Source organism: Pseudomonas sp. NFACC42-2 (assembly GCF_900116055.1).
Classification (GTDB): Bacteria; Pseudomonadota; Gammaproteobacteria; order Pseudomonadales; family Pseudomonadaceae; genus Aquipseudomonas; species Aquipseudomonas marginalis.
The window spans coordinates 628,350-686,020 of record NZ_FOZO01000001.1 but is presented as its reverse complement, the minus strand read 5'-3'; the positions used below and the strand labels follow the sequence as shown (position 1 = coordinate 686,020).

The window sequence follows — 57,671 nt, the reverse complement described above, 5'->3', positions numbered from 1 at the left end:
GCACAGGCCGGCAAAGCCAGAGCCGATGATGGCGATGTCGATGGAATCACTGTGGGCATTCATAGGCGGTCCTTCATGGGCATCGGATGTGCTCCTGTTTTTGTTGTGTCTTTTAGATAGAACACCATTGCAAAGAAAAATTGAATTAATTATTTTAAAAAAGATTTTAAATAATCTACCTGAAAATAGCGCCTACGCTAGGACCTTGTGGCTTATGTGCGACTTGTCCGACGGACGAGCGTGGTACGCACGCCGTTCAGGTCCAGGGTGTGGACGTTGGCCGAGGCCTTGATCAATTCCGGTCAGGTCGCCGGTCACAGGGATGCCGAGGACGAGCTATGGCTGTGCAATGGGTGACTGCTGCAGGTGTGCTGGTGGGGGCGAGTGCGGTGCTATGGGGTTTCAGCGCCTGGATGACACGGCGCATCGAAGCCGCTGTTCCGATCAACGGGCGCTTCGTGGAGGTGAATGGCGAGCGCTTTCATTATGTGGAAGAGGGCAAGGGCCCACCGCTGGTGATGATTCACGGGCTGATGGGCAGCAGTCGCAACCTGACCTATGCCTTGTCCGGCCGGTTGCGTGAGCACTTTCGGGTGATCACCCTCGACCGTCCCGGGTCGGGGTATTCCACGCGGCATAAAGGTACCGCTGCGGACTTGCCGGCCCAGGCGCGGCAAGTCGCGGCCTTCATCAACCAGCTTGGCCTGGACAAACCCTTGGTGCTCGGGCATTCCCTCGGCGGCGCGATTTGCCTGGCCCTGGCCCTTGATCATCCCGAGGCTGTATCGGGCCTGGTGCTGGTGGCACCGTTGACCCATCCCCAACCCAGGTTGCCGCTGGTGTTCTGGTCGCTGGCGGTGCGACCGGCCTGGTTGCGACGGTTTGTGGCCAATACCCTCACCGTGCCCATGGGCCTGTTGACTCGACGTTCGGTGGTCAAGGGCGTGTTTGCGCCGGACGCCGCTCCCGAGGATTTCGCCACCCGGGGCGGCGGCTTGCTGGGGATGCGCCCCGACAACTTTTACGCTGCCTCCAGCGAGATTGCGCTGGTCAACGACTGCCTGCCCGGGATGGTCAAGCGCTACCCCCAACTGACCCTGCCCATCGGCCTGATCTATGGCGCGGGGGACAAGGTGCTGGACTTTCGCCGGCATGGCCAGGCCCTCGCCGATAAAGTGCCCGGCCTCAAGCTGCAAGTGGTGGAAGGGCGCGGCCACATGCTGCCGATCACCGCCACGGCGCGGGTGGTCGAGGCCGTGCTGCACGTGGCCAAGCGCGTGCGCCCGGTGGAAACGGCCACGGTCCTGCATCCGCCGTTTGCCTTGGCGAACAAATAATCGTGGCCCTCATCGCCGGGTCGAACGTCGCAAATGCCTGCCCTAGAGACCTGACCAAACAGCTGAAAAACAGACTGTCCAGTCACGTAAAAAAGGCCTCGAAAAAGTAGTTGACGACCTAACGATTCCGCGCTATTTATTTAAAAAAATATTTCAATATTTATTTTGAAATGATTTTTGAAATGCCTAAGAGCGAATAAAAATGAAAAAAACGTCTTTTATCGCATGGTTGATTTCCCGGAGCATCCAGCGCTCCCTGAACCTGTTTACCGCCTGCCTGCCAAGGAGGCTGCCATGAACCAGACTCTGGCAGCGCCAAGCATTTGGACCGACGGCAAGCGCCACCTGTGGTGGTTGGGTATCATGCCATTGGCCACTCCTCTGTTGTCCGGCGCACTCGCCATTGCCACTGGCATCCAGCAACTGTGGTGGGTCGGTGTACTGGTGATCTTTGGCCTGATCCCCCTGATCGACGGGCTGCTCGGCGAAGACATCAGCAACCCGCCCGAATCCGCCGTCAACCACCTGGAATCCCAACGCTACTACCGCTGGATCGTCTACACCGGTGTGCTGTTCGTCATCTCGTCGGTGGTGATTACCGGATGGCTGGCCGCCGGCGGCATCGACTGGATCATCCGCGGCGGCCTGCTGCACGCCACCGCCAACCTTGAGCCTTCCAGCTGGCTGGCCCACGCCGCCGGTTACATCACTGAGCGTGCGCAACTGCATGGCCAACCAAGCTGGTTTACTTACCTGGGCATGGCCATGTCGACCGGAGCCGCCACCGGCATCGCGATCAACACGGCCCATGAACTGGGGCACAAGCCCAATGCCCTGGAAGTGTTCCTCGCCAAGGTCACCCTGGCGCCGACCTTCTACGGGCACTTCTACACCGAGCACAACCGTGGCCATCACGTGCGCGTCGCCACGCCGGAAGACCCGGCCAGCTCGCGGCTGGGTGAAAGTTTCTGGGCCTTCCTGCCGCGCTCGGTGTGGTTCAGCGCACACTCGGCCTGGAACCTGGAGCGCGAGCGCCTGCGCAAACTCGGCCTGCCGGCCTGGCATTGGAAAAACGCTGTGCTCAGTGCCTGGATGTACAGCGTGGTGTTGTGGGGCGCGATGATTGCCTGGCTGGGGGCTGCGGTGATTCCGTTCCTGGTTATCCAGGGCATCTACGGCTTCTCGTTGCTGGAAGTGGTGAACTATGTGGAGCACTACGGCCTTAAACGCCAGAAGTTGCCCAACGGTCGTTATGAACGGTGTTCGCCTCGGCACTCCTGGAACAGTAATCGGATTGTCACCAATATCTTTCTGTTCCAACTGCAGCGGCACTCCGATCACCACGCCAACCCGACGCGCAGTTATCAGTCGTTGCGCCACTTCGATGAGTCGCCGCAACTGCCTTATGGTTACGCGAGCATGATTGTCTGGGCCTATGTACCGTACTTGTGGCGGCGGCGCATGGATCATCGAGTCCTTAATCATTATGCCGGGGATATCACCCTCACCAATCTTCAACCTTCACAGCGTTTGAAGTACCTGGAGAAGTACAGCGGCAGTGCCAAGCCGTTTTGATCTGAAGTAACACTTAGTTTTGTCGTGTGCTCGGGGCCTGATTGCCGCGCAGGATTTTATCGCCCCGAGAAAGTGCTTTGACCCGAACAACAATAATTAAAGGGAAGGACGTACACCATGCAAACACCTGCCAAGTTCACCACCCATATCGTATTGGCCGTGCTGGGCCTGATCGCCTATCACCAGGCCCAGGCCGCGCGTATCGAACCGGCGGGCAGCGCCTTTACCGCCCAGGGCCCGATCAGCTTCTCCAAAGGCGCGCTGATCAGCGCCGATTGCACCATCAAGGTGGCCGGCAAGGTTGCTGCGGACGGTTCCTCGGTCAATGTCGACAAAGTCGAATTCGACGGCGGCCTCAAGTGCAGTCGGGTCGAAGCCATCAACTTGCCGTGGATCCTGGTCGCCAAAGATACCAGGAGCGGTTCCATGTCGAAGATCAGCGTCGATGTTCACGCTTTCGGCCTGGGCGGCAAGTGCGGACCTTCTACCGCCGATGGCACCTGGGATAACGCCACCGGCAAGTTGGAAGCTGCCAATGTACCGATTGGCGAAGACTGCAAGATCAAGACGGTGTCGATCAAGATGCCGCCGAACTTCAAAGTTGTTGAATAGCGTGCTGCGGTAATTGAATTGAAATTTGGCTGGAAAGGGAAGTTCTGCAGTTTCACCGTGACCTCTCGTTCATGGCCATTACCCCCTGGCGAAATGACTCGCCATAACATGTGAGGAAAAACAATGAAAAGCTTGAAAACCCTCGTATCGTTGTCTGCTTTGGCTGTTTGCATGGGTGCTGCTTCGATGGCCAATGCCTATAGCATCACCCCGGTGAACTCGAGCTTCACTGCGCCAGGCACCATTTCGGTGAAGTCGCCATCCTCGTTCCAGGCCACTGTTAACTGCGGCGCAACTTTTACCGGGAACGTCGATGCCAGCGGTGTGGCAAAAATCACCGGTGTGGCGGTGACCGGCGGTGGTCTTTGTGCGCTGCCGAAAATCACCGGTCTGCCATGGACCTTGACCGCCACGGGTGCCTCTGCGGGCTCGGTCAGCAACGTCGGTTACACCATCGCCGCGTCGGTTCTGTATCCGGCGTCCAATTGCGGCCCGTCCACCATCACCGTGGGCTACAGCGGTGGTGTACTGACCGCCTCCAACCAGACCCTGAGCGGCAGCTGCACCGTGGTGAGCCTCAGCGTTACCCCAAGCCCGACATTTACCATCGTGCCTTGATGGGCAACTGACACACCGGGCTGATCACCTGTTGAAAGACTGGCGCCTCGATCGGGCGCCAGTTTGTGAACTGCCGGAAGCAAAACGAACCGGCGGGGCCGGCTCAGAGAAATAACAATAAGGAGTGCCGCATGAATAATAAGAAACAACACGTGCAGGTTTTGCTGGGGCTGGCACTGATAGGCGGGGCGATGGTGAACGCGCCTGCACAGGCCGGCGGTTTTTCAACACCGACCTACGGCGCACCCGGTTGGGGCCGGGCATTTGCCGGTGGCTCGTTGTTCAAGAACGATCCCAGTTCCGCGTACAACAACCCGGCGGCCATGGCGTTTGTCGAACACAACGTGGCGCAATTTACCGTCGACTACGCCCGCATCAAGATCAAGTACAAAGGTGACGCCTCTGATTATGCAGGCAACCCGATTTCCAATACGCCCTTGGACGCCAATGGTTTTCCCGACGTCGCAGCGACCACGGTGAATAACAACGACGGCGGTCAAGGCGGGTTCACTGCCTGGTTGCCAACCGGTTTCATGGTCATGCCCCTGGGGGATCGGTTTGCTTTCGGCCTGAGCCAGGTTGTGCCGCAAGGTATGCGCTCCACTTGGGATCAGGACTCGAAACTGCGCGACTTTGCAGTGGACACCAAAATTGAAACCGTAGGATTGACCGGATCCCTGTCCTTTAAGGTGAATGATCAATTTTCTATCGGCGGTGGCGTGATCGTGCAACACAGCAAGGGCTTCGTCAGCCAAAACGTGGACTTGTTGTCTGCCGCCGCGGTGTCCGATTCCGTGCTGGGTGGGATCAATTTTCCGTCTGATGTCGGCAATGCCTTGATGCGTGTGAAGGTCGACAACATTTCAGCGGGCTGGTTTACCGGCATTGTATGGAAACCCACGGAGCGAGACACCCTTGGCTTGAATTACCACGCCAAGATCAAGAACAAGATGACCGGCAAATATAATATTTACGCCGATCAGTTTTCCTACAACCTGATGACCCAGCCAAGTCCGTTTGGCGGTAGCGGTACGTTGGTGAATACCGCTTATCCAGGGTTAGAGCTGGCACCGGACGGCGCCCATGCCAGTGTCCAACTGGACATTCCTGCCACGGCCGGCCTGGACTGGGTGCACCAGTTCAACGATCGCTTCACGATGGGGGCCAGTGTGACCTGGACTGAGTGGTCCTCTTTCAAAGACCTGACGCTCGAGTCCGGTGGCACCACCATTGTGTCCATTCCCTACAACTACAAGAACACCTGGATGTACTCCCTCGGCGGTGACTACCGCTTGACCGATGAGTTGACCTTGCGTGCAGGTGTAGCCCTTGACCAGACACCTACACGCAATTCGACCCGCGACCCGCGAATCCCGGATGGCGACCGTACATTCCTGTCGTTGGGGGCTGGTTACGATGTGAAAGCAATCAAGGGCCTCAGTCTTGACTTGGCCTATTCCCACCAGTTCGTGCAAGAGGTCAAGCTCAAGACTCAAAACGTCGATCGCCTGGGTGGCGCAAGCCTGAATGGCAAGGCGGAGTCGTCGGGCGATGTGGTGAGCGTGTCGGCCACCTACGCGTTCTGATATTTCATAGAGGGTGATGGAAAAGGCACCAAGCGCATCTTGATGCCTTCACCCTCATTCCACGTCGACAGTTCCTTGAGTATTGGCATTCCAGGCTGATTCATTCAGCCGCTTTTTTTCGCCCAGGCATTAAATAAAAATTTCAAAACAAAATTTGAATTTGTCTTTCCAAGTTTGTAGTGTGGCTTTACGCCGCAGGTCGATCCGACCTTTCGCACGTAAACCACGCCCTGAATCGAGTAGAGGTATCCCCATGGTTATCTGGTTATTGGTGGGTGTCGCAGCCGCGATTGCCCTGGCGTATCGACAAGCTGCCGCCATCCTGTGGCTGGGCGCTGGCCTGATCTGGCTGACAGCGGGCTACCTGTTCAATGGAGTGGCGGCTTTCGGCGCCACCGTCGCGGCAGTGCTGGTGGTATTGCCGGCGTTGTTGATGAGCCTTAAACCGCTGCGCCGCGCGCTGTTGACCGGCAAGGCCCTCAATCTGTTTCGCACGATCATGCCGGCGATGTCCGACACCGAACGCGCCGCCATCGAGTCCGGCACCGTGTGGTGGGATGCCGAGCTGTTCAGCGGCAAGCCCGACTGGCAGCGCCTGCTGCAAGCGGCCCCGGCGAGCCTCAGCGCCGAGGAGCAAGCCTTCCTCGACAATGAAGTGGAAACTTTGTGCGATATCGCCAACGACTGGGAAACCACCCAGGTCTGGCAGGACATGTCCCCCGAAGGCTGGCAGTACACCAAGGACGCCGGCTTCCTTGGCATGATCATTCCCAAGCAGTACGGCGGCAAAGGCTTCTCCCACTATGCGCACTCGCAGGTGGTGATGAAGCTCTCGACACGCTGCTCGGCGGCGGCGATTTCGGTGATGGTGCCCAACTCCCTGGGCCCGGCTGAACTGCTGCTGCATTACGGCACCGACGCCCAGCGCAATTACTACCTGCCACGCTTGGCCCGGGGCGAAGACATCCCGTGCTTTGCCCTGACCAGCCCGTACGCCGGCTCCGATGCCGGGGCGATTCCCGATGTGGGCATCGTCTGCAAAGGCACCCATGAAGGCCAGGAAGTACTGGGTTTCCGTGTGACGTGGGACAAGCGCTATATCACCCTGGGACCGATCGCCACGGTGCTCGGTCTGGCGTTTCGCGCGGAAGATCCGGACGGATTGCTGGGGCCGAAAGGCTCTCTCGGCATCACCTGTGCCCTGATCCCCACCTCCCATCCCGGCGTAAACAGTGGTCGCCGGCACTGGCCGCTCAACGCCGTATTCCAGAACGGCCCGACCACCGGCAAGGATGTGTTCATCCCGCTGGAATGGGTGATCGGCGGCCGCGAACAGGTCGGCAACGGCTGGCGCATGTTGATGGAGTGCCTGGCCGCCGGCCGCGCGATTTCCCTGCCGTCGGCCAACGTCGGCCTGGGCAAGGTCGCGGTGCGCGGAACCACGGCCTACGCGGCGATGCGCAAACAGTTCGGCTTGCCCATCGGCAAGTTCGAAGGGGTGCAGGCGCCGCTGGCGCGCATGGCCGGGCACCTGTATGCCTGCGATGCGGTGCGCAAGGTTTCGGTGGCTTCATTGGATGCCGGTGAGAAACCCTCGGTGATCTCGGCCATCGCCAAGTACCACGTCACCGAACGCGCGCGGATGATCGTCAATGACGGCATGGACATCGTCGCCGGCAAGGGCATTTGCATGGGCCCGAATAACTTCCTGGCCCGTGCCTATCAGCAAAGCCCCATCGCCATCACGGTGGAAGGCGCGAACATCATGACGCGCTGCCTGATCATCTTTGGCCAGGGCCTGATTCGTTGCCATCCCTATGTGTTCCGCGAAATGGAAGCGGCGCGCAACCCGGACCGGCGCCAGGCGCTGGAAGACTTTGATCGCGCGATGTTCGGCCATGTGAGCTTTGTATTGGCCAACACCGTACGTGCGGCGGTGCATGCCCTGACCGGCGGGCGCCTGATTTCCGTACCGGCCAAGACCGACCCGGCGCTGGCGTCCTACTATCGCCAGGCCAATCGCCTGTCGGTGGTGCTGGCGCTGGTCTCGGATATTTCCATGGGCGTGCTGGGCGGTGCCCTCAAGCGCAAGGAAAGTATCACCGGGCGTTTGGGCGATATTCTGTCGCAGCTGTACATCCTGTCCTGCGTGCTCAAGCGCTTCGAGGACGACGGCCGGCCCCAGGCAGACCTGCCGCTGGTGCATTGGGCGGCACAGGACGCATTGCTGCGTGCCCATGAAGCCCTTGCCGAAGTGCTGGACAACTACCCCTCCACAGCGGCGGCGGTGGTGCTGCGTGGCTTGACGTTCCCGTTCGGTATTCCGTTGCGCAAACCCTCGGATCAACTGCTGGCCCAGGTGGCCGATGTGGTGCAGATCCCCGGCGAAACCCGCGACCGCCTGTTGGCCAATTCCTACATTCCGCGTCCGGAAATCGACAAGCTGGCCTACGGCGAGTTGGGGTTCCGCCTGCTGCCGCAAGTCGAGCTGATCGACGCCCGGCTCAAGCCGGCCATCAGGCAAGGCCTGCTCGAACCGATGCCGATTGCCGCCACGGCCTTCACCGCCTGGCGCGTCAAGGCGCGGGCGCTGGACCTGATCAGCGACGACGAAGACGCCTTGCTGGCGCGCTATGTGGAATACGCCGACCACGCTATCCAGGTGGATGACTTCCCCCAGGACTTCGGTTTGCTTGAGGCGTTGCAGCAGCGCAGGCAGGCGTTGGAACCGGCGCCCAAACGCCGAACCGCCCAAGGTGAAAACGCCCCGGTCAACTGATGTGGGAGGGGGCAAGCCCCCTCCCACACAGACCGGGTTTACACGGCAAGTTTGTGTGGTGAGTGGATCTATCTATGAGTGACAGCTACCTATCGTTCGTCAATTCCCCCTGGGGCCGTCGCCTGGCCCAGGTGGTGGGCTTGCCCCAGCCTGTGCCGTTGCAGCGCCATCGCAGCGGCCAGCCAGGCCTGGCCAACCCGGTGATTGTCGCCGGGGCAGGGCGCCTGGCTGCGCAGGTGCAACAGGTGTTCAGCGCCACCGACACGGTCACCGCCACCCCGGCGACGCTCAAGGCGCCGTCCACGGTCAAGGTGCAGGGCGCGGTATTCGATGCCAGCGCTGTGGTCGACCTGAAACAGTTGGATGAGCTGTACGAATTCTTCCACGCCAACGCCAAACGCCTCGGCCAGCATGGTCGGGTGGTGGTGTTGGGCACGGCGCCCGAACACTGCGCGGACTTGCCCCAGGCCATTGTCCAGCGTGCCCTCGAAGGGCTGGTGCGCTCGCTGGCCAAGGAGCTGCGCCGCGCGATCACCGTGCAGTTGATCTATGTCGCGCCGGGTGCCGAAGCGGCGTTGGACAGCAGCCTGCGTTTCTTCCTGTCGCGCCGCTCGGCCTACGTCTCCGGGCAGGTGGTGCGCCTGGAGAAACCGGTGGACGGCCACCCCAGTGTCAACTGGAATAAACCCTTTGCCGGCCGACGCGCGCTGGTGACCGGGGCTTCCCGTGGCATCGGCCTGGCGATTGCCCAGGTACTGGCACGCGATGGCGCCCACGTGGTCTGCGTGGATGTGCCCCAGGCCCAGGAATCGCTGCAACAAGCGGCCGCCAGTGTGGACGGTTCGGCGCTGCCATTGGACATCACGGCGGCGGACGCCGCTGCACAGCTTCAAGCCCACGTCAGCCAATACGGCGCTTTCGACGTGGTGGTGCACAACGCCGGGATCACCCGCGACAAGACCATCGCCAAGATGACTGAAGCGGCCTGGCGCAGCGTGTTGGCGGTCAACCTTGAAGCGCCGTTGAACCTGAGCAATGCCTTGCTGGACAACCAGGGTTTGAATCCTGGAGGTCGTATCGTGTGTGTGTCGTCGATCTCCGGTATTGCCGGCAACCTCGGGCAAAGCAACTACGCCACCTCCAAGGCCGGCGTGATCGGCCTGGTGCAAGGCCTGGCGCCGCGTGCGGCGGCGGCACAGGTCACGGTGAATGCGGTGGCGCCGGGGTTTATCGAGACCCAGATGACCGCAAAAATTCCGCTGATGATTCGCGAAGCGGGGCGGCGCATGAACTCGATGTCCCAGGGCGGTCAGCCGATCGATGTGGCCGAGACCATTGCCTGGCTGGCGCACCCGGCGTCGGGCGGGGTCAACGGCCAGGTCGTGCGCGTGTGCGGCCAAAGCCTGCTGGGAGCCTGAGCCATGGACTACGTGACGCAGATTATCGACCCACCGCCTTCGCGCACGCGCCTGCTGCTGGACGGCGTGCGTGGCCTGCGCAAACCCAAGCTCGAGGGCGCACCGCCGTTGCCCAAGGAGCGCCTGGTGCGCTCGGCGGTGGAATTGTCCGCCAGCGGTATCGCCGCCTATGGCCGTGCCTGTGGGTTTCGCCGCGAACAGGGTGTGCCGCTGTCCTACCCCCATGTGCTGGCGTTCCCGCTGCACCTGATGCTGCTGACCCGTCCGAGTTTTCCGTACCCGGCCAGCGGCATGGTGCACCTGGCCAACCGCATCCGGCAGCACCAGCGCCTGCATGAAGGCCAGGCGTTGCGCCTGGAAGTCTTTTGCGAACGCTGGGTGGCCCATGCCAAGGGCCAGGCGCTGAGCATCGCCACCCGCGCCTACAGCAACGGCACCCTGGTGTGGGAAAGCGACAGCCTGTACCTGCGCCGCGAGGTGAAAAATCCCGTCGGCGAGCCGTGGGAAGACGCGCTGGCGTTGCAGGAGGAGGGCCTGTTGCGCACCCAGCGCTGGGTGTTGCCCGCCGATCTGGGGCGGCGCTTCGCCAAGGTCTCGGGGGACTTCAACCCGATCCACACCTCACTGATCGGCGCCAGGCTCTTTGGCTTTCGCCGCGCCATTGCCCATGGCATGTGGACCCTCGGCCGCGCATTGGCCGCTCAACAACCCCCCGGTGGCCTGGATCAGGCCGAAGCCCATTGCGACTTCAAGCTGCCGATCTTCCTGCCCGGCCAGGTCGCCCTGTGGCAACACCCCGTGAGCGGCCCGCGGCGCGAATTCGAAGTGCGCAATTTCACCGGCGACAAACCGCATATGCGCGGGCTATTTGTCTGGAATGAGAGCCCTACATGAGTGACTACAGCTTCAACCCGGCCCCGACCCGCCGCGTGGCGATCATCGGCGGCAACCGCATCCCGTTTGCCCGTTCCAACACGGTGTACGCCCACGACAGCAACCAGGACCTGCTGGTGGCGGCGCTACAAGGCCTGGTCGACCGTTACAACCTGCACGGCCAGCGCCTGGGCGAGTTTGCCGCCGGCGCGGTGATCAAGCATTCACGGGATTTCAACCTGGCGCGTGAATCGCTGCTGTCGACCACCTTGTCCCCGCAGACCCCAGCCTACGATGTGCAGCAAGCCTGCGGCACCGGCCTGGAAGCGGCCTTGCTGGTGGCGAATAAGATCGCCCTTGGCCAGATCGACGTGGGCATCGCCGGTGGTGCCGACACCACCTCCGACGCGCCCATCGGCATCAATGAATCCCTGCGCCACACCTTGCTCGCGGCCAACCGCGCCAAGGGCATGGGCGACAAGGTGAAGGCACTGCTGAAGGTGCGTCCGTCGATGTTGTTCAAGCCGCTGTTGCCGCGTAATGGCGAGCCGCGTACCGGCTTGTCCATGGGCGAACATTGCGAAGCAATGGCCCAGCGCTGGCAGATCAAGCGCCTGGCCCAGGACGAGCTGGCCCTCACCAGCCACCAGCGCCTGGATGCCGCGTATCAGCGCGGTTTCTTCGACGACCTGATCAGCCCCCATCGCGGCCTGGCGCGGGACAACAACCTGCGCGCCGACGCCAGCCTGGAGAAACTTGCCGGCCTGTCCCCGGCCTACGACCGCCAGCACGGTACCCTCACGGCGGGCAACTCCACGCCACTGACGGATGGCGCCTCGGTGGTGCTGCTGGCCAGCGAAGATTGGGCGGCGGCCCATGGCTGGCCGGTGTTGGCCTACCTGCGCACGGGCGAGACGGCGGCGGTGAATTTTGTCGACGGCAGCGAAGGCCTGCTGATGGCCCCGGCCTATGCGGTACCGCGCATGCTCAAGCGCGAAGGGCTGAGTTTCGCCGACTTCGATTTCTTCGAGATCCACGAAGCCTTTGCCGCCCAGGTGCTGTGCACGCTCAAGGCCTGGGAAGACGCCGACTACTGCCGCGAACGGCTCGGCCTGGAGGCGCCGCTGGGGGCCATCGACCGCGCCAAAATGAACATCAACGGCGGTTCTCTCGGCTGCGGCCACCCGTTTGCCGCCACCGGTGGCCGGCAATTGGCGGCGCTGGCCAAGGCCATTCACGAGCGGGGCGGCGGTCGCGGCCTGATTTCCATCTGCGCGGCGGGCGGGCTGGGCATTACCGCTATCGTCGAAAAGTAGCCCCATCAAAAACAACAATAAGGAGACTGCCATGAACGCTATCAGCCTGGAATACACCGAACGGGTCTGGTTGAACGCTTACCTGCCCGGCGTCCCGGCGGACATCGATGCCGGTATCGAGGATTACCCGTCGTTGCGCGAGGTGTTCCTGGAGCACCTGGAAAAGTTTCGCGAGCGGGTCGCCTACGTCAGCATCGGCACCGAAATGACCTACGCCGACTGGCAGGTGCAAGGCATTGCGTTCGCCGCCTGGCTGCAGGGCCAGGGTGTACAGAAGGGCGACCGCGTGGCGCTGATGATGCCCAACTGTCTGCAGTACCCGATCTGCCTGCTGGGCACGATCCTGGCCGGCGCGGTGGTGGTCAACGTCAACCCGTTGTACACCGCCCATGAGCTCAAGCACTTGCTCAAGGACAGCGGCGCCGAAACCGTGGTGATCTTCGAAAACTTCGCCCACACCCTGGAAAAAGTCATCGCCGGCAGCAGCATCAAGCGCGTGGTGGTGGCCGCCATCGGTGATCTGCTTGGCAGCTTCAAGGGCGCGGCGATGAACTTCATCCTGCGTCGCGTGCAAAAGCAGGTGCCGGCGTTCAACCTGAGGGGCTCGGTGCGTTTCAACCAGGTGTTGAAACAGGGCCGCGCGCTCAACCACTTCCCGGTGGACATGCACCTCGACGACCTGGCCTTCCTGCAATACACCGGCGGCACCACCGGGGATGCCAAGGGCGTGATGCTCAGCCATCGCAATATCATTGCCAACTTGCTGCAGGCCAAGGCCTGGGTCGGCGACCAACTGGACCAGGACAAGCAGGAAACCAACGTCACCCTGCTGCCGCTGTACCACATCTTTTCCCTGACGGTGAACTGCCTGATGTTCATGTGCCTGGGCGGGCGCAACATCCTTATCGCCAACCCGCGGGATGTGAAACGGGTGCAGATGATCCTGCGCAAGGAGCGCTTCAATGGCATTGCCGGGGTCAATACGCTGTTCAACGGCTTGCTGGAGAATAAGGAGTTCTGCGCCCGGGACTTCTCCGACCTGCGCATGGTGATCGCCGGCGGCATGGCCACGCACACGGCGGTGGCCAAGCGCTGGAAGGACGTCACCGGGCTGCCGATCATCGAAGGCTACGGCCTTACCGAATGCTCGCCGGTGGTGAGCATCAGCCCGATCGATATTGCGCGCATGCGCGAAATGGAATTCACCGGCAGCATCGGCGTGCCGTTGCCGTCGACCTGGGTGCGGTTTATGCGTGAAGACGGCGAGCTGGCCGATATCGGCGAGCAAGGCGAACTGCAGGTGCGCGGCCCACAGGTGATGCAGGGGTACTGGCAGCGGCCGAAGGAAACCGCCGAGGTGCTGGATGCCGAGGGGTGGCTGTCGACCGGTGATATCGGCGTGATGGACGAACGCGGCTATATCCGCCTGGTGGACCGCAAGAAAGACATGATCCTGGTCTCGGGCTTCAACGTGTACCCCAATGAAATCGAAGACGTGGTGGCGCTGCACCCGGGCGTGGGCGAAGTGGCGGCCATCGGCGTGGAAGACGGCGTAACGGGGGAGAAGGTCAAGATCATCGTGGTGCGCAAGGACCCGAACCTGACCCAGGAGCAGCTTCTCGCCCATTGCCGCGAATACCTGACGGGCTACAAGGTGCCCAGGTATGTGGAGTTTCGCAGTACCGAGTTGCCTAAAACGACGGTGGGTAAAGTGCTGCGTCGAGCCTTGCGCTAGAGAAGCAGGAACTGATTCGGACAGGCTTGCCACATAAGGACTACTTGCAACCCAGCGTTATCGCTGTGTATCTGCGTCCTGGTGCGACGCTGGACAGGCAGGTGAACACTTTTTGGCCAAACCGGACTGGAGACATCAAACGATGTTGGCGCCTGCTCTTGATAAACCTGTTACTTCCTCACGCCTGGACTCGGAGGTGGATCAGGGCAATAGCTCTTCCCCAAAACCAACGGCGAATTCGTCCGCAACTCCGCAAAAGAGCGCCTCAATCAGCTTTCAGTCGAGTGACACCCCGCGGTCGGCGGCGTTTTACGCGAACGCGGATATCGCCGGCTTCGAGGCGCGTGACCGTGCACAGCAGATCAAAGCAGGTTATTGGCCCCTGGGGGTTATGCGCAATTTCAAGCAGTTCGTCCGCCACTGCTTTGGCGCCCAGCGCCCTCCAAGGCCCGACCCGTTCCCCTGCAGGCCCTGCTACGGTTTCGGTAGCAAGAGCAATGCGGACCTATCACGCATGCTGCTCGACAGGTTCGATGACTTCAAGGCACCCCATGGGATCATCACCAAGGACGGCCTGAAGAATATGGCCGGCAAACCGCTGACCGGCGATTATGACAAAGACCAGAATATCCGCCTGGCACGGGAACTGATGAGGCGTGGAGACCTGGTCGATGATATGGACCGTCACCATATCACCGGCGGGCTGGATAGCCTGATCGATCGAAACAACCTCAACATCACGATGTTTAAAAACCAGAATGACAAAGAGTTGGCCCGAGAGCTGATGCGTGATGTCGATCTGTTCAAGGACCCGCAGTGGCCCATCCACCTCAGCCTCGAAAAACTGCATGAAGTTGCCAACTGGACCGTTACCAGGCATCCCTACTTCGGTCGCCAGGCCTGGCTGGCAAAGGAACTCCTCAGGCGTCCCGAAATGCTCGACAGGCTTCACTTCCGCTGATTGAGAGGTGTGCAGGTGATCTGAAAGTTGGGAGGGGGCTTGCCCCTCCCACAAGGGTTTTGCATTGCGCTTCAGAGCGAGTTTAGGTTGACCCAGCGCTCTTCACGGGCCGCCACACGAATCGCCTTCGCCAACCGCTCCACCTCCCACGCCGCTTCAAAATCAGTGCCATCCGCGCCTTGCCCCGCCACGGCCATGATTAACTCCTGCACCTCCAGGGTCTTCAGCTCGTTGTACCCCAGTTGATGCCCCGCCGCCGGGCTGAACGCCGCGTAGCCGGGCAGCGCAGGACCTGCCAGCAAACGCTGGAAACCGTCCTGGCCGACACGGCACAGGCGCAGTTCATTCAAGCGCTCCTGATCGAACGCCAAGGTGCCCTTGGTGCCGCTGATCTCGAAACTCAGGTGGTTCTTGTAACCGTGCTTGAGCCAACTGCTGCTCACCGTGCCGCGCGCACCGTTGGCGAAGCGCAGCAGGGCGTGCACCTGGTCATCCACGGCGATGGCTTTCTGCTCGGCGCTGCCTTTGACGGCCGGGCGTTGGGCGTGGACGGTCTGGGTGTCGGCACACACGCCGGTCACATCGCCCACCAGGTAGCGCGCCATCGACAGCAAGTGGCTGCCCAGGTCCGCCAGGGCGCCACCGGCATGCTCCACTTCACAGCGCCACGACCACGGTGACGCCGGGTCGGCCATGAAGTCTTCGCTGAACTCGCCCTGGAAGCTGATGATGTCGCCGAGGTCACCCTCGGCAATCAGTTGCCGCGCCAGGCCGATCATCGGGTTGTGCTGGTAGTTGTAGCCGACCCGCGTTACCACCCCGGCTTCGCGGGCGGCCTGGCGCATGGCATCGGCTTGCTCCAGGCTGACCGCCAGGGGTTTTTCGCAGTACACCGCCTTGCCCGCTGCAATGGCCGCCATCGCCATGGGAAAGTGCAGGTGGTTCGGCGTGGTGATGGCCACCACATCCACGGCGGGGTCGTCGATCAGCGCCTGCCAGTCGCCGTGGGCCTGGGCAAACCCCCAGGCCGTGGCACAGCGCTGGGCGCGTTCGGTGTCGGCATCGGCCAGGGCGGCCAGCTTGAGGTGTACCGGCAGTTCAAATACCGCCCGGGCATTGTTGAAGGCCAGTGCATGGGCGCGGCCCATGAAGCCTGTGCCGATCAAGCCGATTCCGAGTTCACGCATAGCCGTGGTCCTTTGGATTATTGTTTTCAGGAAGGCTATTAATGGAATAAAAATTCCCATATTTCAATAGATGGAATAAAAATTCATTAATCAGCCTGGCTGATACCCGCCTATTCAGGCATGGCCAAACGCCGTCAGTTAACAAAAGATAACGTAGCACCGATTGTCAGACGATTCGAAAGCCCGATAGGATGGCCCCTGCTTCCTCCAGGCGCTCTAGATTGCAGGTTTCAGGGCCCGGGAAGGCGAGACGACCTAACAATAATAAATGGGAGAAAGGTCTATGAGTGAGCCTGTCATGGGTTGGGTTGTTTGCCGCCCACGCGCCGCACGCAGGGTTGCGTTGCTGGCCGCAGCGCTCTCGCTGTTTGGGACTGTCGCGTTGCCGACTGTCGTCCAGGCCGCCAGCGATACCTCTTTTGCGATTGAATCCCCCAAGGCCGCCAAGGGCCTGATGATCGATGTCGTGCATGCCGGCAAGCGCCTGGTGGCGGTCGGTGATCGCGGGCACATCCTCTATTCCGATGACCAGGGCAGCACCTGGACCCAAGCCAAGGTCCCCACCCGGCAACTGCTCACGGCGGTGTATTTCGTCGATGACAAGCAGGGCTGGGCGGTCGGCCATGATGCGCAAATCCTCGCCAGCACCGACGGCGGTGCCACCTGGACCCAGCAGTATCAAGACCTCAAGCGTGAAGCGCCGTTGCTCGATGTGTGGTTCAACGATGCCCACCACGGCCTGGCCGTGGGCGCCTACGGGGCGCTGATCGAAACCACCGACGGCGGCAAGACCTGGGAAGACGTCAGCGACCGCCTCGACAATGAAGACCAGTTTCACCTCAACGCCATCGCCCGGATCAAGGACGCCGGCCTGTTTATCGTCGGCGAGCAGGGCAGCATGTTCCGCTCCAGCGACGACGGCCAGACCTGGGAAAAACTCGAAGGCCCCTACGAGGGTTCGCTGTTTGGCGTGATCAGCACCGCACAACCCCAAACCCTGCTGGCCTACGGCTTGCGCGGCAATCTTTACCGCTCCACGGATTTCGGCAGCACCTGGGAACAGGTCGAACTCAATGCCGCACGCGGCGCCCTGGAGTTCGGCCTGTCGGGGGCCACCTTGCTCGAAGACGGTTCGCTGGTGGTGGTCGGCAACGGCGGCAGCGTGGTGGTCAGCCATGACGACGGCCAGACCTTCAGCGTGTTCAATCGCCCCGACCGTATTTCATTGTCGGCCGTCACGGCGGCAGGCAATGGCAACTTGATTCTGGTCGGGCAGGGTGGTGTTCGCGTCGCCACACCCACTGGCGCCGAACCGACAAAACAATAAGAAGGCGGGGAACGCATGAGCAGTCATCACAACGATAAAGCGACCTTTCTTGAGCGCCTGATCTTCAACAACCGCCCGGCAGTCATCGTGATCTGCCTGCTGGTGAGCATTTTCCTGTTCTGGCAGGCGACGTTGATTCGCCCGTCCACCAGCTTTGAAAAGATGATCCCCCTCAAGCACCCCTTCATCGAAAAGATGATGGAACACCGCAACGACCTGGCCAACCTGGGCAACACGGTGCGTATCTCGGTGGAGGCCAAGGACGGTGACATCTTCACGAAGGAGTACATGGAGACCCTGCGCCAGATCAATGACGAGGTGTTCTACATCTCGGGCGTCGATCGTTCGGGCCTCAAGTCGCTGTGGAGCCCCAGCGTACGCTGGACCGAAGTCACCGAAGAAGGCTTTGCCGGCGGTGAAGTGATCCCGCAGAGCTACAACGGCTCGGCGCAAAGCCTCGATCAACTGCGCAACAACGTGCTTAAGTCCGGCCAGGTCGGGCGTCTGGTGGCCAACGATTTCAAATCGAGCATCGTCGATATCCCGCTGCTGGAGTCTTACCCGGACCCGCAGGACCAAGGCAAGTTGCTGGCCCTGGATTACCGCAAGTTTTCCCATGAACTCGAAGACAAGATCCGCGACAAGTTCGAAGCCCAGAACCCCAACGTCAAGATCCACATCGTCGGCTTCGCCAAGAAGGTCGGCGACCTGATCGACGGCCTGGTGATGGTGGTGCTGTTCTTCGGTGTTGCGTTTGTCATCACCCTGGTTCTATTGCTGTGGTTCACCAACTGCCTGCGCAGCACCGTCGCGGTGTTAAGCACCACACTGGTGGCGGTGGTCTGGCAACTGGGCCTGATGCACTTCTTCGGCTTCGGGCTGGACCCGTATTCGATGCTGGTGCCGTTCCTGATTTTCGCCATCGGGATTTCCCACGGCGTGCAGAAGATCAACGGTATCGCCCTGCAATCCAGCGAGGCGGACAACGCGCTGACCGCCGCGCGGCGTACCTTCCGGCAACTGTTCCTGCCGGGGATGATCGCGATCCTCGCGGACGCCGTGGGCTTTATCACGCTGCTGATCATCGATATCGGCGTGATCCGCGAACTGGCCATCGGCGCGTCCATCGGCGTGGCGGTGATCGTGTTCACCAACCTGATCCTGCTGCCGGTGGCGATTTCCTATGCGGGTATCAGCAAGCGTGCCATCGCCCGGAGCAAGAAGGACGCGCACCGCGAACATCCGTTCTGGCGCCTGCTGTCGAAATTTGCCAGCCCCAAAGTCGCGCCGGTCTCAGTCCTGCTCGCGCTGGTCGCCTTTGGTGGCGGCCTCTGGTACAGCCAGAACCTGAAGATTGGCGACCTCGACCAGGGCGCGCCGGAATTGCGCCCGGATTCGCGCTACAACAAGGACAACAACTTCATCATCAGCAACTATTCCACCAGCTCCGACGTGCTGGTGGTGATGGTCAAGACCAAGGCCGAAGGCTGCTCGCGCTATGAAGCCATGGCGCCCATCGACCAGTTGATGTGGAAGATGCAGAACACCGAGGGGGTGCAGTCGGCGATCTCGCTGGTGACCGTGTCCAAGCAGATGATCAAGGGTATGAACGAGGGCAACCTGAAATGGGAAACGCTCTCGCGTAACCCCGATGTGCTGAACAACTCCATCGCCCGCGCCGACGGCCTGTACAACAACAATTGCTCGCTGGCGCCGGTGCTGGTGTTCCTCAACGACCACAAGGCCGAAACCCTCGACCGTGCGGTGCATGCGGTGCAGGACTTCGCCAGGGAGAACAACAAGGACGGCCTGGAATTCATCCTCGCCGCCGGTAACGCCGGGATCGAAGCGGCCACCAACGAGGTGATCAAGGAGTCGGAACTGACCATCCTGATTCTGGTGTACCTGTGCGTGGCGACCATGTGCATGATCACCTTCCGCTCCTGGGCGGCAACCCTGTGCATCGTGCTGCCGCTGGTGCTGACCTCGGTGCTGGGCAACGCGCTGATGGCGTTCATGGGTATCGGCGTCAAGGTCGCGACCTTGCCGGTGGTGGCCCTGGGCGTGGGGATCGGCGTGGACTACGGCATCTACATCTACAGCCGCCTGGAAAGCTTCCTGCGCGCGGGCCTGCCGTTGCAGGAAGCCTATTACCAGACGCTCAAGTCCACCGGTAAAGCCGTGCTGTTCACCGGTTTGTGCCTGGCGATCGGCGTGTGCACCTGGATCTTCTCGGCCATCAAGTTCCAGGCCGACATGGGCCTGATGCTGACCTTCATGCTGCTGTGGAACATGTTCGGTGCACTGTGGCTGCTGCCGGCACTCGCGCGTTTCCTGATCAAGCCCGAGAAGCTGGCGGGGCAGAAGGGCAACTCGTTGTTTGCCCACTAAAGCCTGGGTAAAAAACAATCTCCATGCCCGTTACGGTGAGCGGGCTCGCCACAGAAAGCCCGCTCGGCACTGCAAGCGGGCTCACCACAGTTTTTCAGGAGGCCAGCGGCAGGAACCAACGCTCCGCCAGCGCCTTGCCGATCAGCCCGCGATGCACATCCACCACCGCCTGGGGACTTTGCGCCCTGGCCAGCTGCGAGTAGTAACTCACCCGGCGTTGCTCGCGGATTTTCAGGTGTGCGGCGGTGTAGTTCTGCTTGGGCGTGTCAGCCGCCGGGTAATGGAAATGGGCGTACCACAAGGGGTAGCCACCCTGGTCGTTGACCGCGTATTCCTGGACAAAGTCACGCCGGTCGCCGCTGAGCTGGATACGCTCGCCCAGCAGCGCCATGTTCGCGCGCTTTTGTTCGATCAGGAATTCCAGGTTGCCGTGGGTGGGCGGTAATTCCAGGCACAGCTGAATGCGCAGCGCCAGGCCACGCTCATTCAAGCGCACCGCGGCCTGGCGCATGTCGCGCTCCAGCGTCTGGTCTGCGGATGTACGGGCCTCGGCTGGTTGGGCCTGGATGGCCCGGTACAGTTCGTTGGCCAATTTGTCGTAGCGTACCGACTCATGTTGCAGCACCTCCTGGACCTCTTCCGGATGCCTGGAGATTTTCTTGTATTGATCGCCGCGCTTGAGGTGTTCTTCCAGCATGGCCAGCAGCTTGCGGGCTTCTCCCTTGATTAGGCTCAGGCTGCGGGGAGCCGGCGCGGCGGGTGGCGGTGCCGACTCCTTGAACTGGATCCATTGTTCGCCCCGTTGCGCATAGGTCCCCAGCACCTCGCCCGTGACTTCCGAGCGGACCTCGACGGTTTCCAGGGTGCCCAGGGGTTTGACTTCGCCGATAAAGGTGCCTTTTTTGGGCGTGCGTATGACTTTTTTCTGCGGTCGACCCACGGCCGTCGGGCTGCGCCGGCTCGGGCGCCGGGCGGGCTGGGCAATCGGCTTGATTTCGCTGGCCAGTTGCCTGGCGGCCTCCTGGTACAGTTCCCTCACCAGCGTGACCAGCTTGGGGAAATAATCGCCGTCGAGCTCATCGGCGTTGACGATGCCAACCCCCTGCAATGAGTCCAGGCCCCGACCATAATGCTCCACCAGGCTTTCCAGCACGCTGATGCGTTCCTCCGCCGACAGTTCCAGGTCGTTCAGGTCACTGTGGGTACGCAAGTGCTCCTGAAGCGGTTCGAGGATATCGATCAGCACGCCCACCAAGGGGTGATCAGGGTGTTTATGGGTCATCAGTTCATAGTTGCGCATCAGCAGGTCCTTGACGGCCAAGGCACTGATTTCCTGCGGGCGTTCCCAGGTCAGGCGCTTGTAGTATTCAACCCCGGCGTCGCCGAGGCTGAACAACTGGTCGAGATAGCGGTCACGCCGTTCGAGCCAGTGAACCGAGCGTTCATTGATGGCAATCATTACGCGGATGAACTCGCGGTAAGCCGCGAAGTCGGTCAGCATCGCTTCGGCCAGGCGTGCTCCCTTGACGGTGAAGCGACTGTTGTTGCGGTAAAGCGCTGTGCGGTCTTTTTCGGCCACCACCACATGTTTGCGCGCGTTGTTGACGATATTTTCCAATAAGCTCGCCACCGACTGAGGCGGCAAGGCAATCCCCAGCGCGCTGCGCTCTTGCAGGCTGTCCAGTTGTTGCTGGTAAGCCTGTGTCTGTTCCAGCAGCGCCGTATCGAAGCGTTGGCGACTGTCGGCCCGTTGCGCTTCGCTGAAACGTGGGTCCTCGGCGGTTCTGGTCATCACCCCCAGGATAATGTCGATCCGACTCTGCTGGGCCGCCTGGCCCTGGATGAACTGTTGGAAACTGAGCTTGAGTTCGCTGATGCGCTGCGCCTGGCGCTGGCGTTCGGCGGCAATCCGTTTGGGCGGCATACCGCCACGCAGGCGCAGCCGCGTGTCGACCGACCACGTCCCGTTGCTGTCGCTGCGCAAGCAGGGGCCGTGGAGCGTCGCGTCGCCAGGCATCACCACACGGATATCGCCCTCCGGCTCCAGGGCCACCTGCAGCCACTCGTCCTCCACCAGGGCATACCAGGTGTTCTCCACCAGGTAGAGCCCGCGACGTGGCCCGTTCAATACCGGCTGGGGCAGGGGCGTCGGGCGAGGCGCGCGGAAGCTGGCCAGGCGGCTGCGCTGGATCGTGGTCAGACGCTGGCGTGCCTGGGTAAAACTCAAGTCCAGTAGGGTTTTGCCCATCTGCGCTGGCGCGCCGGGCAGGATGACCGCGCCTTCACGGATCCTGGGCGGTGGCGGCAGCGGCCACTGCTCGGCGATCCACGGGGCCAGGGGCTCGGGCAATGCTTCGTCCTTGAGCCCTACCTCCAGCGCAGAGGGTGCGGCGATCACCACGGGAACGGCCTCAAGCAACAGCAAGCCGAGGTTGAGCAGCAGGTCGACGGTCGCCAGTTCTCGGGTTTGCGGGTCTTGGGAGGCCAGCGCCGGGATGTCCTGGTCCAGGCTGGCCATCAGGCCCCACAGCCAGCCGGTCAGCATGGCCGGCCCACGCAGCAGTGGCAGCAACAGGTTACCGAACAACAAGCTGCTGCCTTCGCGCAGCACCTGCCAGCGGCCTTCGCTGTTGGACACCGATTCACGATTGGCCTGCTCCACCAGGGCCCGCGCGTGGTCGCTGTACAAGTAGCTCATCAGGCGCCCGGTCACCCGGCATTGTTGCAGCTCGTCATTGATGCCATCGGCGGACAGCGTGGCCGGCGCCGGTTTACTCAAGGGGGCAAATTCATCGCCCTGGCCAAAGCGCAGCGAATGGGGCTCGTGGAACCCGCCATTGGCATAGATGGGCCGGGCTTTGTCGCTCAGCCAGGTCAATACGCTGTCCTGCAGGGGGCCGGGTTCGGCGATGGCCTCGAACAGGGCCTCGCGGCTGGCAAATTCCTGGAGTGCCTCGGCATACAGCGGGCGGTACAACACGTGGGGGCCGACGCCGATGTCCTCGGCCTCGATCAAGTACATGGCGGTGACCGTGTCCGGTTGCACGCCGGGCGCCGGCAGCAGCGCCAGGTGGCGGATCACCACGGTGCGTTGGTCGATCTTCTGGTTGGCCGCATCGGGGTCCATCAGTGCCGCCACCAGGCGCGCGCCGGTGGCGCTCAGGCCTGCCTGCTGCTTCAGGTTCAATTCCAACGCCAGCAAGGGCAGCTGCACGGCCTGTTGTTCGGCGAACAGGGTTTCACGCTGGCGTGCCTCGGCGCTTTCACCCAGTAAATGGGTTTCCAGCAGGCGCGGGTAGTGCTGGCCGATGTCCACGCGTGCCACCGGGCCGTCGGCACTCATCAGGTAGTCGGTGGTCAGCCAGGCCGGTAATGGCAGACCAAGCCGGTGGGTGAGGGTCACGCTGCCGCTGGGGCGGCTGGACAAGTTGTCGATGGCCAGGTCGGTCAGGCTCATGCGTTCATGCCGGATGATCCCGGTGGTGCCTGGATAGCCGGCGGCGATGGCGAAGGTCAGTTGCAGGTCATCGGGATGCAGGGCGGCAACGGAGGGGGGAGGGAGCGCCGACTTGCCCAGGGTCACCGCATCCTGCTGCAAGGCTTGCAACAGTGCATTGACGGTGTAGGTGTGCAGGTCGTCGATGTCGCTGAAGGCAGTACGCCCCGCCGCGCGCCGTTTGGCCCCGGCGAGGGCCAGGGTATAGCGCCTGTACGTGGCCTGGTCGTCGGCAGCGGCGTCGCGCAGCCAGGCCGGCAGGTGCTGGCGCAAGGTGTCCAGGGCTGGGGCCGGGGTGTCGCGCAAAAAACGCCCCGGGTCGGTGATGTCGGCGTACAGCGTCTGCCAGGTGCTGAAGGGTTGGCCGGTGGGCAGGCGCAGGTTGCCCAGGTCTTCGACTTGGCGATTGAGGATCATCGACGCCTGGTGCTCGAAGGGATCGCCGTCGGGCTCGTAGCGTTGAATCAAGATGTCATCGACCTGGTACCGGCGGCTCAATTGTTGGCCGTAGGCCTGGATCAGTGCGTCCATGTTCTCGAACGTCTCGACGGTGTGTTCCGGGCTGCACAGCAGCACCGAAACCTTGCCGTTGAAGGCACGGACCAGAGCCAACTGCGGCCCGATCAGGGTCACGCTGCGTTCGGCGGTTGTGAGGGTGGCTTCCAGGCTGTACGCAATCACGGCATTCGCACCATGACGTGCGATGCGCGCCTCGCGGTCAGGCCTCTCGAGCAACTGCTCGAGGGTCGCCCTGGCCGCTGGGTCCAGACTGGCCTGGCTCAGGGCACTGATGCGCAGGGTGTCTCTCAATACGCCTGCCAGCCAGCGCCAGGGGCCGCTATCCCAGTATTCGGTCAGCGCATTTTGCAGGGCGATGGGCAGGATGCGTGGCAGTTCGTCGACCAGCGTCGCGATGACCTGCATATCGAGTTTTTCCCCGGTCACACCGGGCAACTTCAGGCGCTTGGGTGGCTCGTCCGAGAGGTACCAGGGCGAGCCGTTCACGTCGCTGAAGTTCAACGCCACACCACTGGCCAGGGCGTCGTGGACCACCGGCATAAAGGGCTGCAGCAGCCAGCCTCGGCGTTGTGGCCTGGCCAGGCGTGTGCGGCTCAGGTCCAGGCTAAGGCTGGGGTATCTGGCACCGATGGCCGTGGCGAGTTGCTGACGAATCACGCTGTCCAGTGTCGGTCGATCAGCGAAGCGAGCGCTGACGGCGTGGGCAATAGAATGAGGAATTTGCATAAACATCCTTTTGGCAATGCGATGCCATTCATGGCGAGATTTCAGGCGGGCAGCAGACTGAGGAACAGGCGCTGATCCAACGGTGCGGTGATCGGGTTATACAGGTCGCGCACGATGCTTCGGTTGTCTGCCCCGGCCTGGGCGATCAGGTCCTTGAGGGTGACAAAACGCTGTTCGGGGCGCTTGAGATGCGCCGCTGTATAAGCGCCCGGCGGGCTGTCGGCCTGGCTGTAGTGAAAGTGCGCATACCACAGCACCGTGAGGCGGTTTTTCTCGCGCACGGCGAACTCCGACACATAGTCCTTGGCGGCGGTGCGTTGCGGGCCGTGGACCAGGCCGATGTCGACGGCGGCGTGGGCGCGCAGGAATTCGATGTTTTCCTGGCGCGGGCGTTGGGCCTTGTAGCCCTCGATGCAATGCTGGCGGCCTTGGGTGCGCAACTCGTCGGCACGCAGGCGCAGGCGCTCGACGGTCTGGAGTACGTCCGGCTTGTCGGCCGCGTGGCTGGACAACTCGGCGGCGACGCTGTCGAGGCGCTCGGCCTGGTGCACGAGCATGTCGTGCCAGTCACGCGGATTGAGGTCGTCGCGACGGGTGGGATCGCCGAGTTTCCTTTTCTGGAACTCGATGGAGCGTTCGATGGCCGGCACCTCTTCCAGCAACCGTTGCGCCTGGGCGCGCAGTGTAGAGAGCGCCGGAGCCTGGGGTGGCTCGGCAGGGCGGCTGGGCCTGGCCTCGACAATCTCCACCCAACCCTCGTTGGGGTGCTCCATGAAACGCCCGCTGACCTGCTGGGTAATGGGGTTGCGGGTCACGATGGTGGGGAAGGGCTGGTCACTCTGCGCCGGCTCCAGGTCGCCGACCAAGGCGCCTTTGTCCCGCGACTTGAACACCCGTTTGGTTCTTGATGGGGTCCGCACCGGTTTGAAGGCGCCCGGTTGCGGCGGCAGGAATTCATCTTCGCGCAGCAGCGCGGCCAGGTCGGCCTCGGCGCTGTCGCGCACAGTGTTCAAGCGTTCGATCAGCAGCGGCATATATCGTGGGTGCGCCAGGGGTGAGTCGAGTTCCCGCAGGCTCTGGTAGATCTGCAGGCGCCGGTTGTAATGCCTGACCAGGTTGGTCAGTACTTCCTTGCGCTCGGCCGTGGTGAAACCCTCGGTGGTCAGCAGGTCCAGGTGTGAGTCTTCCAGGGGAGACAGGGAAGATTGCAGGTGCTCATGGCGCGCGAGGAAATACTGCTCCGGGGGGGTGGTGGCCGGGACTGTCTGGTCGATGCTCAACTCGGTGAGGACATCCAGGGATTCGAGGGTGGCATTGAGGCGGTTGTAGAACCGGCGCTTGGGATGCCCGTTGAGGTAATTCAGGCGCTGGGCCGCGCCGGTTTTCAAACGTGCGGCCATCGCCTCCAGGGTGTCCTCGATGGCAATCATCGCCTGGGCATGGCGCTCGGACACGGCAAAGTTGGTTTCCAGCAGGTCGTTGACATAGCGCAGCGCCTGCACATCCTGGGCGCTGCCTTGCAACTCGATCAGCGATTCGCCCTGCTCGGACACAAACGTGGCCAGGTACAGGGACGACAACTGGCTGACGCGAATTTCATCGGTGGCCAGGATCGACTGGTATTGCTCCACGCATTGCCCTTCATAGTCGAAGCGACTGTCCACGGCTTTCATCCGCGCGTAGGCCTCGATCAAGGCGCGCCGCTGTTGCAGCAACTCGGCGGCGGCCAGGTCGAAGCGCTCCTGAAATACCTGGAACCCGGCCCTGGCCCGGGAGCGCTGGGCGACGCTGGCCAGGTGCTCGGCCACCCGTGCCGGGTCGTCAGGTGCGCCGCGCAAGCGGTTGCGGGCCAGGCCCAAGGCATTGTGGGCCTGCTCGAACTTCAGGCGGGCGGCATCCAGTACCTGGTCGATAGGCTGCAGGCGTTTGATCAGGCCGCTGACCTCATCACTGATGCGATTGATCTCCTCCGACGCTTGGGTGCGTTGCTGGTCGATGTGCGCCAGCTTGGCCTTGAGGCGGTTTTTCGGCCCGCCGCCGCGCAGTTTCAGGCCCAGGTCCAGGCCCCATTGGCCATGGGCATTGCGTGCCAGTGCAAACCCCGGATGTTGCGGTTTTTGCGGGTGGATAAGCGTCACTTCGCCGAATTCCGGCACGATGGCGACCCGAAACAGCAAGCCGGCCACCGAGGCATGCCATTGCTGGTCGATGCGGTACAGCCCTTTGAACATGCCGGCGTCCAGCGGCTCAGGCACTGGCACCGGCCATGGCACCTGCAGCTCCCGCAGGGCATCGAGCAGGCGTCGACGGCTGGCGTCGCGGGCGTTGGAATGCACGAAGTCGACCAGGGTCCGGTCGCCGGCCGGCGGCTCTGCGGGCAGGCCCACCGGCCCCAGTTCCACCGGTGTGGTCGGGTGTGGCGCAAGGCCTGTCGGGCGCTGCAGGGCCGCGAGGGTGGCCGGCAAGGCGGGCTCCGAGGGTAACTCGATGGTCGGGTGTTGCCGGGTGCCCATGTGCAGGAGAATCAGGCCTATATTGAGCAGCACGTCGACCCAGGCCAGCTCGCGGGCGGCGGCATCGTCGCCTTGCAGGGCGGCCATATCGTGCTGGAGGCTGACCGCCAGTTGCACCATCCAGCCGGCGACCATCGCCGGCCCGCGCAGCAGCGGCAAGAGCAGGGCGTTGAACAACAACCAGCCACCTTCGAGCAACACCGCCCAACGGCTTTCGGCATTGGACACCGAGTCGCGGTCCGCCAGGTCCACCAGCGCCCGGGCGTTGCTGCCGTAGAGGTACTGGGTCAGGTTGCCGGTGGCCAGGCATTGGGCCAGGGAACCCTCGACTTCGCTGCCATTGAACTCCTGTACTAACTGCGCGGGCGGCGGCGCCGGCCACTGCACCGTGTCGTCGCCCTGGCCGAAGCGCAGGATATGCGGGCTGCGGAAGCCGCCGTGGCTGTAGATCGGCCGGGCCTTGTCGCTCATCCAGGCCAGCACGCTGTCTTGCAGTGCACCGGGCTGGGCGATGGCGTCGAACAGGGCCGCACGGCTGGCGAATTGCTGCAACGCGTCAGAGTACAGCGGGCGATAGAGAATCGACGGCCCGGCGTCGATGTCACGGGGGTCGATGATAAACATGTTGCCGACGATATCCGGCACGGCCCCGGGCTTGCGGGCGAAGGCCAGCGGGCGCATCACGATGTCGAGGGTGTCGACCACGCGCCCCGCCGCGCTGGCGTGCAGCACGGCCTTGACGTAGCGATACCCCAGGAAGCTGAAGCCCTGTTGCCCGCGAATCGCCAGTTCCAGGGCCTGGCGCGGCAGTTGCACGGTCAGCGCCTGGCCGAACAGCGTCTCACGCCGGCGTACCTGCGGGTTGTCGCCCAGCAGCAGGTCGCGCAGCTGTTGCGGGTAGCGCCGGCCGATATCCACTTGGCGGATCAGGCCGGGCGTGCTGTGGAACAGGCCTTTTTCCCCGAGGATATAGTCCTCGGTCAGCCAGGCCGGGAGGGCGGCCCCGGACGTGTCCTGCAAGGTCATGCGGCCGTGCGGCGCGGCGGCGAGGTTCTTGATGGCCAGCTCGGTCAGGCCCAGGGTCACCGGTGCCAGGTAACCGCCGTGCAAGTCACCCACCGGGACGTGGAAGGTCAGCCGCAGGTTGTCCGGCTCCACGGTGGAGTCGGGGTGGTCGCGGCGCATCTGCTCGCGCAGGGTGCGGGAGGCAAAGGCCGGCAGGCTCTCGACCCCGTCCAGGAACGACGCCCCGGCCTGCTGGCGTTGCAGGCGGGCCTGTTCCAACAGCCCTTGGCGATAGGCGAAACGCTGCTGGGCATTGGCGCTCTGCAGCCAGGCGGGCAACGCCGTCTGGATGGCGTCCTGATGTGTCGGGTCGGGCGCCGGCGCAGCGACAAAGACGGCGCTGGGGTCTGTCGCCAAGGCAAAACGCTGCTCCAGGCTGCGCACGCCGTCGGAGGCGGGCAGGGCGATGGCTTCGAGGTCATCCAGTTGCTGGTTGAGCAACAGGGCGGCCTGGGTATCGAAGAGATTGCCATCGGGCTCGTAGCGTCTGACCACCACCTTGTCGACCTGCAACCGCTGGCTCAGGCGCTGGCCCCAGGCCTGGGTGAAGACTTCCAGTGAGGCGAATGGCTCGACGCTGCCCGACGCCTGGCACAGCAAGGCCTGGTGGCCTTGTACCAACAGCAGGTCGCTGCTCAGCAGGCGGGCTTCACGGCCCTGCCGGCTCACACAGGCTTCCAGGCAGTAAGCATGCACAAAACCATTGGCCCCGGTCTGGCGTTCACGCCGGTCAGGCTGGCGGGTCACGCTGTCCAGCATGTTCCGAGGCGTGCCGGCGGGCAGCAGGCTGGCGCTGCTTTTGAGGGTGTCCGCGAGTAGATCGCCAAGCCATTGCCAGCGGCTGGTGCCGGTGTCGGCAGCGCCGTTCCAATAGGTGGCCAGGGCTTGTTGAAAAGCGATGGGCAGGGTGAAGGCCAGGTCCAGGATCAGTCGTTCGATCACCGCCATGTCCGGCTCGCGGGGGCCATTGGCCTCATAGGTCAAGCGTGAGGGCGGGCGCTGGGACAGGAAGCAGCGGCGTTGGTCGACCACCTGGGTCAGGTTCAGGGCCGTGCCATTGCCCAGGTGTTCGAGGACCACATCGGTCAAGCGCCTGAGGTCCCAGCCGCGCCGCTGGTTGGGGGTGGCCAGCTTGAGGGTGGCCAGGTCCAGGGGCAGCGCCGGGAACTGTTCCTGCAGGCGCTCGTGCAGGTGCCGTTCGACCACCTGGCGTAACGTCGGGCGTGTGGCGAACTGCTGGGCGACCGCCAGGGCCGGGGTGTTGCTGCGGTGTGCGAAGTACAGCGGCCCCGCCGGCGGGGCGTTTGAAGTGTCTGGCATAGGAGATTCCATTCTGTGGGGGAGTTCGCCCCCAGAATGGCAAGCGCCGGCCGCTGCCGTGCGGTAGCCCGCTATCGCGGCACGACGGCATCGCCGGATTGGCCTATCATCAGCGTTTTTTCCAGCGATGAATGAGCCTGATGACTGCCGCCTCCCTGCTTACTGAACTCCACACCAGCGACATGCTCGAAATCGATGGGCTGCATGCCTTTGATTTCACGCTCGACGATCAACAGCTACTGATCAAGAGCATGGACGGTCGGGCCGAGAAACGCTGGACGTTCAGCCTGGCGCAAATAGAGGCCGCGACCTTTGATGACGCCTTGCAAAGCTGGACCCTCACCGGTGATTCGGGCGAGCACCGCCTGGTGTGCATGGCCGCCTTCACCGGCAACAATAACGACGAGGAAGACGAGCATGATGATGCGTAAATTCTGGCCGCTGCTGATGGCTGGCAGTGTGGGTGCGATGTCGGTGCAGGCTGCACCGGCGGACACCTATGAGTTGCTGGTGGGCAGCTACACCGCCGGCTCCAGCGACGGCATTTATCGCCTGCAATTCGACAGCCGCACCGGGCAGTTCCAAGGCAAGCCGGTACTGGCGGCGAAGTCCGCCAACCCTTCGTGGCTGACAGTCTCCAAAGACCAGAAGCACCTGTTTGTGGTCAATGAAAACGGCCCGGGCCAGCAAGACCCGGTCGGCCGCGTCAGCAGCTACCGCATCGACCCGAAGAATCATCAGCTCACCCTGGTCAATCAGGTGCAGAGCCTGGGCAACGAGCCGACCCATTCCAGCGTCGCGGCGGATGGGCGCTACCTGTTTGTCGCCAACTATTCGGTGCTGGAAGATCCGGGCGGCAGCCTGGCGGTGCTGCCGGTGGATGCCGAGGGCAAGCTGTCAGCACCGGTGCAGTTGAGTGCACACCCGGCCAGTCGCGTGAACCCTGAGCGTCAGGCCTCCAACCATGTGCATTCGGTGGTGTCGTCGCCGGACGGCAAGTACGTGTTTGTGCAGGACCTGGGCGCGGACAAGCTGTTCGCCTATCGCTACGACCCCAAGGCCAACCACGAGCTGCCGCTGACCCCGGCCGATCCGGCCTTTGTGCCACTGCCACCGGGCAGCGGCCCGCGTCACCTGTTGTTCAGCGCCGATGGCAAGCATGCCTGGCTGACCACCGAGATGAGCGCCCAGGTCGCGGTGTTCGATTACGCCGATGGCAAGCTCAGTCAGACGCAATTGGTGGACTTCGCCGCCGGCCAACCGGTATCCGACAAGGCCGGCGCCGCACTGCATGCCTCCAGCGATGGCAAGTTCCTGTACGTGAGCAATCGCGGCACCGCCAACCAGATCATCGTATTTGGCGTGGACCCGGCCACCGCCCACCTCAAGGAGCTGCAGCGCCGCAGCGTCGAAGGCGACCACCCGCGGGAGTTCAGCCTTGATCCGAGCGGCAAGTTCCTGCTGATCGCCAACCAGAAGAGCAACGAAATCGTGGTGGTCGAACGTGACCCCAAGACCGGCCTGCTGGGTAAAACCGTGCAGAAATTGCCGATCGATGCCCCCAGCGACCTCAAGTTCCTGGTGCGTCAATAAGCCACAGGCCCCGCCATGCGGGGCCTGATCCTTAGTATTAATTGTATTAATAGCGGCTACTGTTTCAAAGCATTTCTAAGGTTCAACCCTCGGGCGTAAGTTGGGTCCCAAGGCCTTCCCCGGCCACCCAACCGAACGAACACAAGGGTTACCGACATGAACTTGAATCTCTTCTCCGTCATCGCCGCCTCCGCCGTTTCCGCCACCGTGGCCCTGCCCGCCGCCGCCAGCGTGGAAGTCAGCGGCAAAAAATCCAGCACCAGCGCCTACACCCAGAAATACCTGCAACAAAGCGCCAACTTCTACGCCGCCCTGGATCACAAGACCCAGCAATGAGCGCTGATTGACCCTGCACACAAGCAGACGCCAAACCACTGGAACGTAAACGCGCGTTCGAGTGGTTTGGCGTTTGTGCGGCTGTCGAAGAAAAAAATAAGGTAATGGCGCATTGCCATATGTTTAAATTGACGCTTAAATATTGACGCGCTCTTTCATGGAATCGACAGCATGGCACTTCGACTCGCCGCACTTATCCTCGCCCTTTATTCCACCCCGATCCTGTCATCCGTGCAGTTGACGGACGGCGAACCGGAGATCGCTCGCGAGCGATTGTTGAGTCTGATCGAAGGCTAAGCCTTCGCCATCACGCCGATAAACAGGGGCGATTGCAGGAAGTCTTCCAACCAGCGTTGCAACGCTTTGTACGGCGTACCGGCAAACCATTCGCGGTCCACATGGGCAAACTGCCGTATAAACGGCGCAAGCGCCATGTCCGCCAGGCCAGGGTGGTCGGCCAGCAGATAGGCGCGAGTGGCCAGCAACCCCTCGAGCTTCTGCAAGAACACCTCGCCTTCGGCTCGATAGTGTTCCACCGGCTGCTCGGGATAGCGTTCGGGGTACTTGTATCGATTCAAGTGATGTTTAAAGGTTGAATCGTTCTCGGCGATCAGCTCAAGTACCGCTGGATCCCCCTGCAATAACCAGTTATCCGGATCATGCCGGGCCAAGGCCCATTGCATGATCGCCAGGCTCTCGTCGATCACCACGCCATCCACCACCAGCACCGGCACCGTGCCCTTGGGCGACAGTGCCAGCATCTCGGCCGGCTTGGCCTTGAGGCTCACCTCGACAATCCGCACCGCCACCCCCGAGTAGCGCAGCGCCAGGCGTGCGCGCATCGCATAGGGGCAGCGCCGGAACGAATACAGCAGCGCCTCGCTCACTTGACCTCCAGGGTGCTCAGGCCATTGCCCTGGCGCTTGACCTGGATCTGCACCGGGATGCGTTCGTGCATTTCCTGCACGTGGGAGATCACCGCCACCTTGCGCCCCTGGGCCTGCAAGCCGTCGAGGGCGTCCATGGCCAATTGCAGGGACTCGGGGTCGAGGCTGCCAAAGCCTTCGTCGATAAACAGCGATTCGATCTTCAAGGTGCTGGACGCCATCGACGCCAGGCCCAAGGCCAAGGCCAGGGACACCAGGAACGTCTCGCCGCCGGACAACGAATGCACCGAGCGCAGTTCATCGCCCATTTCCGTGTCCATCACCAGCAGGCCCAACATGCTGCCGCCGCGCTTGAGACGGTAGCGGCGCACCAGTTGGCGCAGTTGCACGTTGGCATGGTGCACCAGCAGGTCGAGGTTGTAGGCCTGGGCGATCTTGCGGAAGGTGTCGCCGGTGGCCGAGCCGATCAGTGCGTTCAGGCGTGCCCAGCGTTGCCACTCGTCATAGGCCTTGGCGATCTGTTCGGCCAGGGCACTGTTGGCGTCCTGGCGACGCTGGTCTTCGGACTGGCGCGCGCGCAGTTCGGCGCAGTGTTTTTCGCCGTCGGCCAAGTGTTGATTGAGCGCAGCCAGGGCGCCGTCGAGTTGGTCGGCGTCCAGGTTGCCGTTGTGCAGGGCCTGGTGTTCGGCGAGGCGTTGTTCGCGTTCCTGCAGCAATACCTTGGCTTGCTCGACGGCTTTTTCGCTGCTGTGCAGATGCTCGCGCAACGTGGCGATGTGTGTGTCATCGAACGCCAATAGACGCGCCAGGCCCTCGTCATCCAGCTCGGGGTGCAGGGCGCGCCATTCGGTGGTGCGGGCATCGAGGCTTTGCTGTTCGGCTTCGAAAGCTTGCTCGCGCTCCTGCTGGGCCTTGAGGTCGGCGGCCAGTTGGATCAGTTGGTTGCGGATGTCCTGCAACCGCTGGTTGGCGTCCGTCTCGCTCTGGCGTGCCTGCACCACGGCGTGTTCCAGTTGCTGTTGCCAGTGTTCGGCGCTGGGGTGTTCGCCCAGCAGGGCAGTGAGTTTTTCCTGGGCGGCCTGCTGCTGCGCGGCCAGCTCGGTAAATTGCTGGTTCAGTGCCTCGAGTTGCTGTTGGCGATGCTGCTGGTGCGTGTGCTCTTTCTCGATGGCCTGCTGGCGCTCCTGCTGCTCGGCCAGCTCATCCTTCTGATGGCCCAGTTGTTCAAGGCGTTGGCTGACCTGCTGGTCCAACTGCATAAAGGTCACGGCCGGGTCGCTGCGCAGGCCTTCCAGGGTGTCGGCGGGGAGCAGGCTGGCGAAGGCGTTGAGTTCTTCGTCGAGGCGCTCGCGGTCGTTGGACAGCTCGCGCTGCTGGTCCACCAGCAATTGGCGCGCCTGCTGGCTCGCGTCCTGGGCGGCCTGCAGTTGTTGCTGCAAGCGCCCGGCGTTTTGCTGCAGGTTGAGCAGGGCGGCCTGGCGCTGTTCGTCCTGGGTGATGCTTTGGGTCAGTTGGCTGAGTTGCTGGGCCAACCAATGGCTGCGTTTGCTTTGTTCCTGGTTGAACAGCGAGGCCGCCAGCGGGTGCGCGTCCAGGCTGGGCTGGAGCGCCTGCTGTTGGGTGACCAGGTGTTCCTGTTGTTGCAGGAATTCTTTTTGCTGGGCGATCAGGCCGCCGACTTCACCGCGCAGTTCGGTGAGTTTTTCCTTGAGGGTATCGACCGCTTTCTGCGCCGTGGCCTCTTCGTTGTGGTCGTGGCGCCCGAGGCTGTGCAGCAGGGCTTCGGGCTGGTGGTACGGGTGTTCATGGCTCCCGCACACCGGGCAGGGCTGGCCGTCCTGCAATTGTTCGCGCAATTCCTCGACGCTGGCACTGCGCGCCAGGCGCTGGCGCTCCAAGAGTTGCTTGGTCACCGTCAGGGTCTGTTCAGCCACCGCCAGCTCGGCCTTGGTTTGCAGGCCGGTCTGGTTCAGTTGGTCGCGTTGCTGGGCGGCGTCGGCGAGCTTTTGCGTGAGGGCAACGGCTTGCTGCTCCAGTTGCTGCTGGCTGTCCCACAGGCGTGACAGGTCTTCGAAGGCGCGCTGCTGCTTGCGATTGTCCTGCAACAGACTGGCCAGCAGTTGCACCTGTTCGGCCACGGCATGGGGTTCGGCGCCGGCTTCTTGATACAGCAGGTCGAGCGCTTCGCGTTGCTGGGCAAATTTTTCTGCGGCGCTGGTAGCACGCTGTTCAAGGTGTGGCAGTTCGGCCTGGCCTTTTTTCAGGCGATTACCGATCAGCATCAACTGTTGCAAGCGATCGCGGTAGGCGTTCCAGGCATCGCTCAACGGCGCGAGGGCGCTGCTGCGTTCCAGTTCGATGGCGAGGCGTTGCAGGCGCTCGTCGACTTGTTTTTGCTTGTCGAGCAAGCCATTCAAGTTGGCTTGACCTTCAGTGCAGGCGGTTTGCGCCAAGTGTTTTTCAGACGCAAATTTGCCCAGGCTCTCGGTCAGGTGGGCGAGGGTGTTTTGCGCATCGAAGGCTTGGCGTAGCAGGGGCGCGGCGGCAGTTTGTTGCTGCTGCGCGTCAACCAGCGCCGTCTGGGCGGCGGTCTGCTGTTGTTGCAGTTGCGCCTGACGGGTCTGCAGTTCAGCCTGTTGCTCGGTGTGTTGTTGAATCTGCGCGGCCAGGGGCGTCAGTAAGGTGAGGAGTTCCGCCCTGCGCGCAAACTGATGACGTTGCGGTGCCAGTTGGTCGAGGCGGCTCAGGTCCTGGCGTTGCGTGGCCTGGTTGTCCCACTCCGCTTGCGCGCGCTGGAGCTGCTCGGTGGCACTGCGCTGGCGGTCCTGCCATTCGCGCAGTTCCTTGAGCCAGGTGTGCTGTAACTCCAATTGCTTGAGCTGCGCCTGTTGGGTCTTGAGCTGTTGCTGGGCCGCGTCGAATTGCCGGTCCAGTTCGGCGCGCGTCTCGGGGGCCAGGGGCACCACGCCGGTGGCCTGGTCCTGCAGGTGTTTGTGCGTATCCTTGGCCTCCTTGGCCTTGTCGAATGCGCGGCGGCCGAGCTGGGTGTACAGCGCGGTGTCGGTGAGCTTTTCGAGCAGTTCGCTGCGTTCGTTGTCGTTGGCCTTGAGGAAGGCGCTGAACTCGCTTTGCGCCAGCAACACCGCGCGGGTGAACTGCTCGAAGTTCAGGCCCAGGGCCAATTCCAGCTGGGTCTTGTATTCGGTCTTCTGGCTGGCCAGCAGTTGGTCGCTGTCCAGGTCGATCAGGCTCTGCCGACTGTTCTGCAATTTGCCGCTGGCCTTGTCGCGGGCGCGATTGGCTTCCCAGCGTGCACGGTAGCGACGGCCGCTGACACCGACAAAGTCCACTTCGGCATAGCCGCCACCGGTGCCGCGCCGGATCAGGGTGCGTGGATCGCCGATGGAGATATCGCTGTCGGCATCCGGCATCTTGGCCTGGCCGGTATCGCCCAGGCGTGGCACGGCGCCAAACAGCGCCAGGCACAGGGCATCGAGCAGGGTGCTTTTACCGGCGCCGGTCGGCCCGGTAATCGCGAACAGCCCGGCACTGGCCAGGGGCTCGGCAGTAAAGTCGATCTCGAACGGGCCGGCCAGGGAGGCGAGGTTTTTCAGGCGGATGGCAAGAATCTTCATGGCTGTTCACCTGCCTGTTGCACTTCCTGGAGCAGCACGGCGAAATCCTTCAAGGTCTGTTCATCCACTTCACTGCCGTAGCTGTCCTGCCAGGCACGGCTGAACAATTCCTGGGGCGTGAGCTGGTCGAGTTCGATCAGTGCGTCTTCGTTGCTGTCGTCTCGACGGCCTTGGCCGGCGTATTCGGCGGCGATGCGCACCAGGCGCACGGCCTTGCCTTGCAGGGCGGTTTCGATCTGTTGGCGCAGGTCCGGTTGCGGTTCGTCGAGGCGTACGCGCACTTCCAGCCAGGGGTGGCGCTGGGTTTCAGCGAGCAGGTCGATGTCGGGCAGCGCCTCCAGGGCCTTGAGGATGTCCGCCAGGGGCGCGGCTTCCAGGCGTTGCAGGTTGACCGAGCGGGGAATCAGCAGCGGTTCGACGCTGACCAGTCGTTCGCCCTGGAACGTCACATCGAGAATCTGGTGCTTATAGCCAATTTCGGAAAACGACAGCGGTATCGGCGAGCCGCTGTAGCGAATGCGCTCCTCGCCATTGACCTTCTGCGGCTTGTGCAAATGCCCGAGGGCAACATAGCCGACACTTTTGTCGAACAGTTTGGCCGGCAGCGCCTCGGCATTGCCGATGATCAGGCTGCGCTCGGAATCTTCCGATACCGAACCGCCGGCCATGTGCGCATGGCTGATGGCAATCAACGCCTGGCCTTTCTTGCGTTTGGCGTTGGCCGCCGCGATCAGCCACTCATGGACCTGGCCGATACCGTGCAGGTAGTCGTCACCCAGGTGGGCACCGGTGACTTCCGCCGGGCGCAGGAACGGCAGCGCCAGGCACCACGCGGCGACCTTGCCCTTGGCATCCGGCAGGGGAATCAGCAGGCGTTCGGCGTCCAACTGGCCGTCGTCCAGCCACAGCACGCGGCCCAGCGCATGGGTGCGCAGGCGTCGCATCAACGGCGCGGGCAGCTCGATCCGCGAGCCGGAGTCGTGGTTGCCGGCGATCATCACAATGGTCAGTTTCGGATTTTGTTCGTGGGCGCTGATGATGAAATCGTACAGACGCTCCTGGGCCTTGAGCGGCGGGTTGACCGTGTCGAAGATATCGCCGGCGATCAACAGCGCATCGGGGTGCTGGGCCGCGATCTGGCGCAGCAGCCACTCGAGGAAGCAGGCGTGTTCGAAGTCGCGTTCCTGGCCGTGGAGGTTTTGGCCCAGGTGCCAGTCGGAGGTGTGAAACAGACGCAAGGCGAACTCCGTGGAGAAGATGAAAAGGAGGGGAGTTTACCTGTATTGCGAACCCGCTGCTCCAGACGACGCCGATCCAATGTGGGAGGAGGCTTGCCTCCGATGGCCATAGGTATCTACACAACTTTTCAGACCCTGAAAAATCTCCCACAACAGCCGTAGTTCAGCGTTGATTTGATTTTGTGGAGTGTCAGGAATGTAGCGGGGGGTTATTTGGGATACAGCGGCGGCAAGCTGGTGGTGTCCGTCGCCGGGTCCTGCTCGCGCTCGGCCATGGGGATGGCCTTGACCGCACGCCACAGTTCTTCACCCAGCCAGTATTGACCGCTCTCGCTGTACAGCGCGCCATTGAGCCCATCCAGTGCATCCGACAACGGCACGAACCGTGCCGCCATATCCGCCAACGTTTCCGGCTGTTGCCGCGCCCAGGCATCCAGTGCCTGGCGGGTGGCCTGGGGGTCGTTGGCCTGGGTGGCACGCTTGAGGTCGTCGAGCAGGGTGCGCGGGCTCGGGCCGGTTTGCGCGGCGCGCAGTACCGCCGGTTGCCGACGGGCCCGCCACCACAGGCCGAAGCCCAGCAGGGTGGTGCAGGTCAGGAGCAGGGTGCTGAGTTGCCACAGCCACAGGCGGCTGTCGTCCGGTGCGGTGATGATGGTCGGGGTGGCCGGCGTGTCCACCGCCAGGCTGGGGTTATTGGCGACTTGCAGGGTGCGGGCGGGCAGGCTGGTGCGTTCCAGATGGTCCTCGTGGGTGTTCCACCACACCACCTCGACGGCAGGCAGTTCCAGGGCGCCGACACGGTTGGGCACCAGGGCCTCACGGTCTTCGCGACTGCCGATCAGGCCACGGTCACTGCTCTGGTTGCCGAGCACCGGCTGGTCCGGGTAGCGACGCAGGCCGTTGATGTCGGTGCTGGGCAGAGCGGGCAGTTGGGCGCTGGACAGGCCCTCGGCCTTGACGGTCAGGCTGCGGGTCAGGGAGTCGCCGACTTGTACATGCTCAGGTTCCGGGTTCCAGCTCTCGGTGAGCGTGAGGCTGCGAGCCGGCAGCCAGGGGGCATCGACGGGGTACAGCGCAGGCTTGGGCTTGACCGCCAGTGGCAGTGCCGCCGAACTCACGTGGATCAGCTTGCCGGGCTTGGTGCCCTGCAGTGTGTTTTCCTGGGGCGGACGCGACTCCACCAGCGTGGCGCTGAACGTCTGCGAGGGAATCTCCAGGGTGCCGCTGTGCTGCGGGTAGATCGCGTAGCGGGTTTCGATCACGCCATGGCGGATGCTGTTGATGACCTTTTCATAGGTACGCGACTCGCCCAACTGTTCGACACGGGCATCGGGGATCTGCAACGGCGTCAAGCTGCTGTCGTCGTACAGCGACACCGAGTGGTAAACACGCACGGTCAACAGTGCCTGGGCCTGGACATAGACGCTGGTCTGGTCGAGGTTGGCTTCGACAAACACCGGGGCCAGCTCGGCGTTGGTGTCCTGGCTGGTGGTTTCCAGCACTTGCAGGCTGATCGGCTGGGTCGTGTACTCGCCCACTTGCAGCGGCGGAATCACCACCGTGCCGTTCTGCTTGGGCAGCAGGGTAATGATCCAGCGCGTGGTCGCATGGTTATCGCCGCCCAGCGTGGTGAGTTGGTTGAGCTGGCGCGTGCCGCTGACTTCGAATTGCGCATCCAGGGGCGACAGGTCGGGTTTGCCGAACTGGGTGACATCGCTGGATTCCACCGTCAGTTCCACCGTTTCCCCGGAATTGAGGCGGTTGCGGTCGACGCTGGCGACCAGGCTCGCCGCCTGGGCGTGGCCTGCCGACAACGCGAGTAGAAGCAGAAGGGTGGTGCGGCGGCTCATCGAGTCTTGTCCTGATGCTGTTGCTGTTCGTACCAGAATTTGCGTCGCAGCAGTTCGCCGGGATTGTCCGGGATCTCCTGCAGCCATTGTTCCAGGGCCTGGCGGTGTTCACCGTCGAGGTTGGCGTCGGCAGCAAGCAGCGGCGGGGTGGTGGTGTGCTCATCGCCCAACTCGCTGCCCGGCACGTCGTTGCCAGCGGCTGGCGGCGGGGTGCCGGCCTGGGTATCGCCGCTGCCGGCTTCGCCCTGGCCCTGGGACGACTGCTCGCCACCTGTGGCATTTTGCCCAGTGGCGCCCGGTTGCGCAGTTTGGCCGGGTTGGGTGGTTTCGTCATCCTCGTTTTTTGCCGGCTTTTCCGGCTCCGGTTCTGCCTGTTCCTGGATCAGGGTTTCTACCAGGGCCTTGTTTTTCAGCGCCGGTTGCAGGTCGGGCTGGGCTTCCAGCGCTTGTTCGTAGGCGTCGATGGCCGCTTCCAGCTCACCGGACTTGGCCAGGGCGTTGCCGCGATTGTAGTGGGAATAGGCGTCGTTACCCTCGGCAAACCGCTTGATGGCCTCGGCGTAGTTGCCGGCCTCGTACAGGGCGACGCCTTGCCATTGGGCATCCTCGAAATGTTCGGCGGCTTCGGCGGGGCGTTTCTGCTTGAGCAGGTATTGGCCTTGCTGGTCCGGCCGCAGCCACAGATCCTGGAATTCAAAGGCATAGCTGGGTTGCGGCGCGCCCAACAGCAGCAGCGGTAAAAAGAACAACCAGCCGCGCCGCCCGGCGCAGGCGGCCAGCAGCAACAGCGGCAGCAGCAACCAGTAACCCTGGTCGGCCCAGGTGTCGAGGTGCAGTAACTGGCCATCGTTGCGCAGGGCTTGGGGTGGGTCCAGCACGCCGAGCTGGCGCAGGTCTTTATCGTCCAGGCGTGCGGCCCGGTAGCGGCCGCCCATTTCGCTGGCGAAGGCCTTGAGTGTCGGGCTGTCGAGGCGTGGCACGAGGATCGCGCCTTGTTCGTCCTTGAGGAATTCGCCGCTTTCCTGGGTCACCGGCGTGCCTTCACGGCTGCCGATGCCCAGGATCGACAGGCTTGGCGCCTGGTTGCCCTGCAGCAGCAGGCGAATGCCCTGGCGTTCCTGTTTCGACAGCGATGAGCCGACCAGCAGCAGGCGACCCTGGCCCAGGCCGCCATGCTTGAGCAGGTCCAGGGCTTTTTCCACGGCCAGGTCGGCACGATGGCCGGACTCCGGCATGATCGAGGGGCGCAGGGCTTCGAGCAGGTTGCGGCTGGTGGCCAGGTCGTCCGACAGCGGCACCAGGGTGTGGGCGCTGCCCGCATAGACGACGATGGCGGTTTGCGCATCGCTGCGCGCCTGCAACAAGTCGTAGAGCTTGCGCCGTGCCTGTTCGAGGCGGTTGGGCGGGCTGTCGGTGGCGAGCATTTCCGGGGTCAGTTCGAGCAGCACCACCAACGGGTCGGAGGGTTTCTGGCTGGTTTGTTCAACCCGTTGCCAGCTGGGACCCAGCAACGCCAGCACGGCCAACAGCCAGGCGAGGCCCAGCAACACCCACGGCGATTTGCTTTCGCGCCCGCTGCCACCGCTGAGCAGTACGGCGTGAAAGGCCGGCGGCAGGATCATCTGCCAGCGCCCGGCGCGCTTTTGCCGATGCCACAGCTGCCACAGCAACCAGCCGAGCAGCGGCAGCAGCAAGAGCCACCAGGGGCGGAACCAATGCGGCCACAGGGCGATCATCGACGCCTCCGCAGACGCAGGCGTTTAAGGCGCTGGCGCCATTCCGGATGCTGTTGCAGGAAGATCCCCTTGCTCGACAGTTTGTTGAACCCGCGTTGCAGGGCGTTATTCGGCCAGCGTTCGTGGATCACCAGCAACATGCTCAGGATCAGCGCCAGGGCCAGCGGTCCGCTGTACAGCGCCTGCGCCGGGCGCGCCTGGGTCGGTTGCTGTTCGACGGGCTCGAGCTTGTCCAGTGTCTGCTTGATCGCTTCCAGCTCTTGGCCATCGCGGGCACGGAAGTATTGGCCTCCGGTGGCTTCAGCGATGGCCTTGAGCGCCGGCTCGTCGAGGTCCAGGCTCGGGTTGACGCCAAGGATACCCAGGGAGCCGGTTTGCTCAGGGTCGGCGCCGATGCCGATGGGGTAGATCTTCACCCCTTCTTCGGCCGCGAGGCGCGCGGCGGTCAGCGGGTTGATCTGCCCGGCGTTGTTGGCGCCATCGGTGACCAGGATCAATACGCGGCTTTGCGCAGGGCGCTGGCGCAGGCGTTTCAGCGCCAGGCCTATGGCATCGCCAATGGCGGTGTTCTTGCCGGCGATGCCGATGCGCGCCTCATCCAGCCAGGTGCGCACGGTGCGGCGGTCAAAGGTCAGCGGCGCTTGCAGGTAGGCCTGGCTGCCGAACAGGATCAGGCCCACGCGATCGCCTTCGCGGCCTTCGAGAAAGTCGCCGAGCAGGTGCTTGACCAGGTTCAGGCGGCTGATGTCTTCGTCCTGCCAGTGCATGTCGGGGAAGTCCATGGAGCCGGACACGTCCACCGCCACCAGCAGATCGCGCCCACTGGCGGCAATCGGCAGCGGTTCGCCGAGCCATTCCGGGCGCGCGGCGGCGGTCAACAGCAGCAGCCACAGCACCACGAAGGGCGCCTGTTGGCGCCAGCCCGGCAGGTTCACCCGCGCACGGCGGCGGGCCAGGCTTTCGAGATCGCCGAGGTAGCTGACTTTAAGGGCGGGCTCGCCGCTGTCGGCCGCCGGCAGGATGAACCGCATCACCCAGGGCAAGGGCAGCAGGATGAAGATCCACGGCCAGGCGAACTCAAACATGTTTGCGAATCCAGGTGTCGACCGCTTGGGTCAGGCCGGCGATGGCCTTGTCGTCGAGTTTGCATTCGGGTTTGTAGGCACCTTCCACCAGCACCATCCAGCGCGTGAGGCCGGCGGCCGGGCAACGGTTGTCGAGGAATGCCAGCCATTTGCGGCCGTTGAGGGTATGGCTCTGGCTATAGGGATAGTCGTTGCGGCACAGGCGCTTGAGCAGGCCATTGAGCTGTTGCAGCCAGGCACCGGCGGGCGCGCCATCGTAGGGTTTGGGCATCAGCGCCAATTCCGCCAGGGCGGCGATGCGCAGCGGGTCCAGCGGCTGTTCGGCACGGGCCAGGGGGCGTCGAGTCGGCAAGAAGCGGCGCAGCGACCACAACCCCCAACCCAGCAGCGGGATGACCAACAGCAACAGCCACCAGCCCGGCGCGGGCGGCCAGAAGCCGATGGGCGGCGGGGCGATCAGCGGTTGCAGTTGGTCGAGGCTGCTCATTGCTTTTTAACCGGGCGTTGCGGGTTGAGGTATTCGCGCAGTTGTTCGACCATTTCGCTCTGGGTGCTCAGGGGCATCAGCAGGATCCGCAGTTTCTGCGCGAGCAGTTCCCAGCGGGCGATGCGCGCTTCGGCCTGTGCCTTGTAGGCCTGGCGCAAATCGAAGTTCAGGGTATCCAGTTCCAATTGCGCCCCGCGCTGCGCAAAACGCAGCAGCCCGGCGGCAGGGAGCGCGTGGTCCAGCGGGTCGGAGATCGGCAACAGCAGCAAGTCGCAATGGCGTGACAGCAGGCTCAATTGCTGCTCGGCGCCCTCGGTGAGGGCTCGTTCGTCGCAGATCACGATTACCAGGCTGCCGGGGCGCAGCACTTCGCGGCCACGGCGCAGGGCCATGCCCAGGGCGTCGGCCTCCGGGCGGCTTTCGGTGTCCAGGCTCTGGTTGACGCGCACCAGGCGGTTGAGCAATTGCAGCAGGCTTTGCTTGCTGCGGCGCGGCTTGATTTCGTAGTGCTCGTTGTCGCCGAACACCAGCCCGCCGACGCGGTCGTTGTGCCCTAACGCGGCCCAGCCGATCAGGCTGGCGGCTTGAGCGGCGAGCACCGACTTGAACATCTGCCCCGAGCCGAAAAACAGCCGGCAGCTTTGCTCCACCATGATGAAAATCGGCCGTTCGCGTTCTTCGTGGAACAGCTTGGTGTGCGGCTCCTGGGTGCGCGCGGTGACGCGCCAGTCGATGGTGCGCACGTCGTCGCCGGCCTGGTACACGCGCACCTGGTCGAAGTCCACACCGCGCCCGCGCAGCTTGGAGTGGTGCAGGCCGATCAGCGGGCTGCGCTGGCTTGGCGTGGAAAACAGCTGCACTTCGCGCACGCGGTGGCGCATCTCGATCAGCTCGCTGAGCGTGACGCGCACCCCATCGCTTGCGTTCATCGACTTCAAGCGACGGCAACGACGTCGAGAATGCGTTGCACCACACGGTCCTGGTCAATCCCGGCCGCTTCGGCTTCGAACGACAGGATGATGCGATGACGCAGCACGTCGAACAGCACCGCCTGGATGTCTTCCGGGCTGACAAAGTCGCGACCGGCCAGCCAGGCATGGGCGCGCGCGCAGCGATCGAGGGCGATGGAGCCACGGGGGCTGGCGCCGTAGGCGATCCATTCGGCCATTTCCGGGTCGAACTTGGCTGGGGTGCGCGTGGCCATGACCAGTTGCACCAGGTATTCCTCCACCGCATCGGCCATGTACAGGCCGAGGATTTCCTTGCGCGCGGCGAAGATCGCCTGCTGGCTGACGCGGCGTTCGGGCTTGGTTTCGCCGTTGAGGGCTTCGCCACGGGCCTGTTGCAGGATGCGCCGTTCGACGGCGGCGTCGGGGAAGCCGATCTTGACGTGCATCAGGAAACGGTCGAGCTGGGCTTCGGGCAGCGGGTAGGTGCCTTCCTGCTCGATGGGGTTTTGTGTGGCCATCACCAGAAACAGCGGGGACAGGTCGTAGGTACTGCGCCCGACGCTGACCTGGCGCTCGGCCATGGCCTCCAGCAGCGCCGATTGCACCTTGGCCGGGGCGCGGTTGATCTCGTCCGCCAGCACCAGGTTGTGGAAGATCGGCCCTTGCTGGAACACGAAGCTGCCGGTTTCCGGGCGATAGATCTCGGTGCCGGTGATGTCGGCGGGCAACAGGTCGGGGGTGAACTGGATACGATGGAACTGCGCTTCGATACCTTCGGCCAGCTCTTTGATGGCCTTGGTCTTGGCCAGGCCTGGTGCGCCTTCGACCAGCATATGGCCGTCGGCGAGCAGGGCGATCAGCAGGCGATCGATGAGTTTTTCCTGGCCGAGAATCTGCGTAGAAAGAAAGGTTCGCAGCGCGAGCAGCGCTTCACGATGTTCCATCGATGACGGTTCCTGGAGAGATGAGCCTGTGCGTCATGTAACAAACGACAGCCTGGGGCGCCTACTTTAATGCATGGCAGGGGGTGGCGACTAACGGCACGCGGGGTATTTTTAGCAAAACTTGTAGGAAAATTGTGTGAGAGGCCCAAAGGGCGGCGAGCAGGCGTGCCCGCTCACCGCCTTTGCTTCAACGGCAGGGCACCCCGGTATGCCAAGGCTGGCTGTGCTCGGCAGAGTTGAGATCCGGGCGTTTGTCGCGGTTGTAGTAGCTCTGTTTGTAGACCCTGCCGTTGTACGACACCGACTCTGCGTAGGTCGAATACACCTTGGTGGGCGACCACGCCGGAATGTCGCGGCAACTGCCCGAAGGTGGCGGGGCCTTGACGGTGATCGGTTTTTCCAGTCGCAGCGTACCGCCGCGTCCGTCACTGACCACGACACTGACGATGACGCGGGTATCGCCGGTGACGGCAGGGGCGGTGAGGATGACGCTGCGGGTATTGCCGATGGTGCCGGTGAAGCCGGTCGGGCGCGTCCAGGTGTAGCTCATCGGGTCGCCGTCAGGGTCGCTGGTGTTGGCGATGAAGCTCACGGCCTTGCCCGAATCGACCGTTTCGCTGCCCTGCAGGCTGCCGACGGGTGGGCGGTTGGCGGGGGTGCCGGTGGTCACCGTGAGGTTATGGCTGGCGGTTGCGCGGCGCTCCCGTTCATCGGTGACGGTCAGGGTGATGACGCGTGTTCCCGCCGTATTCGGAGCAATAAAGCTGCTGGACGCTTGCGACGAAGAATCCGGGTTGAAGCCAGTGGCCGCCCAGGCGAAACGCAAGCCTTGGCCCGTGGAGGAAGCCCCCGATAACAGCACCGCCTTGCCGGCTTCAATACTGGAGGGGCCGGTGATCCTGGCGACCGGCAGGCCGCTGCCGCAGGTGCCCAGGCGCCGCCAGGGTTTGGCGGAGCCGGTTTCAACAAAGTTCAGATCGGGACGAGCGTTTTGTGTCCAGTGCGCCACTTGGTAGTTGTAACCGCTGTAGGAGACTTTTTCGCCAGCGGATGCATATACCTTGCTCGCAATCCAGGGGGCGGCGCAGTCGCCGACCGGAGGCGTGTCAGGGGCCTTGATGGTCATGTTTTCCCTCAGGTTGAGGGTGTGGGTGCCGTCGGACACCGCCACGGAAATCGAGGTCAGGGTATCGGCGGTTACAGGCGGGGCGGTCAATGCCAAGGTCGGTCCATCCCCGTCCGGAGGGGTAAACCCGTCGGCATTCCAGCGATAGGTCAACGGTTTTTGCGTGGGCGATTCAGCATAGACATGGCCGTTGAACGTCTCTCCCGATTTGGCTTGCTCGGGGATGGCCAGCCGGCCCGTGGGCGGTTGGCCGACGTCGTCGGCAAGCAGTTTGCGGATGGCGGCCTCCAGGTCCGGTTGCACGCCAATCTCGGTACGGTTGCCGTTGGCTTGTGGATAGCCGGTTTCTACCAGGATTCTGCGCAGTTCCTTGGGGGCGAGGTTGCCCAGGCCATTGGCCCGCGCCACACCTTGCAGCGATGCCATTACCCCGGCAATGATCGGGTTGGCGGACGAGGTGCCGCTGTAGGTGTGGGTATAGGCGCTGGTGGGGTTGGCGGTGCTCCAGGTCGTCGTGGTGACGGAACCGCCCCAACTGAACAGGTCGACGCGTCTGCCATATTGGGAGAAATAGGCTCTCAGGCCGGTGGTGGGTGTGACGGCGCCAGCATAAATGCTGCCGGAATCGAATTTATTGCGATCAAAGTAGCCGTTGAAGTAGGGGTGATCCAGATTGATATTGCCGTTTGCCGCAGCCAGTACGACATGCGCACCTTTTTCCATCGTCATATAGGTGATGATGTCGCGTACCGTGCTGTTGTATTCCATGGGCATGTAGCAGTTCTGGCTGCAACCTACCGCTGGAAAGGGCGTGTAATTCATATGCACGCCCAATTGCACCACATCGCCGGGGCTCAGCAGTTCAGCGGTCTGCATCAGTCGGCTGGTGCCATATTGCGAATAGCCCAGTTGTGCATGGGGCACGATGCCGGTGGTGCCGAAGCCGTTGTCCCTGGAGCCGATGGTGCCGACGCTGGCCGTGTCGTGGTAGCCAGTAAGAGCCCCTGCATCGACTTCCAGGAAAGGTTTGGGCAGGTCCACGTGGTTGTAGGCCCAATGATCGATCTCCGAAGAGATCACCCGCATGTTGTCGCCCTTGCCACCAGGTACGGCCCAGGCCTTCACCGCGTTTACACCGCCGATGTTGTAGGGCGGTACGGCTTGTCGGCCGAGCAGGTAGTACTGGCGTCCGGTATGGTCCGGTATGCCGCTGCGCGCACTGCCCGCGATGGGTTCGGCCTTGTCCTCGTGCATGCCCTCCACCACGGGTTCAAAGTCGACGTCTTCTATGGCCGGGTCTTGCTTGAGTTGCTGGCGCAGTGCGTCAGCCTGCCTGTGGTTCAAGTGGCGGGTGTCGACGATGTAGTAGCGGTCCAGTCGATGCCGGCGCAGGGCTTCTACATCCCCCAGCGTGCGGGCCTTGCTCGGCGTTACCAGCGGCTTGATGTTGGGCACGCGGTGCTGGAAGGTGCTGGAGGGGTCGACGAGGTCCTGAAGATTTCGCGACCTGGATCCGTCGTCTTTGATCAGCAGGATCAAGTGTGAGTAGTCAATGTTGGCTGCGGATGCCGCCAGCGCTGATGAAGCAGTGGCCAAAAGGCCAATGGCCAGAAACTTGCTGATGGATTTCATCGAGGCACCCGTGCAGTCACCGTTGCTTTGCTCAGCTAAGGCCGGAAACACGGGGCCGGGTACTGTTAGAAATAACAGTACCGACCAACGGTCGAGGGCATCGGTGAAGGCTGCGCCAGTGCGATTCAGGCGCGGATGTAGGTGCCGGTGCCCTTGAGAATGTTCTGCAGGGTTTGTTCCACTTCTGCCATATCCGCTGCGGCGGTGGCGTGGGTTATCTCCAATTGGTCCTTGCCGCCCAGTGCATCGGCATCGCCCGCCGCCAGCTCTACCCGCAATGTCGTGTCGCTGAAGGTGACTTTCAGCCCATCCAGGGTCGACGGCTCGTAGTCCCAGGTCAGCTCCACGTCGTCTTCGTCGGGGTAGCGGGTGAGCATGAACATCTCGCCGTTCCTGCCGTGGCAGCAGAGCATGGCCATGTTGTCTTCTTCGTCGTCGCACGGGGTGGCCATCAGGGCGTCGGTTTTCAGTTGCAGCATGGGGAATCCTGTCTGGGGTAGGGCGTTGCGTAGGCAATTGTGCCATTGCGGCGAATTTTGTGCTGCTTCCTGTGTCAGACCCAGCGCATGACCTGACGGGCAATACCAGTCATTTTCGGTACTCGGGGCGGGGAAAATAGCCGGTTTTTCTACCAGGAATTCCGGGTTGCCCAAGTCGCAACCCCAAGCCTGCGTACCGATGACCGAATATGTCGCAGCACCGCAAGCACCCGGCTTCCCACACTCGTTAAGCTGCGCAACGGATGTGCACGTGCCAGGCGCCTGACCTGCCCGTCGTACCGTCACCCGGCAAGGTGCGCATCTTATGGAAGTTGTATGTGACCTCATTGTCTTGTCCAGCTTCACCCACCTGTCACCCTGATTCGTTTATGGTGCTTAACTCGTTACCTGCGAACAGAGCTGACGGTCTCCCCACCAGGGGATAACACGCGACGCTTCCATCAATAACAAGCCCAAGCGGAGTACCACAGATGGCGTTCTTCACCGCAGCCAGCAAGGCCGACTTCCAGCATCAACTGCAAGCGGCACTGGCGCAGCACATCAGTGAACAGGCACTGCCACAAGTGGCGCTGTTCGCTGAACAATTCTTCGGCATCATTTCCCTGGATGAACTGACCCAGCGTCGCCTTTCCGACCTGGCCGGTTGCACCCTGTCTGCCTGGCGCCTGCTTGAGCGCTTTGATCACACCCAACCGCAAGTGCGGGTCTACAACCCCGATTACGAACGTCATGGCTGGCAATCGACCCACACCGCGGTCGAAGTGCTGCACCATGACCTGCCATTCCTGGTGGACTCGGTACGCACCGAGCTGAACCGCCGTGGCTACAGCATCCATACCCTGCAGACCACCGTGCTCAGCGTGCGCCGTGGCAGCAAGGGCGAGTTGCTGGAAATCCTGCCCAAGGGCACCCAGGGCGAAGGCATCGAGCAAGAATCGCTGATGTACCTGGAAATCGACCGCTGCGCCAACGCCGCCGAACTGAACGTGCTGAGCAAAGAGCTTGAGCAGGTGCTGGGCGAAGTGCGCGTGGCCGTGGCCGATTTCGAACCGATGAAGGCCAAGGTCCAGGAGCTGCTGGAAGGTATCGACGCCAGCCCGTTCGGCATCGACGGCGAAGAAAAAGCCGAGATCAAGAACTTCCTGGAATGGCTGGTGGGCAACCACTTCACCTTCCTCGGCTATGAAGAGTTTGTGGTACGTGACGAGGCGGACGGCGGTCATATCGAATATGACGCCAACTCGTTCCTCGGTCTGACCAAGCTGCTGCGCGCCGGCCTCACCGCCGACGACCTGCGCATCGAAGACTACGCCGTGTCGTACCTGCGCGAGCCGACCGTGCTGTCGTTCGCCAAGGCCGCGCACCCGAGCCGTGTACACCGCCCGGCTTACCCGGACTACGTGTCGATCCGCCAGATCGATGCCGACGGCAAGGTGATCAAGGAATGCCGCTTCATGGGCCTCTACACCTCGTCGGTGTATGGCGAAAGCGTGCGCGTCATCCCGTATATCCGCCGCAAGGTCGCGGAAATCGAACGCCGCTCCGGCTTCCAGGCCAAGGCGCACCTGGGCAAGGAGCTTGCTCAAGTCGTTGAAGTGCTGCCCCGTGACGACCTGTTCCAGACCCCGGTCGACGAGCTGTTCAGCACCGTGATGTCGATCGTGCAGATCCAGGAACGCAACAAGATCCGCGTGTTCCTGCGCAAAGACCCGTACGGTCGTTTCTGCTACTGCCTGGCCTATGTGCCGCGCGACATCTATTCCACCGAAGTGCGCCAGAAGATCCAGCAAGTGCTGATGGATCGCCTGAAAGCCTCGGACTGCGAATTCTGGACCTTCTTCTCCGAATCCGTGCTGGCGCGCGTGCAGCTGATTCTGCGGGTCGACCCGAAGAACCGCCTGGACATCGACCCGCTGCAACTGGAAAAAGAAGTGGTGCAGGCCTGCCGCAGCTGGCAGGACGACTACTCCAGCCTCGTTGTGGAAAGCTTCGGCGAAGCCCACGGCACCAACGTGCTGGCGGATTTCCCGAAGGGCTTCCCGGCCGGCTACCGCGAGCGTTTCGCTGCGCATTCGGCCGTGGTTGACATGCAGCACCTGCTCAGCCTCACCGAAGCCAACCCGCTGGTGATGAGCTTCTATCAGCCCCTGGGCCAGGTGTCCGGCCAGCGCGAGCTGCATTGCAAGCTGTATCACGCCGATACCCCACTGGCGCTGTCCGACGTGCTGCCGATCCTGGAAAACCTCGGCCTGCGCGTGCTGGGTGAGTTCCCGTACCGCTTGCGTCATGCCAACGGCCGCGAATTCTGGATCCACGATTTCGCGTTCATCGCCGCCGAAGGCGTGAACCTGGACATCCAGCAGCTCAACGACACCCTGCAGGACGCGTTCGTGCACATCGTGCACGGCGATGCCGAGAACGATGCGTTCAACCGCCTGGTACTCACCGCCGGCCTGCCATGGCGCGACGTCGCGCTGCTGCGTGCCTACGCCCGTTACCTGAAGCAGATCCGCCTGGGCTTCGACCTCGGCTACATCGCCAGCACCCTGAACAACCACACCGACATCGCCCGCGAGTTGACCCGGTTGTTCAAGACCCGTTTCTACCTGGCGCGCAAGCTCACCGCCGATGACCTGGAAGACAAGCAGCAACGCCTGGAACAAGCGATCCTCACGGCCCTGGACGACGTCCAGGTGCTTAACGAAGACCGCATCCTGCGTCGCTACCTGGACCTGATCAAGGCCACCCTGCGCACCAACTTCTACCAGACCGACGCCAACGGCCAGAACAAGTCGTACTTCAGCTTCAAGTTCGACCCGCGCGCGATCCCCGAGCTGCCCAAGCCGGTGCCGAAGTTTGAAATCTTCGTCTACTCGCCGCGTGTCGAAGGCGTGCACCTGCGCTTTGGCAACGTGGCCCGTGGCGGCCTGCGCTGGTCCGACCGTGAAGAGGACTTCCGTACCGAAGTGCTCGGCCTGGTCAAAGCCCAGCAAGTGAAGAACTCGGTGATCGTGCCGGTGGGCGCCAAGGGCGGCTTCCTGCCGCGTCGCCTGCCACTGGGCGGCAGCCGTGACGAAATCGCGGCCGAGGGCATCGCCTGCTACCGCATCTTCATTTCCGGCCTGTTGGACATCACCGACAACCTCAAGGATGGCGCCCTGGTGCCGCCGGCCAACGTCGTGCGCCATGACGACGATGACCCGTACCTGGTGGTGGCAGCGGACAAGGGCACCGCGACCTTCTCCGACATCGCCAACGGCATCGCCATCGACTACGGCTTCTGGCTGGGCGACGCGTTCGCCTCCGGTGGTTCCGCCGGTTACGACCACAAGAAAATGGGCATCACCGCCAAGGGCGCGTGGGTCGGTGTGCAGCGTCACTTCCGTGAGCGCGGCATCAACGTGCAGGAAGACAGCATCACCGTGGTGGGCGTCGGCGATATGGCCGGCGACGTGTTCGGTAACGGCCTGTTGATGTCCGACAAGCTGCAACTGGTCGCGGCCTTCAACCACCTGCATATCTTTATCGACCCGAACCCGAACCCGGCCACCAGCTTCGTCGAGCGCCAGCGCATGTTCGAGCTGCCGCGTTCGGCCTGGACCGACTACGACACCAGCATCATGTCCGAAGGCGGCGGTATCTTCTCGCGCAGCGCGAAGAGCATTGCCATCTCGCCACAGATGAAGGAACGCTTCGACATTTCGGCCGACAAGCTGACCCCGACCGAACTGCTGAACGCCTTGCTCAAGGCGCCGGTGGACCTGTTGTGGAACGGCGGTATCGGTACCTACGTCAAGGCCAGCACCGAAAGCCATGCGGATGTGGGCGACAAGGCCAACGACGCGTTGCGCGTCAACGGCAACGAGCTGCGCTGCAAGGTAGTGGGCGAGGGCGGTAACCTCGGCATGACCCAGCTGGGCCGTGTGGAGTTCGGCCTCAATGGCGGCGGCTCCAACACCGACTTCATCGACAATGCCGGTGGTGTGGACTGCTCCGACCACGAGGTGAACATCAAGATCCTGCTCAATGAAGTGGTGCAGGCCGGCGACATGACCGACAAGCAACGCAACCAGTTGCTGGCGAGCATGACCGACGAAGTCGGCAGCCTGGTGTTGGGCAACAACTACAAGCAGACCCAGGCCCTGTCCCTGGCTGCGCGCCGAGCCTACGAGCGTGCCGCCGAGTACAAGCGCCTGATGAGCGACCTGGAAAGCCGTGGCAAGCTGGACCGCGCCATCGAGTACCTGCCGACCGAGGAGCAGCTCACCGAGCGCGCTTCCACCGGCAAGGGCCTGACCCGTCCGGAGCTGTCGGTGCTGATCTCCTACAGCAAGATCGACCTCAAGGAAGCGCTGCTCAAGTCGCTGGTTCCGGATGACGACTACCTGACCCGCGACATGGAGACCGCGTTCCCACCGAGCCTGGTGGCCAAGTTCGGCGAAGCCATGCGTCGCCACCGTCTGAAGCGCGAGATCGTCAGCACCCAGATCGCCAACGACCTGGTCAACCACATGGGCATCACTTTCGTGCAGCGACTCAAGGAGTCGACCGGCATGAGCCCGGCGAACGTGGCCGGTGCCTACGTGATCGTGCGCGACATCTTCCACCTCCCGCACTGGTTCCGTCAGATCGAAGCCCTGGACCACCAGGTCTCCGCTGACGTGCAATTGCAGTTGATGGATGAGCTGATGCGCCTGGGCCGTCGCGCCACGCGCTGGTTCCTGCGCAGCCGTCGCAACGAGCAGGACGCCGGCCGTGACACCGCGCACTTCGGTCCGCACCTGGCCGCGCTGGGCCTCAAGCTCGACGAACTGCTGGAAGGTCCGACCCGCGAAGGCTGGCAGACCCGCTACCAGGCCTACACCGAAGCCGGCGTGCCGGAGTTGCTGGCGCGCATGGTTGCAGGCACGACCCACCTGTACACCTTGCTGCCGATCATCGAAGCCGCTGATGTGACCGGGCATGACGCAGCCGAAGTGGCCAAGGCCTACTTCGCTGTCGGCAGCGCCCTGGACCTGCCGTGGTACCTGCAGCAGATCAGCGATCTGCCCGTGGCCAACAACTGGCAGGCCCAGGCCCGCGAAGCGTTCCGCGACGATGTGGACTGGCAGCAACGGGCGATCACCATTTCCGTCCTGCAAATGGCCGACGCGCCACAGGACATGGAAGCCCGCGTGGCCCTGTGGCTTGAGCAGCACAAGGACATGGCTGATCGTTGGGTCGCAATGATGGTGGAAATCCGTGCTGCGGTCGGCACGGACTACGCCATGTACGCGGTGGCAAACCGTGAACTGCTGGACCTGGCGTTGAGTGGTCAATCGGTGCTGCAACCGGCTTGATGCCTGGGTAAAACCAATGTGGGAGGGGCGGTGCGACGATTCGACTTGCTCCCTCCCACATTTGGATCTTTATCTATCCGGATATCAGTGGTGTTTCAGTAATTTGCTTTCCAGGTGATCCAGGTGCCGGGTCATCAAGCCCACCGCAGCAGTCACATCCCGCTGCTCAATCGCATCCACAATCGCCACATGCTCCTGCCACGCGCAATACGTGCAGGCTTTCGCTTCGAATTGGGCAATGATCAGCGACGTCAACGGCACCAGGCTGTTGAGAAACTGCGCCAACGGCGCGTTACCCGCCATCTGCGCCAATTGCAGGTGAAACTCCCCTGACAACCGAATCGCCGGCCCACGTTGGTTGCGGTCTATACCGTCGCGTTCCCGTGCTATCAGCTCGCGCAGCTGGCGTATCTGCGTGGGCGTGGCCTGGGCGCAGGCCAATTGCACCACCGTGATTTCGGTCATGCGCCGCGCTTCGAGGATCTGCCGCGTCTGCTGGGCATCCGGCGCCGCGACCTGGGCACGCTGGTTGGGGCGCAGGATGACCACTTGCTGGTGGGACAGCTTGGCCAGCACCCGGCGAATCACGCTGCGGCTGACGCCAAAGGTTTCGCCCAGGCCTTCTTCGGTAAAGCGGCTGGATGGGGCGATGCGCTGTTCGAGGATGGCGTCGAACAACCGTGGGTAGATGTCGTCCACCGAAGGCTTTTTTCCGGCCACCAGGCGCAGGGCAGGAATGATCGGATCGCGTTGCAGGGCGTGGGCGGTCATGGCCTGTCTCCAAAAAATCAGTTGCCGAGATGGTCGTCCGGGATGTTCAAGTGAATGCCCATGCGCAGGCCTTCCTGGAGGATGTGCCGACGCATCTCGGCACTGGCCAGGGCGCTGTTCTTGTTGCGGATGGCGCGTACCACCGCTTCATTTTCCTGCAGGCGTTCCGCCAGGTGCTCGGGGGAGTTGCGCAGTACCTGGGCGCTTTGCTTGAGGGCGGTGCTGGTTTGCTGCACCACGTTCTGGAAGATCGGGTTGGCGGTCAGCGCGAACAGTTCTTCGTGAAAATCGAGGTAGGCGTTCATGCCGGCTTCGGCGTCACCGGCATCCAGGGCTTCGCGCATGTCCATCAGGGTCAGGCGCAATTGGCCGACTTCCTTGCTGCTGATGGACTGGGCCACCAGGCCGACGATAAAGGGTTCGAGGGTGTAGCGCAGTTGCAGGATGTCTTCGAGGCTGGCATCGGCCACGGCGTCGCTCGATTGTGGTTCGCTGACGCTGGTTTCCAGCACGACCACACCTTTGCCGGGCATGGAGCGCACCAGGCCGAGGGTTTCGAGTACGATCACCGCTTCACGCAGGCTGGGGCGGCTGATGCCCAGCTGTTCGGCGAGTTCGCGCTGGCCCGGGAGCATTTCGCCCCGGCGCCACTGACCCTGCTTGAGTGCGGCGCGGAGTTTTTCTACGACTGAATTGACGACGGTTGAGGTGCTGATCACGTCGATACTTCCTTAATGTTGCTAATACAGTCATGTGGGGGAGGGCAAGCCCCCTCCCACATTAGCCAGTGTCGCCCATGAGACAGCGTTAGAATTCCTGGTGCGCCGGTGATACCGGCTTCCTGGCCTGGAAGGCATAGCCTTGCTGGCCGTCGAGCACCTTGTTGGCGCGTTGGATATCGATGTCTTTTTCCCAGCGGGCGATGGCCACGGTGGCGACGCAGTTGCCGATCAGGTTGGTCAAGGCGCGACCGATGCCCATGAACCAGTCCACCGCCAACACCAGCACCAGGCCGACCACCGGAATCGCCGGGATCGCCGTAAGCGTTGCCGCCAGAATCACCAGCGCGGACCCCGGAATCCCGTGGGCGCCCTTGGAGGTGATCAGCGACACCAGCAGGATGGTCAGCAGATCGGTCATCGACAGTGGCGTGCCGGTGGCGTTGGCGATAAACACGATGGCCAGGGTCAGGTAGATCGAGAAACCGTCGAGGTTGAACGAGTACCCGGTGGGAATCACCAGGCCCACGGTGGAGCTGCCGATGCCCAGGTGTTCGAGTTTGCGCATGACCTGCGGCAGCACCGCGTCGGAGGAGGCGGTGCCCATCACGATCAGCAGTTCTTCACGCAGGTACTTGAGCAGCGGCAGCATGCGCAGGCCCGACAGGCGCATCACCACGCCGAGGATCAGCGCGACGAAGGCAAGGCAGGTCAGGTAGAACAGGCCCACCAGGCTGCCCAGGTGTTGCAGGGAGTCCAGCCCGTAGGTACTGGTGGTGAAGGCGATCGCACCAAACACGCCGATGGGCGCCAGGCGCACGATCATGCCCATGATGCGGAAAATCACATGGCTCAGTTCATTGATCAGCCGAGTGATACCGGAGGCCGCTTCGCCCACCAGGTTCAAGGCGCTGCCGAACAGCACCGAAAACAGCAGCACTTGCAGGACATTGTTGTCGGCAAAGGCGCCGATCACCGAGTTGGGGATCAGGTCCATCAGGAACTGGCTGGTGCCCTTGATGTGCTGGCCCTTGTCGGCCAGTTCATTGAGACCGGCGGAGGAGAGCTGTTCCAGATGGATATTGGCGCCGGTGCCGATCCCGGTGCTGAAGGCCATGACCAGGCCGATCACCAGGGCGATGGTGGTGAGCACTTCAAAGTAGATCACCGACTTGAGGCCGATGCGCCCGACCTTCTTCAAATCGCCGGCCCCGGAAATACCACTGACCACCACGCAGAACACGATCAGGCCGATCAGCATCTTGATCAGCTTGATAAAGCCGTCACCCAGGGGTTTGAGTTGCGAGGAGAATTCGGGAAGGGCCAGGCCGCACACGATGCCGAGCATCAGGCCAATCACGACTTGCAGGAAAATCGAACGCGAGCACCATCTGAGCATGGGAGGGATCTCTATTCGGTGCCCCGGTGGTTCCAGGGCTTAATTGTTGTGGTCATACCGGTAAGTCCAGTGCGTCGCCAGTCTAGGCCAGGTATTTTTGAAATCACAAGTAAAAATTCGGCGGTTGGCAGGTCCCGGTCTGACCAGTTGGTCGCGAAGGTTGATGCTTGAGCGGTTGGCGGGGCGCAAATTTTTTCGCTTATCATCCGCCGCCAAGTACATGAGGTGATGGATGGACAAACCAGGACTGACCACTGACGACACCGGGCTGACCCGCTGCACCTGGCGCACGGCCGCGCCGGAATACCTCCGTTATCACGACCACGAGTGGGGCGTACCGGTGGCGGATGATGTTCAACTGTACGAGAAGATCTGCCTGGAAGGCTTCCAGGCCGGCATGGCCTGGATCACCATCCTGCGCAAGCGCGAGCCGTTCAGGGCGGCGTTCGACGGTTTTGATTTTCGCCGGGTGGCGCAGTACGGCGAGGCAGATGTCGAACGGTTGATGCAGGACCCGGGCATCGTGCGTAATCGGGCGAAGATCGTTTCCACCATCAACAACGCCCGCCGGGCGTGTGAGCTGGTGGATGAGACCGGCTCGCTGGCGCAGTGGTTGTGGGCATTCGAGCCCGGCCCGGAAGAGCGCCCGGCAGTGGTGGACCTGGCTTACTGGACGGGCAATCCCACCTCGCCGGCCTCGGTGCGCCTGTCCAAGGCCTTGAAGAAACGCGGCTGGACGTTCGTCGGGCCGACCACGATGTATGCGCTGATGCAGGCGATGGGGATGGTCAATGATCACCTTGATGGGTGTGTGTGCCGCCCAAAGATCGAAGAACTGCGCCGGCAGTTCAAGCGCCCGTGAGTCGCTGGCGGTGGGAGGGGCTTCACCCATGCTGCTGATTGGTGATGAGGCTGATTAGTGTGGAAGAGGGGTCAGCACCTCGGCCTTGTCATCCAGCACCATCACTACCAGCAGCCTGGCCGGTTGGGTCTGGCTGGCATTGCTGGATTCAAAGTGTCGCGAACCCGCGGGCTCGTAGAACGATTCGCCGACCGTGTAGGTCCTGGCTTTCTCATCATTCACCCGCGAGGTAATCGCGCCTTCGAGCACATAGGCCACGGCCGTGCCGGTGTGGCTGTGGGGCACGGTGGCCTGGCCGGGGGCGTAGTCGACGGTGAGCAGGAGGGTTTTCTTGCCGGGTACCTGGGGCAGCGGGTGTTCTTGCAGGACCTTGATCGATTCCTGGTTGTACACGGGCGCGTGGGCAAAGGCGCTGATTGAGGCGAGCATCAGGGTGATGGCGAGCAGGCGTTTCATGGTGAGGTTTCCGAGTGGTTCGAGACCTGTCCACCGTACGCCGGGATTTTCGAGCGACCAATGACCAATCCGGCGGAAAAAACCTTAGCCAATCTGCTGGAGAATATCGCGCACCTTGTCCAGCGCCGGGTCGATGTCGAGGGTCTCGATGGCCCCAAACCCGATGATCAGGCCCGGACGCACCGGCGTGTCGTGGAAGAACACGTCCAGCGGGTACAGGCCGACTTCCACCTGGCGCGCCAATGCCATCAGCAACGGGATATTCACCGCTACTTTGCACAACGCCGCCATATGGAACCCGGCGACGGTGGGCACCGCTTCGAACCACGGCGACAGGTCGCCCGCCAGGCGCTGCAAAATGCGCTCGCGGCGCCCGGCGTATACGCTGTGGCAGCGGCGAATATGCTTGAGCAAATAGCCTTCGCTGATGAATTTGGCCAGCGCCCATTGCGGCAATGTGGAGCTGTGCTGGTCGGTTAATTGCTTGGCCTTGAGCACCGCGCCGTAGATCGCCGGGGGCAGCACCGCATAGCCCAGGCGCAGTTCGGGCAGAAGGGTTTTGGAGAAGGTGCCGACGTAGGTGACCACGCCACGGCTGTCCATGCTTTGCAGAGAGTCGGTGGGCCGGCCTTCGTAGCGGAACTCGCTGTCGTAGTCGTCCTCGATGATGATCGCACCCAGCTCGAAGGCGCGTGCCAACAGCGCTTCCCGACGCGGCAGGCTCATGGGCATGCCGAGGGGGAACTGGTGGGAGGGCGTGACGTAGATCAGC

The 57,671-nt window shown here is 62.8% G+C and carries 39 protein-coding genes (2 of these 39 cut by a window edge); 19 read left to right on the top strand and 20 right to left on the bottom strand.

All coding sequences use genetic code 11. From position 1 onward, the window contains the following. Positions 1–63: the 5' portion of a flavin-containing monooxygenase gene (locus tag BM416_RS03025; RefSeq protein WP_092485231.1), read on the bottom strand. It extends 1,476 nt beyond the left edge of the window; only the first 63 of its 1,539 coding nucleotides appear in the window; it begins with the start codon at positions 61–63; the stop codon falls past the left edge of the window. Between the two features lie 275 nt (positions 64–338). Here BM416_RS03025 and BM416_RS03020 point away from each other — a divergent pair, with 275 nt between their 5' ends. The 11 genes from BM416_RS03020 (at position 339) to BM416_RS30300 (ending at position 14,810) form a co-directional block, all read left to right on the top strand. Further along, entirely contained in the window at positions 339–1,337 is a 999-nt protein-coding gene (locus tag BM416_RS03020; RefSeq protein ID WP_092485228.1) for an alpha/beta fold hydrolase, read from the top strand. A 294-nt stretch (positions 1,338–1,631) separates the two neighbouring features. Beyond that, entirely contained in the window at positions 1,632–2,912 is a 1,281-nt protein-coding gene (locus BM416_RS03015) for an alkane 1-monooxygenase (protein WP_092485225.1), read from the top strand. A 117-nt stretch (positions 2,913–3,029) separates the two neighbouring features. Further along, positions 3,030–3,524, top strand: a complete 495-nt coding sequence (praA, locus tag BM416_RS03010) for an alkane oxidation protein activator PraA (protein WP_027608592.1) — start codon at positions 3,030–3,032, stop codon at positions 3,522–3,524. Positions 3,525–3,647: 123 nt separating this feature from the next. Beyond that, complete coding sequence (gene praB, locus BM416_RS03005) at positions 3,648–4,142, top strand: alkane oxidation protein activator PraB (protein ID WP_092485222.1); 495 nt, start codon at positions 3,648–3,650, stop codon at positions 4,140–4,142. Between the two features lie 131 nt (positions 4,143–4,273). Beyond that, the gene (locus BM416_RS03000) at positions 4,274–5,728 is read left to right on the top strand and encodes an outer membrane protein transport protein (RefSeq protein WP_092485219.1); all 1,455 of its coding nucleotides are present in this window, start codon (positions 4,274–4,276) and stop codon (positions 5,726–5,728) included. Between the two features lie 253 nt (positions 5,729–5,981). Further along, entirely contained in the window at positions 5,982–8,507 is a 2,526-nt protein-coding gene (locus BM416_RS02995) for an acyl-CoA dehydrogenase (protein WP_092485216.1), read from the top strand. 74 nt (positions 8,508–8,581) lie between these two features. Next, positions 8,582–9,925: a 3-oxoacyl-ACP reductase gene (locus tag BM416_RS02990; RefSeq protein ID WP_092485213.1), complete on the top strand. Its 1,344-nt coding sequence runs from the start codon at positions 8,582–8,584 to the stop codon at positions 9,923–9,925. Between the two features lie 3 nt (positions 9,926–9,928). Beyond that, complete coding sequence (locus BM416_RS02985) at positions 9,929–10,819, top strand: MaoC/PaaZ C-terminal domain-containing protein (protein ID WP_092485210.1); 891 nt, start codon at positions 9,929–9,931, stop codon at positions 10,817–10,819. Further along, complete coding sequence (locus tag BM416_RS02980; RefSeq protein WP_092356810.1) at positions 10,816–12,114, top strand: acetyl-CoA C-acetyltransferase; 1,299 nt, start codon at positions 10,816–10,818, stop codon at positions 12,112–12,114. The genes BM416_RS02985 and BM416_RS02980 overlap by 4 nt, the downstream gene beginning before the upstream one ends. A gap of 31 nt (positions 12,115–12,145) precedes the next feature. Continuing rightward, on the top strand, positions 12,146–13,849 hold the full coding sequence (locus BM416_RS02975) for an AMP-binding protein (RefSeq protein WP_092485207.1): 1,704 nt from the start codon (positions 12,146–12,148) through the stop codon (positions 13,847–13,849). Positions 13,850–13,991: 142 nt separating this feature from the next. Next, a complete protein-coding gene (locus tag BM416_RS30300) occupies positions 13,992–14,810 on the top strand; it encodes a hypothetical protein (protein ID WP_139237729.1) in 819 nt (272 codons plus the stop codon). 71 nt (positions 14,811–14,881) lie between these two features. Here BM416_RS30300 and BM416_RS02965 read toward each other — a convergent pair whose 3' ends face one another. Next, a complete protein-coding gene (locus BM416_RS02965; protein ID WP_092485201.1) occupies positions 14,882–15,997 on the bottom strand; it encodes a Gfo/Idh/MocA family protein in 1,116 nt (371 codons plus the stop codon). A gap of 298 nt (positions 15,998–16,295) precedes the next feature. Between BM416_RS02965 and BM416_RS02960 the strand changes: the two genes are divergently transcribed. Both BM416_RS02960 and BM416_RS02955 read left to right on the top strand, forming a co-directional pair. After that, on the top strand, positions 16,296–17,324 hold the full coding sequence (locus tag BM416_RS02960; protein ID WP_174562745.1) for a WD40/YVTN/BNR-like repeat-containing protein: 1,029 nt from the start codon (positions 16,296–16,298) through the stop codon (positions 17,322–17,324). Positions 17,325–17,339: 15 nt separating this feature from the next. Then, entirely contained in the window at positions 17,340–19,715 is a 2,376-nt protein-coding gene (locus BM416_RS02955; RefSeq protein WP_092485198.1) for an efflux RND transporter permease subunit, read from the top strand. 94 nt (positions 19,716–19,809) lie between these two features. Here the strand turns inward: BM416_RS02955 and BM416_RS02950 are convergent, their stop codons facing one another. Both BM416_RS02950 and BM416_RS02945 read right to left on the bottom strand, forming a co-directional pair. Next, positions 19,810–24,456, bottom strand: coding sequence for a dermonecrotic toxin domain-containing protein (locus tag BM416_RS02950; RefSeq protein ID WP_092485195.1), 4,647 nt, complete (start codon positions 24,454–24,456; stop codon positions 19,810–19,812). Between the two features lie 41 nt (positions 24,457–24,497). Beyond that, positions 24,498–29,354, bottom strand: a complete 4,857-nt coding sequence (locus tag BM416_RS02945) for a coiled-coil domain-containing protein (protein ID WP_092485192.1) — start codon at positions 29,352–29,354, stop codon at positions 24,498–24,500. 140 nt (positions 29,355–29,494) lie between these two features. Between BM416_RS02945 and BM416_RS02940 the strand changes: the two genes are divergently transcribed. The 4 genes from BM416_RS02940 to BM416_RS30750 all read left to right on the top strand — a co-directional run bounded on the left by BM416_RS02940 (position 29,495) and on the right by BM416_RS30750 (position 31,580). Beyond that, positions 29,495–29,785: a DUF5629 family protein gene (locus BM416_RS02940; RefSeq protein WP_092485189.1), complete on the top strand. Its 291-nt coding sequence runs from the start codon at positions 29,495–29,497 to the stop codon at positions 29,783–29,785. Continuing rightward, positions 29,772–30,947 carry a lactonase family protein gene (locus BM416_RS02935; protein WP_092485186.1) on the top strand — a complete coding sequence of 392 codons (1,176 nt, stop codon included), beginning with the start codon at positions 29,772–29,774 and terminating at the stop codon, positions 30,945–30,947. The genes BM416_RS02940 and BM416_RS02935 overlap by 14 nt, the downstream gene beginning before the upstream one ends. A gap of 156 nt (positions 30,948–31,103) precedes the next feature. Next, positions 31,104–31,283, top strand: coding sequence for a hypothetical protein (locus BM416_RS02930; protein ID WP_027608577.1), 180 nt, complete (start codon positions 31,104–31,106; stop codon positions 31,281–31,283). A gap of 171 nt (positions 31,284–31,454) precedes the next feature. Beyond that, positions 31,455–31,580, top strand: a complete 126-nt coding sequence (locus BM416_RS30750; RefSeq protein ID WP_256097795.1) for a hypothetical protein — start codon at positions 31,455–31,457, stop codon at positions 31,578–31,580. On the opposite strand, the gene BM416_RS02925 is transcribed toward BM416_RS30750, so the two are convergent. From BM416_RS02925 to BM416_RS02875, 11 genes are all read right to left on the bottom strand, one after another. Next, entirely contained in the window at positions 31,577–32,170 is a 594-nt protein-coding gene (locus tag BM416_RS02925) for a glutathione S-transferase (protein WP_092485183.1), read from the bottom strand. The genes BM416_RS30750 and BM416_RS02925 overlap by 4 nt on opposite strands. Further along, positions 32,167–35,805: an AAA family ATPase gene (locus BM416_RS02920; protein ID WP_092485181.1), complete on the bottom strand. Its 3,639-nt coding sequence runs from the start codon at positions 35,803–35,805 to the stop codon at positions 32,167–32,169. Before BM416_RS02920 ends, BM416_RS02925 begins: the two co-directional genes overlap by 4 nt. Further along, the gene (locus tag BM416_RS02915; protein ID WP_092485178.1) at positions 35,802–37,043 is read right to left on the bottom strand and encodes an exonuclease SbcCD subunit D C-terminal domain-containing protein; all 1,242 of its coding nucleotides are present in this window, start codon (positions 37,041–37,043) and stop codon (positions 35,802–35,804) included. The genes BM416_RS02920 and BM416_RS02915 overlap by 4 nt, the downstream gene beginning before the upstream one ends. 209 nt (positions 37,044–37,252) lie before the next feature. Next, positions 37,253–38,893 (bottom strand): BatD family protein, encoded by a 1,641-nt coding sequence (locus BM416_RS02910; protein WP_092485175.1) that lies wholly within the window; start codon positions 38,891–38,893, stop codon positions 37,253–37,255. Further along, positions 38,890–40,629, bottom strand: coding sequence for a tetratricopeptide repeat protein (locus BM416_RS02905; protein WP_092485172.1), 1,740 nt, complete (start codon positions 40,627–40,629; stop codon positions 38,890–38,892). Before BM416_RS02905 ends, BM416_RS02910 begins: the two co-directional genes overlap by 4 nt. Further along, entirely contained in the window at positions 40,626–41,714 is a 1,089-nt protein-coding gene (locus BM416_RS02900; protein ID WP_092485169.1) for a vWA domain-containing protein, read from the bottom strand. The genes BM416_RS02905 and BM416_RS02900 overlap by 4 nt, the downstream gene beginning before the upstream one ends. Continuing rightward, positions 41,707–42,201, bottom strand: coding sequence for a DUF4381 domain-containing protein (locus tag BM416_RS02895; RefSeq protein WP_065927988.1), 495 nt, complete (start codon positions 42,199–42,201; stop codon positions 41,707–41,709). Before BM416_RS02895 ends, BM416_RS02900 begins: the two co-directional genes overlap by 8 nt. Next, positions 42,198–43,130, bottom strand: coding sequence for a DUF58 domain-containing protein (locus BM416_RS02890; protein WP_027608569.1), 933 nt, complete (start codon positions 43,128–43,130; stop codon positions 42,198–42,200). The genes BM416_RS02895 and BM416_RS02890 overlap by 4 nt, the downstream gene beginning before the upstream one ends. A gap of 5 nt (positions 43,131–43,135) precedes the next feature. Then, entirely contained in the window at positions 43,136–44,095 is a 960-nt protein-coding gene (locus BM416_RS02885) for an AAA family ATPase (protein WP_003174327.1), read from the bottom strand. A gap of 187 nt (positions 44,096–44,282) precedes the next feature. Then, complete coding sequence (locus BM416_RS02880) at positions 44,283–46,853, bottom strand: S8 family peptidase (RefSeq protein ID WP_092485166.1); 2,571 nt, start codon at positions 46,851–46,853, stop codon at positions 44,283–44,285. Positions 46,854–46,978: 125 nt separating this feature from the next. Beyond that, complete coding sequence (locus BM416_RS02875; protein WP_092485164.1) at positions 46,979–47,332, bottom strand: hypothetical protein; 354 nt, start codon at positions 47,330–47,332, stop codon at positions 46,979–46,981. A gap of 491 nt (positions 47,333–47,823) precedes the next feature. Here BM416_RS02875 and BM416_RS02870 point away from each other — a divergent pair, with 491 nt between their 5' ends. Further along, complete coding sequence (locus tag BM416_RS02870; RefSeq protein ID WP_092485161.1) at positions 47,824–52,692, top strand: NAD-glutamate dehydrogenase; 4,869 nt, start codon at positions 47,824–47,826, stop codon at positions 52,690–52,692. 84 nt (positions 52,693–52,776) lie between these two features. Here the strand turns inward: BM416_RS02870 and BM416_RS02865 are convergent, their stop codons facing one another. The 3 genes from BM416_RS02865 to BM416_RS02855 form a co-directional block, all read right to left on the bottom strand. After that, positions 52,777–53,463, bottom strand: coding sequence for a GntR family transcriptional regulator (locus BM416_RS02865; protein WP_092485158.1), 687 nt, complete (start codon positions 53,461–53,463; stop codon positions 52,777–52,779). 17 nt (positions 53,464–53,480) lie between these two features. Further along, positions 53,481–54,182, bottom strand: a complete 702-nt coding sequence (locus BM416_RS02860; protein WP_027608565.1) for a FadR/GntR family transcriptional regulator — start codon at positions 54,180–54,182, stop codon at positions 53,481–53,483. Positions 54,183–54,270: 88 nt separating this feature from the next. Beyond that, positions 54,271–55,596, bottom strand: coding sequence for a C4-dicarboxylate transporter DctA (locus tag BM416_RS02855; RefSeq protein ID WP_175539031.1), 1,326 nt, complete (start codon positions 55,594–55,596; stop codon positions 54,271–54,273). Positions 55,597–55,813: 217 nt separating this feature from the next. Here BM416_RS02855 and BM416_RS02850 point away from each other — a divergent pair, with 217 nt between their 5' ends. Next, on the top strand, positions 55,814–56,443 hold the full coding sequence (locus BM416_RS02850) for a DNA-3-methyladenine glycosylase I (protein ID WP_092485152.1): 630 nt from the start codon (positions 55,814–55,816) through the stop codon (positions 56,441–56,443). Positions 56,444–56,497: 54 nt separating this feature from the next. Here the strand turns inward: BM416_RS02850 and BM416_RS02845 are convergent, their stop codons facing one another. Then, entirely contained in the window at positions 56,498–56,899 is a 402-nt protein-coding gene (locus BM416_RS02845) for a cupin domain-containing protein (RefSeq protein ID WP_092485149.1), read from the bottom strand. An 84-nt stretch (positions 56,900–56,983) separates the two neighbouring features. Beyond that, positions 56,984–57,671, bottom strand: the 3' end of a protein-coding gene (locus BM416_RS02840) for a MocR-like pyridoxine biosynthesis transcription factor PdxR (RefSeq protein ID WP_092485146.1). Its footprint extends 746 nt past the window's final position; the window shows 688 of its 1,434 coding nt (coding positions 747–1,434); the start codon falls outside the window, past its right edge — the gene reads right to left on this strand; the stop codon is at positions 56,984–56,986.

Bases quoted from the DNA above. Each gene is read 5' to 3' on its own strand.
- BM416_RS03020 (WP_092485228.1), top strand. From the start codon at position 339: ATGGCTGTGCAATGGGTGACTGCTGCAGGTGTGCTGGTGGGGGCGAGT.
- BM416_RS03015 (WP_092485225.1), top strand. From the start codon at position 1,632: ATGAACCAGACTCTGGCAGCGCCAAGCATTTGGACCGACGGCAAGCGC.
- praA (WP_027608592.1), top strand. From the start codon at position 3,030: ATGCAAACACCTGCCAAGTTCACCACCCATATCGTATTGGCCGTGCTG.
- praB (WP_092485222.1), top strand. From the start codon at position 3,648: ATGAAAAGCTTGAAAACCCTCGTATCGTTGTCTGCTTTGGCTGTTTGC.
- BM416_RS03000 (WP_092485219.1), top strand. From the start codon at position 4,274: ATGAATAATAAGAAACAACACGTGCAGGTTTTGCTGGGGCTGGCACTG.
- BM416_RS02995 (WP_092485216.1), top strand. From the start codon at position 5,982: ATGGTTATCTGGTTATTGGTGGGTGTCGCAGCCGCGATTGCCCTGGCG.
- BM416_RS02990 (WP_092485213.1), top strand. From the start codon at position 8,582: ATGAGTGACAGCTACCTATCGTTCGTCAATTCCCCCTGGGGCCGTCGC.
- BM416_RS02985 (WP_092485210.1), top strand. From the start codon at position 9,929: ATGGACTACGTGACGCAGATTATCGACCCACCGCCTTCGCGCACGCGC.
- BM416_RS02980 (WP_092356810.1), top strand. From the start codon at position 10,816: ATGAGTGACTACAGCTTCAACCCGGCCCCGACCCGCCGCGTGGCGATC.
- BM416_RS02975 (WP_092485207.1), top strand. From the start codon at position 12,146: ATGAACGCTATCAGCCTGGAATACACCGAACGGGTCTGGTTGAACGCT.
- BM416_RS30300 (WP_139237729.1), top strand. From the start codon at position 13,992: ATGTTGGCGCCTGCTCTTGATAAACCTGTTACTTCCTCACGCCTGGAC.
- BM416_RS02965 (WP_092485201.1), bottom strand. From the start codon at position 15,997: ATGCGTGAACTCGGAATCGGCTTGATCGGCACAGGCTTCATGGGCCGC.
- BM416_RS02960 (WP_174562745.1), top strand. From the start codon at position 16,296: ATGGGTTGGGTTGTTTGCCGCCCACGCGCCGCACGCAGGGTTGCGTTG.
- BM416_RS02955 (WP_092485198.1), top strand. From the start codon at position 17,340: ATGAGCAGTCATCACAACGATAAAGCGACCTTTCTTGAGCGCCTGATC.
- BM416_RS02950 (WP_092485195.1), bottom strand. From the start codon at position 24,456: ATGCAAATTCCTCATTCTATTGCCCACGCCGTCAGCGCTCGCTTCGCT.
- BM416_RS02945 (WP_092485192.1), bottom strand. From the start codon at position 29,354: ATGCCAGACACTTCAAACGCCCCGCCGGCGGGGCCGCTGTACTTCGCA.
- BM416_RS02940 (WP_092485189.1), top strand. From the start codon at position 29,495: ATGACTGCCGCCTCCCTGCTTACTGAACTCCACACCAGCGACATGCTC.
- BM416_RS02935 (WP_092485186.1), top strand. From the start codon at position 29,772: ATGATGATGCGTAAATTCTGGCCGCTGCTGATGGCTGGCAGTGTGGGT.
- BM416_RS02930 (WP_027608577.1), top strand. From the start codon at position 31,104: ATGAACTTGAATCTCTTCTCCGTCATCGCCGCCTCCGCCGTTTCCGCC.
- BM416_RS30750 (WP_256097795.1), top strand. From the start codon at position 31,455: ATGGCACTTCGACTCGCCGCACTTATCCTCGCCCTTTATTCCACCCCG.
- BM416_RS02920 (WP_092485181.1), bottom strand. From the start codon at position 35,805: ATGAAGATTCTTGCCATCCGCCTGAAAAACCTCGCCTCCCTGGCCGGC.
- BM416_RS02910 (WP_092485175.1), bottom strand. From the start codon at position 38,893: ATGAGCCGCCGCACCACCCTTCTGCTTCTACTCGCGTTGTCGGCAGGC.
- BM416_RS02905 (WP_092485172.1), bottom strand. From the start codon at position 40,629: ATGATCGCCCTGTGGCCGCATTGGTTCCGCCCCTGGTGGCTCTTGCTG.
- BM416_RS02900 (WP_092485169.1), bottom strand. From the start codon at position 41,714: ATGTTTGAGTTCGCCTGGCCGTGGATCTTCATCCTGCTGCCCTTGCCC.
- BM416_RS02895 (WP_065927988.1), bottom strand. From the start codon at position 42,201: ATGAGCAGCCTCGACCAACTGCAACCGCTGATCGCCCCGCCGCCCATC.
- BM416_RS02890 (WP_027608569.1), bottom strand. From the start codon at position 43,130: ATGAACGCAAGCGATGGGGTGCGCGTCACGCTCAGCGAGCTGATCGAG.
- BM416_RS02885 (WP_003174327.1), bottom strand. From the start codon at position 44,095: ATGGAACATCGTGAAGCGCTGCTCGCGCTGCGAACCTTTCTTTCTACG.
- BM416_RS02880 (WP_092485166.1), bottom strand. From the start codon at position 46,853: ATGAAATCCATCAGCAAGTTTCTGGCCATTGGCCTTTTGGCCACTGCT.
- BM416_RS02875 (WP_092485164.1), bottom strand. From the start codon at position 47,332: ATGCTGCAACTGAAAACCGACGCCCTGATGGCCACCCCGTGCGACGAC.
- BM416_RS02870 (WP_092485161.1), top strand. From the start codon at position 47,824: ATGGCGTTCTTCACCGCAGCCAGCAAGGCCGACTTCCAGCATCAACTG.
- BM416_RS02865 (WP_092485158.1), bottom strand. From the start codon at position 53,463: ATGACCGCCCACGCCCTGCAACGCGATCCGATCATTCCTGCCCTGCGC.
- BM416_RS02850 (WP_092485152.1), top strand. From the start codon at position 55,814: ATGGACAAACCAGGACTGACCACTGACGACACCGGGCTGACCCGCTGC.
- BM416_RS02845 (WP_092485149.1), bottom strand. From the start codon at position 56,899: ATGAAACGCCTGCTCGCCATCACCCTGATGCTCGCCTCAATCAGCGCC.